Origin of the sequence: Bacillus siamensis KCTC 13613 (genome assembly GCF_000262045.1) — a bacterium.
Lineage (GTDB): Bacteria > Bacillota > Bacilli > Bacillales > Bacillaceae > Bacillus > Bacillus siamensis.
In genome coordinates, this window is record NZ_AJVF01000037.1 from 169,687 (window position 1) to 226,113 (window position 56,427).

At 48.8% G+C, this 56,427-nt stretch carries 53 protein-coding genes and 1 pseudogene (1 of these 54 only partly in view); 20 read left to right on the forward strand and 34 right to left on the reverse strand.

The annotated features are described in order from the left end of the window. Both Y79_RS0108255 and Y79_RS0108260 read right to left on the reverse strand, forming a co-directional pair. Positions 1–771 carry the 5' portion of a PTS mannitol transporter subunit IIBC gene (locus Y79_RS0108255; RefSeq protein ID WP_016937240.1) on the reverse strand. Its footprint begins 660 nt before the window's first position, so the window shows 771 of its 1,431 coding nt (coding positions 1–771); it begins with the start codon at positions 769–771; its stop codon lies off the left edge, out of view. Positions 772–953: 182 nt separating this feature from the next. After that, positions 954–1,295 carry a hypothetical protein gene (locus Y79_RS0108260; protein ID WP_016937241.1) on the reverse strand — a complete coding sequence of 114 codons (342 nt, stop codon included), beginning with the start codon at positions 1,293–1,295 and terminating at the stop codon, positions 954–956. A gap of 176 nt (positions 1,296–1,471) precedes the next feature. On the opposite strand from Y79_RS0108260, the gene Y79_RS0108265 reads away from it, so the two are divergent. Genes Y79_RS0108265 through Y79_RS0108275 form a run of 3 tightly spaced genes read left to right on the forward strand, consistent with a single transcriptional unit; the run spans position 1,472 to position 4,326 of the window. Next, positions 1,472–2,044: a DeoR family transcriptional regulator gene (locus Y79_RS0108265; protein WP_016937242.1), complete on the forward strand. Its 573-nt coding sequence runs from the start codon at positions 1,472–1,474 to the stop codon at positions 2,042–2,044. Between the two features lie 32 nt (positions 2,045–2,076). Next, complete coding sequence (locus tag Y79_RS0108270; RefSeq protein WP_029575272.1) at positions 2,077–3,702, forward strand: copper resistance CopC/CopD family protein; 1,626 nt, start codon at positions 2,077–2,079, stop codon at positions 3,700–3,702. A gap of 12 nt (positions 3,703–3,714) precedes the next feature. Further along, positions 3,715–4,326 (forward strand): YcnI family copper-binding membrane protein, encoded by a 612-nt coding sequence (locus Y79_RS0108275; protein ID WP_016937244.1) that lies wholly within the window; start codon positions 3,715–3,717, stop codon positions 4,324–4,326. Between the two features lie 45 nt (positions 4,327–4,371). Here Y79_RS0108275 and gdh read toward each other — a convergent pair whose 3' ends face one another. The 4 genes from gdh to gabT form a co-directional block, all read right to left on the reverse strand. Then, entirely contained in the window at positions 4,372–5,157 is a 786-nt protein-coding gene (gdh, locus tag Y79_RS0108280) for a glucose 1-dehydrogenase (RefSeq protein ID WP_016937245.1), read from the reverse strand. A 21-nt stretch (positions 5,158–5,178) separates the two neighbouring features. Then, positions 5,179–6,042: a RhaT/GlcU family sugar-proton symporter gene (locus Y79_RS0108285; RefSeq protein WP_016937246.1), complete on the reverse strand. Its 864-nt coding sequence runs from the start codon at positions 6,040–6,042 to the stop codon at positions 5,179–5,181. A gap of 155 nt (positions 6,043–6,197) precedes the next feature. Next, positions 6,198–7,586: a succinate-semialdehyde dehydrogenase gene (gene gabD, locus Y79_RS0108295; protein WP_016937248.1), complete on the reverse strand. Its 1,389-nt coding sequence runs from the start codon at positions 7,584–7,586 to the stop codon at positions 6,198–6,200. Between the two features lie 105 nt (positions 7,587–7,691). Then, the gene (gene gabT / locus Y79_RS0108300) at positions 7,692–8,999 is read right to left on the reverse strand and encodes a 4-aminobutyrate--2-oxoglutarate transaminase (protein ID WP_016937249.1); all 1,308 of its coding nucleotides are present in this window, start codon (positions 8,997–8,999) and stop codon (positions 7,692–7,694) included. A gap of 109 nt (positions 9,000–9,108) precedes the next feature. Between gabT and gabR the strand changes: the two genes are divergently transcribed. Next, complete coding sequence (gene gabR, locus Y79_RS0108305; protein WP_016937250.1) at positions 9,109–10,518, forward strand: MocR-like transcriptional regulator GabR; 1,410 nt, start codon at positions 9,109–9,111, stop codon at positions 10,516–10,518. A 25-nt stretch (positions 10,519–10,543) separates the two neighbouring features. Here the strand turns inward: gabR and Y79_RS0108310 are convergent, their stop codons facing one another. Beyond that, positions 10,544–10,858, reverse strand: a complete 315-nt coding sequence (locus Y79_RS0108310) for an ArsR/SmtB family transcription factor (protein WP_003156322.1) — start codon at positions 10,856–10,858, stop codon at positions 10,544–10,546. A 141-nt stretch (positions 10,859–10,999) separates the two neighbouring features. Here Y79_RS0108310 and Y79_RS0108315 point away from each other — a divergent pair, with 141 nt between their 5' ends. From Y79_RS0108315 to Y79_RS0108330, 4 genes are all read left to right on the forward strand, one after another. After that, positions 11,000–11,287: a putative quinol monooxygenase gene (locus Y79_RS0108315; protein WP_016937251.1), complete on the forward strand. Its 288-nt coding sequence runs from the start codon at positions 11,000–11,002 to the stop codon at positions 11,285–11,287. 16 nt (positions 11,288–11,303) lie between these two features. Then, positions 11,304–12,050, forward strand: coding sequence for an oxygen-insensitive NADPH nitroreductase (nfsA, locus tag Y79_RS0108320; RefSeq protein WP_016937252.1), 747 nt, complete (start codon positions 11,304–11,306; stop codon positions 12,048–12,050). Between the two features lie 160 nt (positions 12,051–12,210). Then, positions 12,211–13,086 (forward strand): TetR/AcrR family transcriptional regulator, encoded by an 876-nt coding sequence (locus Y79_RS0108325; protein WP_016937253.1) that lies wholly within the window; start codon positions 12,211–12,213, stop codon positions 13,084–13,086. 17 nt (positions 13,087–13,103) lie between these two features. Next, complete coding sequence (locus Y79_RS0108330) at positions 13,104–14,528, forward strand: MDR family MFS transporter (protein ID WP_016937254.1); 1,425 nt, start codon at positions 13,104–13,106, stop codon at positions 14,526–14,528. 41 nt (positions 14,529–14,569) lie between these two features. On the opposite strand, the gene Y79_RS0108335 is transcribed toward Y79_RS0108330, so the two are convergent. From Y79_RS0108335 to Y79_RS0108350, 4 genes are read right to left on the reverse strand one after another with little or no spacing between them, the layout of a single operon-like run. Further along, on the reverse strand, positions 14,570–15,514 hold the full coding sequence (locus Y79_RS0108335; RefSeq protein WP_016937255.1) for a siderophore ABC transporter substrate-binding protein: 945 nt from the start codon (positions 15,512–15,514) through the stop codon (positions 14,570–14,572). Between the two features lie 21 nt (positions 15,515–15,535). Continuing rightward, the gene (locus tag Y79_RS0108340) at positions 15,536–16,294 is read right to left on the reverse strand and encodes an iron ABC transporter ATP-binding protein (RefSeq protein WP_016937256.1); all 759 of its coding nucleotides are present in this window, start codon (positions 16,292–16,294) and stop codon (positions 15,536–15,538) included. Continuing rightward, a complete protein-coding gene (locus Y79_RS0108345) occupies positions 16,288–17,235 on the reverse strand; it encodes an iron chelate uptake ABC transporter family permease subunit (protein ID WP_016937257.1) in 948 nt (315 codons plus the stop codon). The genes Y79_RS0108340 and Y79_RS0108345 overlap by 7 nt, the downstream gene beginning before the upstream one ends. Next, the gene (locus Y79_RS0108350) at positions 17,225–18,178 is read right to left on the reverse strand and encodes an ABC transporter permease (protein ID WP_016937258.1); all 954 of its coding nucleotides are present in this window, start codon (positions 18,176–18,178) and stop codon (positions 17,225–17,227) included. The genes Y79_RS0108345 and Y79_RS0108350 overlap by 11 nt, the downstream gene beginning before the upstream one ends. Positions 18,179–18,592: 414 nt before the next feature. On the opposite strand from Y79_RS0108350, the gene Y79_RS0108355 reads away from it, so the two are divergent. Beyond that, on the forward strand, positions 18,593–19,957 hold the full coding sequence (locus Y79_RS0108355) for an aspartate kinase (RefSeq protein WP_016937259.1): 1,365 nt from the start codon (positions 18,593–18,595) through the stop codon (positions 19,955–19,957). A gap of 96 nt (positions 19,958–20,053) precedes the next feature. After that, complete coding sequence (locus tag Y79_RS1000000120780; RefSeq protein WP_016937260.1) at positions 20,054–20,152, forward strand: YjcZ family sporulation protein; 99 nt, start codon at positions 20,054–20,056, stop codon at positions 20,150–20,152. Between the two features lie 141 nt (positions 20,153–20,293). Here Y79_RS1000000120780 and phrC read toward each other — a convergent pair whose 3' ends face one another. From phrC to Y79_RS0108375, 4 genes are all read right to left on the reverse strand, one after another. Beyond that, positions 20,294–20,413, reverse strand: coding sequence for a phosphatase RapC inhibitor PhrC (gene phrC, locus Y79_RS0108360; RefSeq protein ID WP_016937261.1), 120 nt, complete (start codon positions 20,411–20,413; stop codon positions 20,294–20,296). Next, positions 20,397–21,545: a response regulator aspartate phosphatase gene (locus tag Y79_RS0108365; protein ID WP_016937262.1), complete on the reverse strand. Its 1,149-nt coding sequence runs from the start codon at positions 21,543–21,545 to the stop codon at positions 20,397–20,399. Before Y79_RS0108365 ends, phrC begins: the two co-directional genes overlap by 17 nt. Positions 21,546–21,698: 153 nt before the next feature. Then, positions 21,699–23,132: a two-component system sensor histidine kinase YclK gene (locus Y79_RS0108370; RefSeq protein ID WP_162139820.1), complete on the reverse strand. Its 1,434-nt coding sequence runs from the start codon at positions 23,130–23,132 to the stop codon at positions 21,699–21,701. After that, positions 23,119–23,802 carry a two-component system response regulator YclJ gene (locus Y79_RS0108375; RefSeq protein WP_016937264.1) on the reverse strand — a complete coding sequence of 228 codons (684 nt, stop codon included), beginning with the start codon at positions 23,800–23,802 and terminating at the stop codon, positions 23,119–23,121. The genes Y79_RS0108370 and Y79_RS0108375 overlap by 14 nt, the downstream gene beginning before the upstream one ends. Positions 23,803–24,014: 212 nt before the next feature. Here Y79_RS0108375 and Y79_RS0108380 point away from each other — a divergent pair, with 212 nt between their 5' ends. Together Y79_RS0108380 and Y79_RS0108385 are read left to right on the forward strand one after the other, a co-directional pair. Next, positions 24,015–25,451 (forward strand): ABC transporter permease, encoded by a 1,437-nt coding sequence (locus Y79_RS0108380; RefSeq protein ID WP_016937265.1) that lies wholly within the window; start codon positions 24,015–24,017, stop codon positions 25,449–25,451. Between the two features lie 14 nt (positions 25,452–25,465). Then, positions 25,466–26,149, forward strand: a complete 684-nt coding sequence (locus Y79_RS0108385; RefSeq protein ID WP_016937266.1) for an ABC transporter ATP-binding protein — start codon at positions 25,466–25,468, stop codon at positions 26,147–26,149. Between the two features lie 102 nt (positions 26,150–26,251). Here the strand turns inward: Y79_RS0108385 and Y79_RS0108390 are convergent, their stop codons facing one another. The 10 genes from Y79_RS0108390 to gerKA form a co-directional block, all read right to left on the reverse strand. Next, on the reverse strand, positions 26,252–27,598 hold the full coding sequence (locus tag Y79_RS0108390; protein WP_016937267.1) for an MmgE/PrpD family protein: 1,347 nt from the start codon (positions 27,596–27,598) through the stop codon (positions 26,252–26,254). Then, entirely contained in the window at positions 27,595–28,746 is a 1,152-nt protein-coding gene (locus Y79_RS0108395; RefSeq protein WP_016937268.1) for a M20 peptidase aminoacylase family protein, read from the reverse strand. Before Y79_RS0108395 ends, Y79_RS0108390 begins: the two co-directional genes overlap by 4 nt. A 17-nt stretch (positions 28,747–28,763) precedes the next feature. Next, entirely contained in the window at positions 28,764–29,513 is a 750-nt protein-coding gene (locus Y79_RS0108400) for an amino acid ABC transporter ATP-binding protein (protein WP_016937269.1), read from the reverse strand. Between the two features lie 13 nt (positions 29,514–29,526). Further along, positions 29,527–30,201: an amino acid ABC transporter permease gene (locus tag Y79_RS0108405; RefSeq protein WP_016937270.1), complete on the reverse strand. Its 675-nt coding sequence runs from the start codon at positions 30,199–30,201 to the stop codon at positions 29,527–29,529. A gap of 22 nt (positions 30,202–30,223) precedes the next feature. Then, the gene (locus Y79_RS0108410; protein WP_016937271.1) at positions 30,224–31,015 is read right to left on the reverse strand and encodes an amino acid ABC transporter substrate-binding protein; all 792 of its coding nucleotides are present in this window, start codon (positions 31,013–31,015) and stop codon (positions 30,224–30,226) included. A 28-nt stretch (positions 31,016–31,043) separates the two neighbouring features. Next, positions 31,044–31,535 carry a GNAT family N-acetyltransferase gene (locus Y79_RS0108415; protein ID WP_016937272.1) on the reverse strand — a complete coding sequence of 164 codons (492 nt, stop codon included), beginning with the start codon at positions 31,533–31,535 and terminating at the stop codon, positions 31,044–31,046. Between the two features lie 13 nt (positions 31,536–31,548). After that, on the reverse strand, positions 31,549–32,871 hold the full coding sequence (locus Y79_RS0108420) for an LLM class flavin-dependent oxidoreductase (RefSeq protein WP_016937273.1): 1,323 nt from the start codon (positions 32,869–32,871) through the stop codon (positions 31,549–31,551). 170 nt (positions 32,872–33,041) lie between these two features. Beyond that, complete coding sequence (locus tag Y79_RS0108425; RefSeq protein WP_016937274.1) at positions 33,042–34,160, reverse strand: GerAB/ArcD/ProY family transporter; 1,119 nt, start codon at positions 34,158–34,160, stop codon at positions 33,042–33,044. Between the two features lie 24 nt (positions 34,161–34,184). Beyond that, positions 34,185–35,411 (reverse strand): Ger(x)C family spore germination protein, encoded by a 1,227-nt coding sequence (locus Y79_RS0108430; protein ID WP_016937275.1) that lies wholly within the window; start codon positions 35,409–35,411, stop codon positions 34,185–34,187. Next, a complete protein-coding gene (gene gerKA, locus Y79_RS0108435; RefSeq protein ID WP_016937276.1) occupies positions 35,398–37,038 on the reverse strand; it encodes a spore germination protein GerKA in 1,641 nt (546 codons plus the stop codon). The genes Y79_RS0108430 and gerKA overlap by 14 nt, the downstream gene beginning before the upstream one ends. Before the next feature lie 121 nt (positions 37,039–37,159). On the opposite strand from gerKA, the gene Y79_RS0108440 reads away from it, so the two are divergent. Continuing rightward, positions 37,160–37,381, forward strand: coding sequence for a YczF family membrane protein (locus Y79_RS0108440; RefSeq protein WP_016937277.1), 222 nt, complete (start codon positions 37,160–37,162; stop codon positions 37,379–37,381). 88 nt (positions 37,382–37,469) lie between these two features. Here the strand turns inward: Y79_RS0108440 and Y79_RS0108445 are convergent, their stop codons facing one another. Beyond that, positions 37,470–39,215 (reverse strand): right-handed parallel beta-helix repeat-containing protein, encoded by a 1,746-nt coding sequence (locus Y79_RS0108445; protein WP_016937278.1) that lies wholly within the window; start codon positions 39,213–39,215, stop codon positions 37,470–37,472. 277 nt (positions 39,216–39,492) lie between these two features. Between Y79_RS0108445 and Y79_RS0108450 the strand changes: the two genes are divergently transcribed. After that, positions 39,493–40,971, forward strand: a complete 1,479-nt coding sequence (locus tag Y79_RS0108450; protein WP_016937279.1) for a peptide MFS transporter — start codon at positions 39,493–39,495, stop codon at positions 40,969–40,971. Positions 40,972–41,015: 44 nt separating this feature from the next. On the opposite strand, the gene Y79_RS0108455 is transcribed toward Y79_RS0108450, so the two are convergent. From Y79_RS0108455 to Y79_RS0108470, 4 genes and pseudogenes are all read right to left on the reverse strand, one after another. After that, on the reverse strand, positions 41,016–41,477 hold the full coding sequence (locus Y79_RS0108455) for a hypothetical protein (protein WP_016937280.1): 462 nt from the start codon (positions 41,475–41,477) through the stop codon (positions 41,016–41,018). Next, complete coding sequence (locus tag Y79_RS0108460) at positions 41,477–41,704, reverse strand: non-oxidative hydroxyarylic acid decarboxylases subunit D (RefSeq protein ID WP_016937281.1); 228 nt, start codon at positions 41,702–41,704, stop codon at positions 41,477–41,479. The genes Y79_RS0108455 and Y79_RS0108460 overlap by 1 nt, the downstream gene beginning before the upstream one ends. 17 nt (positions 41,705–41,721) lie before the next feature. After that, positions 41,722–43,143, reverse strand: a complete 1,422-nt coding sequence (gene bsdC / locus Y79_RS0108465; RefSeq protein ID WP_016937282.1) for a phenolic acid decarboxylase BsdC — start codon at positions 43,141–43,143, stop codon at positions 41,722–41,724. Between the two features lie 2 nt (positions 43,144–43,145). Further along, positions 43,146–43,765: pseudogene (locus Y79_RS0108470) on the reverse strand (non-oxidative hydroxyarylic acid decarboxylases subunit B). 84 nt (positions 43,766–43,849) lie between these two features. On the opposite strand from Y79_RS0108470, the gene Y79_RS0108475 reads away from it, so the two are divergent. The 6 genes from Y79_RS0108475 (at position 43,850) to Y79_RS0108500 (ending at position 48,598) form a co-directional block, all read left to right on the forward strand. Continuing rightward, positions 43,850–44,728: a LysR family transcriptional regulator gene (locus Y79_RS0108475; protein ID WP_016937283.1), complete on the forward strand. Its 879-nt coding sequence runs from the start codon at positions 43,850–43,852 to the stop codon at positions 44,726–44,728. Positions 44,729–44,851: 123 nt separating this feature from the next. Then, positions 44,852–45,649, forward strand: a complete 798-nt coding sequence (tcyA, locus tag Y79_RS0108480) for a cystine ABC transporter substrate-binding lipoprotein TcyA (protein ID WP_016937284.1) — start codon at positions 44,852–44,854, stop codon at positions 45,647–45,649. After that, positions 45,636–46,340 (forward strand): amino acid ABC transporter permease, encoded by a 705-nt coding sequence (locus Y79_RS0108485; RefSeq protein ID WP_016937285.1) that lies wholly within the window; start codon positions 45,636–45,638, stop codon positions 46,338–46,340. The genes tcyA and Y79_RS0108485 overlap by 14 nt, the downstream gene beginning before the upstream one ends. Positions 46,341–46,352: 12 nt before the next feature. After that, on the forward strand, positions 46,353–47,096 hold the full coding sequence (tcyC, locus tag Y79_RS0108490) for a cystine ABC transporter ATP-binding protein TcyC (RefSeq protein WP_016937286.1): 744 nt from the start codon (positions 46,353–46,355) through the stop codon (positions 47,094–47,096). 99 nt (positions 47,097–47,195) lie between these two features. Beyond that, the gene (locus Y79_RS0108495; protein WP_016937287.1) at positions 47,196–47,825 is read left to right on the forward strand and encodes a YczE/YyaS/YitT family protein; all 630 of its coding nucleotides are present in this window, start codon (positions 47,196–47,198) and stop codon (positions 47,823–47,825) included. A gap of 98 nt (positions 47,826–47,923) precedes the next feature. Then, positions 47,924–48,598: a 4'-phosphopantetheinyl transferase family protein gene (locus tag Y79_RS0108500; protein WP_016937288.1), complete on the forward strand. Its 675-nt coding sequence runs from the start codon at positions 47,924–47,926 to the stop codon at positions 48,596–48,598. Positions 48,599–48,633: 35 nt separating this feature from the next. On the opposite strand, the gene Y79_RS0108505 is transcribed toward Y79_RS0108500, so the two are convergent. The 4 genes from Y79_RS0108505 to Y79_RS0108525 all read right to left on the reverse strand — a co-directional run. After that, a complete protein-coding gene (locus Y79_RS0108505) occupies positions 48,634–49,944 on the reverse strand; it encodes an aminotransferase class I/II-fold pyridoxal phosphate-dependent enzyme (protein WP_016937289.1) in 1,311 nt (436 codons plus the stop codon). Positions 49,945–50,065: 121 nt separating this feature from the next. After that, positions 50,066–50,797, reverse strand: a complete 732-nt coding sequence (srfAD, locus tag Y79_RS0108515; RefSeq protein ID WP_016937291.1) for a surfactin biosynthesis thioesterase SrfAD — start codon at positions 50,795–50,797, stop codon at positions 50,066–50,068. 18 nt (positions 50,798–50,815) lie between these two features. Further along, entirely contained in the window at positions 50,816–54,652 is a 3,837-nt protein-coding gene (gene srfAC, locus Y79_RS0108520; protein ID WP_016937292.1) for a surfactin non-ribosomal peptide synthetase SrfAC, read from the reverse strand. Positions 54,653–54,686: 34 nt separating this feature from the next. Beyond that, positions 54,687–56,427, reverse strand: a 1,741-nt coding sequence (locus tag Y79_RS0108525) for a condensation domain-containing protein (protein ID WP_016937293.1), incomplete at its 5' end; no start/stop codon positions are given.

Sequence of the window (56,427 nt, forward strand, 5' to 3'; positions counted from 1 at the left end):
CCCGAAGAAATGAATGATCGCCGCTCCCGGAGCCGTCGATCTTGAAGAACCTTTCCCAAAGAACATGTATGCCAGTAAAATACCGAGTCCCGGCCCGGGGTTCGCTTCCACTAAGAACAAAATGGATTTACCCGCTTTTGCGGCCTGCTCGATTCCGATCGGACTTAAAATGCCGTGGTTGATCGCGTTATTCAGGAACAGGACTTTCGCCGGTTCTACGAAAACGCTTGCAATCGGCAGCAAATTCGCGTGGACAATGACTTCCACACCCGCCGCCAGCAATTTGTTAAGAGACAGGACGACCGGGCCGATCGCATAAAACGCGATAATCGTCAGCACCGCGCCGATAATTCCCGCCGTGAAGTTGTTGATCAGCATTTCAAAACCCTGTCTGACTTTATCTTTAAACACACGGTCTAATTGTTTAATGAGATAACCGCCCAAAGGCCCCATAATCATTGCCCCTAAGAACATCGGTATGTCCGCCCCGACAATGACCCCGATGGCCGCTGTCGCTCCGACGACTCCCCCGCGGTGATCATAGATCATTTTTCCGCCCGTATATGCGATTAAAAGCGGCAGAAGATACGTAATCATCGGGCTTACCAATGTATTCAGCTGCGGATTCGGAAACCATCCCGCAGGAATAAACAGCGCGGTGATAATTCCCCATGCGATAAATGCGCCGATATTCGGCATGATCATACCGCTTAAATAACTGCCGAACCGCTGTATCTTTACTTTCATGCCAGCTTGCTGTTCTTGCTGCATACCATTTCCCTCCCTGTTTGCCTGCCTTAAGATGAAAATAAATAAGACACGGGGTTTTCTTTCGCCCCTGTGCCTTCATCATAAAACGCTTACAATCCTCATTCAATGAAAAGTAAAGAGGAGTTTGGCACAGAGACTGTGACAAATCCTTAACTAAAAAAAGACACCTCATCAAAGGTGTCTTACCGCTTCCTGTATATAATGTGTCCTTTTGTAACGACGAGTTTGGCAATGATCCGCTCACTGACAATAAACACCGGATACGCACATACGAGCGCAAAAATGGCGGCCGGCACATACCGCGCAGCCGGAAACATCGGCATGACGGCGGTTCTGGCCATCTGCACAAGATAAATCAAAAGCACGGTTATCGCAATGGCTACAGCCATAATCGGAGCTGATACTTTATATTCACGCAATTTCACATGGCAATGTCCGCACTGAAACTGGCACGGGATCATGGATGATCTGACCATGTCGCCTGTAATCGGCTTGCCGCAGTTCGGGCAGGTCGTTTCTTTCATATTTATTCCTCCATTCAACTCTTCTATTATAACAGAGTCTGTCTCCGCGTTTTACATTTGTGATTGTTCAACATATTTTCACACATTTTATCATCAGGCTCTTGTGCACATTTGTGAAAACATCTACTCTTAAAAGGAGGTTCATCACTCATTCGCATAAAAAGGAGGATGCAGAATTGCTTCCGATTAACAGACAGCAAACCTTGCTTGAATGGCTGAAAGAGGAGGGCGCGCTGAAAATCTCTGACATAAGCGAGAGATTCGGCGTCTCCGAGATGACCGTGTACAGAGACGTCAATCAGCTGGCGGATGCAAACCGGATTATCCGGACACCCGGCGGCATTACGCTCCCGCCCGCTTCAGAAAAAGGCGCCAATCAATGCGGCTATTGCCTGCGGCCGATTCAGCATTCATATTCTGTCCAGCTCATTACTGTTTCACAAGCCGTTGAGCAGATGTGCTGCATTCATTGCGCGATTTTGCGGTATGAGGATAAAAAGGAAGAAGTGTCTCATGTCATTTGTAAGGATTTTCTTCTCCAGACGACGCTGACGGCCGCTTCTGCTTACTTTTTAGTCCATGCCGATATTGACCTTCACTGCTGCCGGCCTCAGGCGATTCCCTTCTCAACGCGTGATTACGCAGAACGGTTTCAAAAAGGATTCGGCGGGGTCATTTGCACCTTTGACGAGGCGGCGGACATCATCTTACACGACAGGCAGAAGGGATGCACCTGCAGCAAGACATAACAACAACCAACCGGAAGGCGGTGTCACAAGCCATGAGACAGAACAAACGCTGGCTCATCTTTTTGCTGTTCCTTGTTTTGATTCCGAAAACAAGCTTCGCCCACGCCTACATCACAAACTCAAATCCGGGTGAGAACAGCGAATTAAAACAAGCGCCGAAGCAGATTGAAATTACGTTTAATGAACAGGTTGAAGAAGGCTTCCACTCCATTAAGGTCTATAATTCATCCGGTGAACGGGTCGATGCCGGCAAAACGGTGATTCAAAAAAGTGATGCCCGCATCATGACCGCAGCCTTGAAAAAAAATCTGCCGCATGATATTTACAGAGCGGAATGGAACGCGGTGTCGGCCGACGGTCACCCGGTATCCGGCGTCATTCCTTTCAGTATCGGGAAAGCCGGCGGTGAACTTCAGGAGCAAACATCATCGCAAGCGGCGCTTCATCCCGAAGCGGCCATCGACCGCGGTATTTTGTATACCGCTCTCTCCCTGTTTATCGGCACGGCGTTTTTTCATCTGTTTTGGTACAGAAAAAACGATTCATCAAAAGCAAAACGAACTGTAAAGCTGCTCGTGATTTCCTTATGTTTAACGGGGCTTGCGCTTGTCTGCCAGCTCCCGATCCAGACGAAAGAAAACGCGGGCGGCGCTTGGAGTGCTGCGTTTCAGCCGGACTATGTAAAAGAAACGCTTCTGAAAACGGCAGGCGGGAGCGTCTGGATAATCCAGATCAGCCTATTTATCCTGCTTGCCCTGTCCATGATCCCGCTTTTGAAGAAGAAAGCTTTCCGGTCATTTGCATACTGGACGGCGCCGCTGCTGTTCTTTTTCGCTTCGCTTTTGGCAAAAGCATTCGCCGGACATGCGGCGGTTATTGACGAAAAAGCGGTCGGCATCACGATGGATTTTCTCCATTTATCAGCCGCGTCTGTATGGATCGGCGGTATAGCCGCGCTTGTGCTCTTTCTTTCATCAGAGTGGAGAACAACAGATAAAACCGCCGCCTGGGAAACGGTCAGACGCTTTTCTCCTTGGGCGTTCGCCTCTGTCGGCGTGCTTTTATTTTCAGGTGTGCTGAACGGATTTTTCATTATCCGTTCGTTTGATCCACTCTTTCACACCGCTTACGGCAAGACGCTCCTTTTGAAAATCGGGCTGTTTGTCATCATGCTTGCGCTCGGCGCCATTCACGTATGGATGACGAAGTTCCGCAGAAAAAGGAGCATCAGCGCAACGATAAAGGCCGAATGGGCAATCGGCATTGCGGTGTTATTTACAACCGCTGTCTTCACAAGCCTGCCCAGCCCGCCGCCGCCCGCGCCATTGCCTTTTAACGGCTCAGAAATGATCGGAAACGGGGAAACCCTGTCCCTGCATATTACGCCGAACCAGCCGGGTAAAAATGAATTTCAAGTCATTGTCACTGATCATAACGGCGGCTTGGTAAAAGACATTCAGCAATTTACGGTGACTGTTTATCAGACGGGCTTCAGCGGCAAACAGCATGAAAGCACCTTTGATTTGAAAAAGACGAAGGAAGGCACATTCGAAGCCGCAAACCTGTCCATCACCGAAAAGGGAAACTGGAAGATCAAAGTCCACGGACTGACAAGCGATTTCAATGAAATCAACCAAGTATTCTCAACGACAAACTAAGGAGTGTATCTCATGTTGAAAAAAAAGGCTTTCGTATTCATATTTGCCGTGACCCTGTCACTCATCGGTTTTACGGCTGCAGCAAGCGCCCATGTCTCCGTCAAACCCGCGGAATCCGCGGCGGGTTCTTGGGAAACGTACACAATGAAAGTGCCTGTGGAAAAAAATGAGCCGACAACGAAAGTCGTGCTGAAAATGCCCGCTGGCGTTGAATTCCAGCAGTATCAGCCGATTCCGGGCTGGAAAACGTCTGTAGCAAAGCATGATGACAAGGCGGTCTCCGTCACTTGGGAAGCAAAGGACGGCGGCATTCAGCCCGGCCAATTCCAGCAGTTCACATTCGTTGCGAAAAACCCTGAAAAGACCGCGGATGCGGCTTGGGACGCCTACCAATACTACAAAGACGGCAGCATTGTAGAATGGACGGGTGATGAGAACGCCGACACGCCTCACTCGATTACGAAAATCACAAAAGCGGCGAACGTGACGGATGCGCACGGAGCTGAACAGTCAAATGAAGAAAGCAAATCCGGTGTATCTGCGCTTGATATTGCGGCCATCGTTCTGTCAGCTGCGGCGATTATCCTTTCTATCGCAGCGCTTGTAAAGAAAAAACGCGCGTAAGCAAAAAGCGATCCGGCTCTAAAGAGCCTGAGATCGCTTTTTTTCTTATCCGCGGCCTGCCTGGAATGATGGATATTTGGTCATTCCGCCGTCAGCAAACAGCGTAATGCCGGTCACGTAGCTTGATTCCTTTGAAGCGAGCCAGACGGCGACGGCCGCGATTTCTTCCGGCTCACCGATATATCCCATCGGAATCATGCTTTCCACATCTTTTTTCTGGACGGGATCCGCGAATTTTTCCGCATTGATCGGCGTATTGATCGCGCCCGGTCCGATATTGTTAACACGGATGCGCTTCGGCGCGTACTCAAGCGCCAGCGTTTCCGTCATCAATTTAATGCCGCCTTTACTTGCCGCGTAGTGGACAAACAGCGGCCACGGAATCATTTCGTGCACGCTCGACATGTTAATGACGTTTCCTTGAATATCATTTTCTACGTAATATTTAATGGCTTCGCGGCTTCCCAGAAAAGCGCCGGTCAGATTGGTATTGATGACTTTGTTCCAGTCTTTTAACGGCATTTCATGCGACTGAACCGGGTTTTCCATGCCGGCGTTATTGATCATGATATCCAATGTGCCGAATTCTTTCACCGCGGTCTGGACGATGTTTTTCACATCTTCTTCTTTTGTGACGTCACCTTGAATGATGACTGCTTCACCGCCCGCTTTTTGAACCTCTTCTTTTACGGTTTGGGCCTCTTTTTCATTACTGTAGTAGTTAATGACGACTTTCGCCTGCTCCTGTCCGAAGCGGAGCGCCATTGCTTTTCCTAATCCTGATGATGCTCCCGTAATGGCTACGACTTTTCCTTTTAAATCCGTGTACATGTTCAAACCTCCTGCATGTTGTTATGAATTTGATTTTGCAATGCCTAAGAATATTGCGGCCACGATGATCAGGATAATCCCGATGGCAATGGCGACCAGCTGGCGCTTCGTTTTGCTCTCACGGAGGATGAAGATTCCGCCGAGCGTGCTGATGACGATTCCCATTTGAGACAGGGAAAAACTTGTCGCAACACCGACGCGCGGCTGTGAGATGAACAGAAACATATTCCCGAGCGCCCAGATGATTCCCGGCAGAATGTTCTTGAGGGCGTACTTATTAAACGGTTTATGCTTGTACGTCAGGAGCAGCCCGCCGATAACCATCCCGATCGCTTGCGGCAGAAGCGCTGACCAGCCGGATACGCCGAACAGCCGGGCCACGACGACATAGACCAAATAACCGAGCGTAGAGATCAGCAGGATGACAATGCCTTTTTTTAAGTTTCCCGGTTCTCCGTCCGCCCGCCCTTTTTTATCTTCTAAAGATGTGAGCACTATACCGACGATGATTAAAATAAGGGCGAGAATGCCCAGCGTAATCGCGATGGGGGTTGACCATTCTTTGAATACGATCACCCCGAATAAAGAAGTCGAGACGAGCTGCATTCCCGTTGATATCGGCATCGTTTTTGAAACGCCCATCAGCTGGATGCTTTTTAGCTGATTGCTTTGGCCGAGCGACCAAAACAGCCCCGATATGATGCCGACAATAAAAATGCGCCCGGACAGCACCGGGTGGACAAACAGATACAGCACAAACGAAACGATGAGCGCCCCGATTGTCGTACCCAGCGTCTGGCTGTAAGGCCCGCCGCCTAATTTGACGTTAAATAACACGATGCTCCCCCAAAACAAAGCCGGGAGAAGAGCCAGTAATATATCCATGATGGCGACCTTCTTTCAATCGTATTTGCTGTTATTTTGTCTGGAATTGAACCGATTATTCTCAAATCAGAACAAAAAAGCCTGCCGGCGATTTTACCGGCAGACTGCCCATTAAAAAAAGCCCCGCTCAGAAGCAGGGGATCTTTTTTTGACTATTAAAGTCCGATTGACATGTATTTGGTTTCCAGATACGGCTCAATGCCTTCCGTACCGCCTTCACGGCCGATGCCGCTTTCTTTCATTCCGCCGAACGGCGCTTGAACCGCTGACGGGCCGCCGTCATTCCAGCCGATGATGCCGTATTCAAGCTGTTCAGAAATATAGATGCCGCGGCGGTAGTTTTCTGTAAAGAAATAAGCCGCAAGCCCGAACGGCGTATCGTTCGCAAGCTTGATCGCTTCATCGATATCTGAGAACGTAACGATCGGCGCAACCGGGCCGAAAGTTTCTTCATGCATGATGTTCATGGATGTATCTACGTTTGACAGCACGGTCGGCGTCACGAAATAGCATCCTTTTTCATCGTTTTGGTCATATGTTCCGCCTGTCAGCACTTCTGCGCCTTTTTCCACGGCGTCATTAATTTGAGCGACGATTTTATCGAAGCCTTTTTTGTTGATGACTGGGCCGACGTTTACGCCTTTTTCAAGACCGTTTCCGACTTTGAGTTTCGCAGCTTCTTCACTCAGTTTTTTCGCAAACTCGTCTTTCACGGATTCGTGTACGATCAGACGGTTCGCACAGACGCAGGTTTGGCCGGCATTTCTGAATTTAGAGGCCATTGTTTGGGCTACCGCCAGATCAAGATCAGCGTCTTCATCTACGATCAGCGGCGCATGTCCGCCAAGCTCCATCGACATATGTTTTACGGTGTCGGCGCTGTTTTTCATCAGGATTTTGCCGACAGGCGTTGAGCCGGTAAAGGTAATTTTGCGGATTTTCGGGCTGCTGGTAAAGACGTTTCCGATTTCGGCTCCGTCACCGATCACCACTTGCAGCACGTCCTTCGGAATTCCCGCTTCATATGCGAGACGCGCAAGGGCGTAAGCGGAAAGCGGCGTATCCTCCGCGGGTTTGATGATGAACGTACAGCCTGCGGCCAAAGCGGGCGCGGCTTTTCTTGTAATCATCGCATTCGGGAAATTCCACGGCGTGATCGCGGCTACCGGGCCGACCGCCTGGCGGGTGACGATGATCCGTTTGCCCGTTGTCGGCGCAGGTACGGTTCTGCCGTAAATCCGTTTTGCTTCCTCGGCAAACCATTCAATATAGCCGGCGCCGTATAAAACTTCTCCGACCGCTTCTTCGTACGGTTTACCGTTTTCCTTCGTAATTAATTCCGCCAGTTCTTCTTTATTTTCAACAATCAGCTCATACCATTTTCTCAAAAGTGAGGCACGTTCTCCCGCTGATGTTTTGGACCATGATTGAAACGCTTGATGTGAACGTTCAATCGCTTTTTCAACTTCTTCGGCCGTCTGCTGGGGGATGCTTTCGATCGCCTCTCCCGTTGCCGGGTTGTACACTGTTAATTGTTCTGGCATATTGAACATTCCTTTCTCTGCTATAGTAAAGCCATTGAATGCTTGTTGATATATCTCACACTTTCATGATAGCAGACCCATCCGCCGGCATACCAATAATTGAACTCACAGAGCTGCTTCGATAATGGAAAGGCCTTCTTTGAGCTGTTCATCCGTCACGACAAGCGGCGTCAGAAATCTGATAATATTGCCGTTAATCCCCGCCGTCAGCAGCAGCAGTCCGTTCTCATTCGCCGTTTTAGCGATCGCCGCGGCTTTTGCTTTGTCCGGTTCCCGCGTGTCCGGATCTTTGACAATTTCGATGGCCGCCATCGCGCCGAGTCTGCGCGCTTCTCCGATGCAGGCATGCTCTTTTTTCCACTCGAGCGCTTGATGCTCAATGATGCGGCCGATCTCTTCAGAACGCTGATTAAGTCCTTCTTCTTCAATAATATCCAGGACGGCAAGCGCAGCCGCACAGCCGAGCGGGCTTCCCGCATATGTGCCACCGAGTTCCCCCGGCGCGGCGGCATCAAGCATTTCCGCCCGGCCGATGACGCCGCTCAGCGGCAATCCGGCTGCAAGTGATTTGGACACGGTGATCAAATCAGGGACGGCCCCGAAATGCTCGATTGCAAAATACGTTCCCGTTCTCGCAAAACCGGTCTGAATCTCATCCGCTACAAAAACGATGCCATGTTTTTTACAAAAAGCGGCGACGTGCTGCACGAAACGTTTTGAAGGAATGATGAAACCGCCTTCTCCCTGAACCGGTTCCATTACGACACAAGCGACCGTTTCCGGCGCAACTGCAGCGATAAAGAAATCATCAAAAGCGCTGATGATAAAGTCGTCATACTGCTCGTCAGTCATGCCGGCCGGCTTTTGATAATAGTAAGGAAACGGCGCCTGATACACTTCCGGGGCAAACGGGCCGAATCCGTATTTATAAGGTTTCACCTTGCTTGTCATGCTCATCGTCATGTTCGTACGGCCGTGAAACCCTCTTGTAAATGACACGACAGCCTGGCGCTTCGTATATTTTCTGGCGATTTTCACGGCGTTTTCGACCGCTTCCGCTCCGGAGTTGAGAAAAATCGCTTTTTTCGCATGATCTCCCGGCGCAAGGGCGCAAAGTTTTTCGGCAAGCTCAATATAAGACGGATACATCATGACGTTAAATCCCGGGTGAATCAGATCCTCCGCCTGTTTCTTCACCGCCTCCACCACTTTTGGATGGGAATGGCCGACATTCAGCGTTCCGATCGCTCCGGCAAAATCAATGAATCGTCTGCCGTCCAAATCGTATAAAAGCGCCCCTTCCCCTTTTACCGCCATGCTGCGGTTTCCGTTGCCGACCCCTTTGGAAACGAATTGATCCCGTTTTTGCTGCCACTGGGCAGTTGTCACTTCCGTTGATGCTGTTTGACTCATAGATTTCATCCCCCTGCATTGTTTTCTTATCATTCTGACTTCTTTTTGGTATGATGAAAAGTACCAAAATCAATTTATCTATGGTACCAGAAAGGGGGTCATGGTCTTTATGCTGACAATTTCCATTGATCATTCGGAAACGGCGGATTATATATACCAGCAGATCTATCAGCACATAAAAGCGGCCGTTTTGAAGCGCAGCCTGATGCCTCACACAAAGGTGCCGTCTAAACGGGAGCTTGCCGAGACACTGAAGGTCAGCGTGAATTCAGTGAATACGGCTTATCAGCAGCTGCTTTCGGAAGGTTATTTATATGCAGTCGAAAGAAAAGGTTTTTTCGTGGAGGAAATTGATACGGTATATCATGAAGAAACGCCTTCACTCTCATTGCCTGAAGATTTAAAAGAGCGGGAGACGGATAAAAGCGGCTGGATTTCATTTTCACATATGAGCGTGGATACGGCGCATTTCCCCCTGAAAAGCTGGTTCCGCTGTGAGCATAAAGCAGCCGCCCGTTCATTTCATACACTCGGAGAACTCGTCCACCCGCAAGGCTTATATGAAGTCCGCGAAACGATTTCGAGGCTTATTTCTCTGACAAGGGGCGTTACATGCCGTCCGGAACAAATCGTGCTCGGGGCGGGCACGCAAATGCTGATGCAGCTGCTGACGGAACTGCTGCCAAAAGACGCGCTGTACGCGATGGAGAACCCGGGATATATGAGGATGTACCGGCTGCTGCAAAACCTCGGGAAAAAGACGGCCACGATCAGCCTCGATGAAAAAGGCATGTCCATGGCCGAAATCGAAAGGCGCCGGCCCAGTGTATTGATCACCACGCCGTCCCATCAATTTCCCTCAGGCGTAATCATGCCCGCTTCCCGGCGGATTCAGCTTTTAAACTGGGCCGCCGAACAGAACGGCCGCTTCATTATTGAGGATGACTATGACAGTGAATTTAAATATGACGCCGACACGATCCCTGCGCTTCAAAGCCTTGACCGGTTTCAAAATGTCATCTACATGGGGACCTTTTCAAAGTCCCTTTTCCCCGGCCTGCGCATCAGCTACATGGTTCTGCCGCCCGGGCTTTTGCGGACGTTTAAAGAGAGAACGTATGACCTTAATACGTGCAGCACGCTTGCTCAGCTGGCGCTTAAAGAATTTATCGATTCAGGTGAATATCAGAAACATATAAAAAAGATGAAGCAGCATTATAAGAACATGCGGGAGCGCCTTATTTCGGCTTTGGAAGAAACCTTCGGGGAAAGAATCCATGTAAAGGGCGCCAATGCCGGGCTTCATTTTGTCACGGAGTTTGACTGCGCCCGTTCAGAAAAAGAAATGTTGGCGCGGGCGGATGCAGAACAGCTTGATCTGTTTGCGATGAGCCGGTTCCGCCTGAAAACGGGAGGCGATTCAAATAAGCCGCAGCTCATTCTCGGCTTCGCCCGCCTGAAGGAGAGCGATATTCAGGAAGGCGTCGCAAGGCTTTACCGGACGGTTTTCGGCGCATAAAAAAACCCCGAAATTCGGGGACTATTTACCAGCGGTCCGGCTCTGTCTGCAAAATCGCCTCCAGCAGGCCGGGAAACGCCGCTTGTAAATCATCTTTGCGCAGGGAATAATAACGGTGCTTCCCGTCTATGCGCACTTGGGCGATCCCCGCTTCCCGGAGCACTTTAAAGTGATGGGACAGCGTTGATTTGGCGACCCGGACATCCGCACATGTGCCGCACGTTTTTTCAGTTGTTTCCGCCAATTGTTTGACCAGCTCTAAGCGGAGCGGATCACTCAGAGCATGAAGAACCTTTGTCAGCTGTAAGCGGTCGGTTTCAGGATGATTTGGAATGTTCATGAGTCAAATGTAACACATAAAAGCGGCGGGTGACAATTTAGGCGGTGAGGGTTTTTTCTTTACCATTCACTGCGAAACATGTTACAGTTAGTTCGATAATATTCGAACTATAACAAATAAACCCAATCAGGAGGAATAACAATGATCGTCTTACAGGCTTACATGAAAGTAAAAGCGGATAAACGCGAGGAATTTTTAGGAGAAGCACAATCACTTGTTCAGCATTCACGTGCGGAAGAAGGAAATGTGCAATACGACCTTTTCGAAAAAATCGGTGAAGAAAATACGTTCGTCATGCTTGAACAATGGAAAGATGAAGAAGCGATGAAATCCCACAACGCCACTGACCATTTCCAAGGATTCGTGGCAAAAGCAAAAGAAGTGCTGAGTGCGCCGCTTGATGTCGTCCGCACAGAGCTGTCAGAGTAACGAAAGGATGAATAACATGAACGAAGTCCTTCAAATATTAACAGACCACCGTTCCATCCGCAGCTACACAGATGAACCCGTATCGGATGAGCAGCTGGATCTTATCATCCAAGCAACTCAGGCAGCGCCGACTTCCATTAACGGCCAGCAATTTACTGTTATTGCGGTGAAAGATAAGGAGCGGAAGAAAAAAATATCCGAATTGGCCGGCGGCCAGCCGTGGATTGACCAAGCGCCTGTTTTCCTTTTATTCTGCGCTGATTTTAACCGCGCCAAAATTGCGCTTGAAGAATATAATGATACACCGCTTGAGATCACGAACGGTTTAGAGTCCGTTCTAGTCGGAGCCGTAGATGTCGGGATTGCGCTCGGTACGGCAACGGCTGCGGCTGAATCAATGGGACTCGGCACTGTGCCGATCGGCGCCGTGCGCGGCAAGCCTGACGAACTCATTGAATTGCTGAAACTTCCGAAATACGTTTTCCCGGTTTCCGGTCTCGTCATCGGCCATCCGGCAGACCGCTCCGCGAAAAAACCGCGTCTGCCGCAAGCAGCCGTTCTGCATCATGAAACGTATCAAGAAGAAGATTTAAGAACCCATATCGAGGCCTATGACAAGCAGATGTCCGAATACATGAAAAAACGCACCGACGGACAGGAAACAAGAAACTGGTCACAAGGCATCACTTCCTACTATAAGCAGGTTTATTATCCTCACATTCGTGAAATGCTTGAAAAACAAGGATTTAAGACGGATAAATAAACGTATCAGCCTGCCGGAACACTCCGGCAGGTTTTTTCTATTTCTCAAACAAAAGCGTTGACACTGCGCAAAAATTTTTGTTAATATTTTCATCATATACTCATTGGTTTTCTGTGAACCGATGGGTTTTCTATTGTGACGAAAGAAGGAATCTGGGCTTATGAATGATAAGAAAACGGATATTCTGCTGGCGGCAAGAAAGCTTTTTTCGGGGAAAAGCTTTTCGTCGGTATCGATGCAGGCGATTGCTGAGGAGTGCAAAGTCTCCAAAGCATCTTTATATAAGCTGTTTGAATCGAAGGAAGACCTGCTTCTGGAGCTGCTCGATTTTAACCAGAAACAGATGGTAGCGGCCGCTTCACTATTGAATGAAGAAACAAGCCTGTCTCCTGAGGAACGGTTTGCCAAAAAACTGATGGCTGAGCTTGAAGGCTTCAGGCGCAATCAGCAGTTTTTTAATATGCTGATGTACGGAAGCCCTTCCTCTATTAATGACCGGGTAAAACGGCATATTCACAGGGCCCGTTCCACTTTTATCTGCTGGCATCGCGATTCACTGATTCAGACGTACGGCGAAGACATCATTCCTTATGTATGGGAGCTGGTGATTGTCCTGCAGGGGCTCCTGAGAGAATGCATCACGCTGATTAAGCTGGAAAAAGAACCGCTCGACCTGGAACCTCTCACGGAGTTTATCATCCGCCATCTCAATCTCATCGTCGAAAACAGGAAAACCGAAACCGCTTTGCCGCAGGAGATGATTGACCTTTATATCGCCTCCGCTTCCTCATTTGAGCCGAAAGACAAAACCGTATTGCTGGCTGAAAGCCTGAAGGAGCTGAAAGAAGCCGTCTCAGCCCTTCCTGAGGAGAAATATGATGCCGCGGGTTTCGCTTCCGCGGCGGCCATGCTGGAGAAAGAATCAGCGGACAAACAGCCGCGGGATTTTCTCATAAAAGCGCTCATCGGTTATTTGGAACAGGCCGGACCGCTGCACCAGCCGCTTGCAGCCGTTAAAACATTGCTCAAACTATAAAGAAAGAAGGAATCAGCTTGAATAAGAGTATTATAACTGCACCATACAACCGCTCTGTCATTGTCGGGATTCTTTTGGCGGGAGCGTTCGTCGCCATTTTGAACCAGACGCTGCTTATTACGGCGCTGCCGCACATTATGAATGACTTCAATATAGACGCCAACAAAGCGCAATGGCTGACAACATCGTTTATGCTGACGAACGGGATTTTAATCCCGATTACCGCGTTTTTAATAGAGAAATTTACGAGCCGTACCCTCTTGATTTCCGCCATGAGTATTTTCACGGCCGGAACCATTGTCGGTGCATTCGCTCCGAACTTTCCGGTATTGTTAACGGCCCGGATTATCCAGGCGGCCGGCGCCGGAATCATGCTGCCGCTCATGCAGACGGTATTTCTCACGATTTTCCCGATTGAAAAGCGCGGCCGCGCAATGGGTATGGTCGGCTTGGTGATCTCGTTCGCGCCGGCAATCGGCCCGACGCTTTCCGGATGGGCGGTCGAAGCATTCTCTTGGCGCTCTTTGTTTTATATCATCTTTCCGATCGCGGTCATCGATTTGCTTTTAGCGATTATTCTGATGAAAAACGTCACGACATTACGAGAAACACAGATTGATATTTTATCCGTGATCTTATCGACCCTCGGATTCGGCGGCCTGCTTTACGGCTTCTCAAGCGCCGGTTCATCAGGGTGGACCAGTACTGAAGTGCTGACCTCGCTGCTTGTCGGAGCGGTCGCGCTGATTTTCTTTATCTCAAGACAGATGAAGCTCAAAAAACCGATGCTGGAATTCCGCGTGTTTTCCTTCGGGATTTTCAGCCTGACCACCCTGCTCGGCACGCTTGTTTTCGCGCTGCTGATCGGAACGGAAACCATTCTCCCGCTCTACACGCAGAAGGTCCGGGGCGTATCCGCGTTTGATACCGGATTAATGCTTTTGCCGGGCGCGGTTGTGATGGGGATGATGTCTCCGTTTATCGGCCGGATTTTTGACAAAATCGGCGGAAAGGGCCTTGCGATGACCGGATTCTTTATCATCCTGCTCACGTCCCTGCCGTTTATGAATCTGACGGACTCGACTTCTCTCATTTGGATTGTCGTCGTTTATACCGCGCGGCTTTTGGGAACAGCCATGATTATGATGCCGGTGACGACAGCGGGAATCAACGCCCTGCCGCGCCACTTAATTCCGCACGGCACAGCCATGAACAATACCGTCCGCCAAATCGGCGGTTCCATCGGTACGGCGCTGCTTGTTTCCATTATGAGCAGCCAGGCTGCGCACGCAAATACGTCAGCTCCGGCAAACGCCGCCCTGCACGGCATGAATGCGGCATTTGTCGTAGCCGCCTGCATCGCGCTGGCCGGCTTCCTGCTATCTTTCACTTTGAAGAAAAAACCGCGTCAGCCTGAGCGGCAGCAGGCCGTCACGCGTTAAACCAAAAAGAACCCGATCACGTATGTGACCGGGTTCTTTTTTTACTTCTCGATTCCGTCTTTTACTTCTTTCACCATTTGCGCCATGGATTCCAGGCCGCCTCCTGATAAATACCATGTAGCTGAGTCAAGGTAGACAACATGGTTGTTTTTCACGGCTTTCACCGATTTCACATAATCATTTTCAACCACTTGTTTTGTTGAAGATTTTGTGCCGATCGCTGTTCCGCGGTCAACGACAAACATGTAATCAGGGTTTGTTTTGGCGATATATTCATAGGAAATGCTTTGTCCGTGCAGTGAGGCTTCGATGTTTTTGTCAGCCGGTTTAACGCCGAACACATCATGAATGAAGCCGTATCTTGATTTAGATCCGAACGCGCTGATTTTGCCGTCGTTCGCCATCACCACTAAACCGTTTTTATCCGTGCTGCTTGTCTTTTTCTTCAGATCGGCAATGGACTTGTCAATTTTCGCAAGCTTATCTTTCACTTCATTTTCTTTGTTAAAGATTTTGCCGATCACTTCGGTGTTGTGTTTGAATCTGTCAACGTAGTTTGTATAGTCATCATCAAGATAAATCGTCGGCGCGATTTTTGAGAACTCTTTATAAGAATCAGATTGTCTGTGGGCGATAATGATTAAATCCGGATCAATATCTGCGACTTTTTCAAAATCCGGTTCTTTTAAACCGCCTGTATTGGCGTATTTATCACTATTGTATGAAGATAAGTATTTTGGAAGGTTTTGTTTCGGAAGTCCCGCCACATGGTCCTGTAAACCGAGTTCATCCATCGTGTCCAGCATTCCGAAGTTGAATACGACGACTTTTTTCGGGTTCTTCGGCACTTTGACTCCTTCTTTGTTCATGTCGTCCTTAATCGTGATCATTTCTTTTGATTTGCCGGATGTTTTGTCCCCGTTTCCGCATGCAGAAACAACAAAAATCGTAACTAGCGCAATGAATAGCAATGCGAATTTTTTCATGTCTCTCACCTCATCTGGTTTTTAAGAAAAATACACACCGATCCGCTGACTGTCAATCTCTTGAATCGGAATGGTCATATCATAAATGTCTTCAAGCACGGAAGTGTCAATAATCTCCTCCGCCGGCCCTTCTTTGACGATCCGGCCGTTTTTCAGAGCAACGATATGGTCTGAGTATACGGAAGCGAAGTTGATATCGTGAATCACTACGACGACCGTTTTTCCGAAGTCTTCCACAAGCCGCTTCAACAGCTTCATCATTTCAACGGAATGCTTCATATCTAAATTGTTCAGCGGCTCATCGAGAAAAATATAATCCGTATCCTGAGCGATAATCATCGCGATAAACGCCCTCTGGCACTGTCCTCCGCTGAGCTGATCGAGATATTTATCCTTTAAGTCGTCAAGCTTCATATAACTGAGAGCCTGGTTGATGTGCACCCAATCCTCATCCGTCAGTTTCCCCTGGGAATACGGAAATCGGCCGAAGCTGACCAAGTCTTTAATCGTCAGCCTGATATTGATTTGGTTCGTCTGTTTCAGGATGCTGATTTTTTTCGCCAGCTCATTGCTTTTGCAGGAACCGATCTCTTGCCCGTCAACCGTGATTTCTCCGGAATCCGTCTTAATCAGCCGGCTCATGATAGACAGCAGCGTGCTTTTTCCCGCGCCGTTCGGACCGATAAACGAGGTCAGCCTGCCCTTTTGAATGGAAAGAGACGTTTTCTCAAGGACGACTTTCCCGCCGTATTGTTTGCTTACATTTTTGACCTCTACCATGATTTATTCTCCTTTAACAGCAGATAGATAAAATAAATCCCGCCGGCAAAATTAATGATGACGCTCAGCGTCGTGGAAAACGTGAACACTTTTTCCACGACGAACTGGCCTCCGACAAGCGCAATGATGCTGATCAGAACAGACCCCGCGATTAAATACGTGTGCCTGAAGGTTTTTAAAAACTCTCTCGCCAGATTGACGACAAGCAGCCCTAAAAACATAATCGGCCCGACAAGAGCCGTAGAGACAGACACAAGAACAGCGACAACAATGAGCATCTGCTTCACAAGCTTATCGTAATCAATCCCAAGGTTGACGGCGTGTTCCCTGCCAAGCGACAGCACGTCAAAAAACCGTGTGAACCGCCAGACATAAAAGCCTGTCAGAAGAAAGACGGCACCGGCAAATCCTAAAAGATCGGTGTTGATATTGTTAAAGCTGGCAAACATTTTGTCCTGAACAACCTGAAACTCATTCGGATCAATCAGCATCTGCATAAATGATGACAGACTGTTGAACAGCGTGCCGAACACGACGCCGACAAGCAGAAGGAAAAACACGTTCCGCCCCTCGCCTTTAAACATGAGCTGATACAATACGAGTGACAAGAGCACCATCAGCCCGACGGAAATGACGAAATTAAGGTTTTTGTTCATCATGACGATATTCATTGAACCGAACAGGAACACGATAACGGTCTGAATGAGCATATACAGGGAATCGAGGCCTAGAATGCCCGGTGTCAGTATGCGGTTATTTGTAATCGTCTGGAAGATGACCGTTGAAAATGCGATCGCTCCCCCGGTGAGCATCATGGCGAGCACTTTGAAGCACCGTCTCGGCAGGGAGTATTCCCAGTTGCCCAGCCCGTAGAACAAAAAGAATCCGATACATATCATGGCGAGTGCCGCCAGCAGCGTAATTTTTTTATTATGACTCATATGCTTTTCTCCTTAGCAGCATATACAGGAAGATGCCGCTGCCGATAACACCGACCATCAGGCCGATGGAAATTTCGTAAGGGAAGATGATCACCCTTCCCAAAATGTCGCAAAACAGCACAAAAACAGCGCCCAGGAGAGCTGTGTGGGGCAGACTGCTCCTCAGGTTGTCCCCTTTGTAGATCGACACGATATTGGGAATGATCAGACCGAGAAACGGCAGCATCCCGACGGTCAGAATCACAAGTGACGCGATGAGCGACACGATAATCAGACCGATATTGACGACGCGTTTGTATTTCAGGCCGAGATTGACGGAAAAGCTCTCTCCCATTCCCGCCACCGTAAATTTATCCGCATAGACATAAGCGATGATCACCAGCGGGATACTCAGATATAAAAGCTCGTACCGGCCTTTGACGACCAATGAGAAATCCCCCTGCAGCCAGGACGACAGGTTTTGGATCAGATCGTATTTATACGCGATAAACGTGGCGACTGAACTGACGATATTCCCAAGCATTAAACCGACGAGAGGAATAAAAATCGCATCATTGAACTTGATTCTCTCGAGGATTTTCATGAACAGGAAATTTCCCGCCAATGCGAAAATAAAAGCGATAGACATTTTCACAAGCGGACTCGCTGACGTAAAAAGCATTAATGAAATCAAAATCCCGAGCCTTGCCCAGTCCATCGTTCCCGCAGTCGTCGGCGATACAAATTTATTTCGGCTGATCTGCTGCATGATTAATCCGCAGATGCTCAGGCTCATGCCGGCAATGATAATGCTCACCAAACGCGGCAGCCGGCTGTCAAATAATGTACTTGCCTGTTCTTTATTTAAATGAAAAATATCCAGCGGCGACAAGTCTTCTACACCGATAAAAATAGAAGTACACGCCAATACCGCCAGTAGCAAAAGTAAGTAACGTAGCTTCATGCTGCCTCCCCGCACCCATCACAAACGGTATGACTCATTGCCAAACAACTCCCATATATCCCCACTCGTAATGATTATCATTATCAACGACAATTATAATCTTATCATCTTTCCAAGCGCAGTCAATACGGTTTTGCTTTTCAAAGCGGTCATCCGCGGGCCGTACACTAAATTCTTTTACAATCAGTCTATCAAGAATTTTCAGGATTTACTATAACCTTCATTTGGCTGCTTATCATTTTTTGCACAGGATGACACACTTTAAGGAAGCAAATCTGACAAACAGCGACGAAATTCCTCCCGGAGAATACAAATGTTCTTACCAAGTAGAAAAAACCCTTGATTTACCTCTTTGAAAGAGAGATAATAAAATTTAAATTTGTGAGAAAATTTAAATATTAGGGGATGTAAATCATGAAAGTTGTAAAATTCGGAGGCAGCTCCCTTGCGTCAGGAGCCCAGCTTGAGAAAGTGTTTCAAATCGTGACGGCCGATCCCGCGCGGAAAGCCGTCGTTGTATCGGCGCCGGGAAAACGCTTCTCGGACGATACAAAGGTGACGGATCTGTTAATCCGGTGTGCGGAGCATTATTTGCAAAAAGGAGCGGCGCCTGAGCTTGCCGAAGCGGTCATTGAGCGGTACGCCGCCATCGCGCGCGAGCTGGATCTCGATCCCTCTATTATAGAAAGAATCCGCCGTGACTTATTCGCTCTCTTAAACAGCAGCAAAGCCAATCCCGATCAGTATATGGATGCGGTGAAAGCGAGCGGCGAGGACAATAACGCGAAGCTGATTGCGGCCTACTTCCGCAGGCGGGGCGTGAAAGCCGAATACGTAAGCCCGAAAGAAGCGGGGCTGTTTGTGACGAATGAACCCGGCAGCGCACAGGTGCTCCCTGAGTCTTATGATCATTTGTACCGTCTGAGAAACCGTGAAGGCTTGATCATTTTTCCTGGTTTTTTCGGCTATACGAAGGAGCATGAGATTGTGACGTTTTCCCGGAGCGGTTCAGATATTACCGGCTCCATTCTCGCCAACGGCTTAAAGGCCGACCTGTACGAAAACTTTACCGATGTGGACGCCGTCTATTCCGTCAACCCGTCGATCGTGCAGCACCCGAAAGAAATTAACGAACTGACGTATCGGGAAATGCGTGAACTCTCCTATGCCGGGTTTTCCGTTTTTCATGATGAAGCGCTGATTCCCGCTTTTCGGGCCGGCATCCCCGTTCAGATTAAAAACACGAATAATCCTGATGCGAAAGGAACGCGCGTCGTCAGCAGCCGTGACAATACGAACGGGCCTGTCATCGGCATCGCAAGCGACACGGGCTTTTGCAGCATCTACATAAGCAAATATTTAATGAACCGGGAAATCGGTTTCGGCCGCAAAGCCCTTCACATTTTGGAGGAAGAAGGATTGACGTATGAGCACGTTCCATCTGGGATTGACGATATCACAATCATCCTTCGGCACAATCAGATGGACTTAGAGCTGGAACAGAAGCTCGTCACCCGTCTGAAGCAGGAACTTCAAGCAGATGAAGTCACCGTCAGGCACAATCTGGCGCTGATTATGGTAGTGGGCGAAGCGATGCGCCAAAATGTCGGCACAACCGCCAGGGCATCCAAAGCACTGTCGGGAGCCGGCGTCAACATCGAGATGATCAATCAGGGATCATCGGAAGTCAGCATGATGTTCGGGGTGAAAGAAGAACAGGAAAAACACGCGGTGCGGGCACTGTATGACGAATTTTTCGCCGGGGTCTTACTCTCATAGGGCACAGCCTCTTTTTTTCTCTTGTCCACTACTATCCCTTACAAAACAGTTTCTGAAACATATTGTATGGTATAGACAATATGGAGGTGAAGCATAATGGGATACTCAGGAGAAGGAATTAGCTCTTTCGCTTTGATCGTTGTTTTATTTATCCTGTTAGTAATTGTAGGTACTGCCTTTGTTGGCGGTTTCTAAGCATCACTCCGTCTATATGAGGACGCTGCGGGTTTTGACCTGCGGCGTTTTCTTTTTTTCTTTGAGCCGCTTCCGTACGCAAAAAAAGACTGCCGAGAACATTCTCTGGCAGTCTTTTCTTTTGTTCAGGTTATTTTCTTCTCACGTCATTCCTCTTTCAGTTACATGGAAGTCAGCCTGATCTGTCTGGCCTGCACCTGCAACTGTAAAAATCGCGGCGGCTGCTAAACAAATAACAAACCATTTAGATTTCAATTTCATACAAACCCTCACTCCTTTGTATTTGTTTTCTTGCCTCTTCGACTTTCAGAAAATAGTCAGAAGAAATTTTAAAGCAATTTTGTTCATAGTAATATTTAGCTGCTTCTAGTGCTAAATCCTCTATATCGGCGTACAAATTTTTATTCTCCAGGTAACGGAAACATGCGCTGATTTTTTCCTCATCCGGTTTCGCCTGATACAGAGCCTGCAGCCATTCGAATTTTACCGTGTAAACGGGATCGTCTGTTTCTTTAGCATATTCATATCCCCGCTTGTGATATTCCGACGCTTTATCTTTTTTTCCGAGTTTAAAGTAAATGAGTGTGATTAGAAAATATGCTTGAGGAAGAGAATTGACGATTCTTTGTGATTCAAATGTATCAACCGCCCGTTCAAAGTACGGAATCGCTTCGTCGGTGCGGTCCTGATTGTAGTAGCACAGTCCGAGGTTATACAGCGCCCTCCCGACAAGCTGCGCTTTTTGTTCTTTTTCAGCCATTTGCAGAGCGTGCTGAAAATGTTTGGCCGCCTGTTCAAAACGTCTTTCATCCATTAAATTGACGCCGAACACAAAATGGCATTGAATGATCCGGACGTTGTATGTGTCCTGCTCTACGTAAATTTCATAAGCATTCTTTATATGTATCAAAGAAAAATACGTTTGTTTCATATGATAATAAGCTTCGGCCACCTTAAAATAAAACTCTGCCCGCTCCACGTGGTCCGATACGAAGGCCAGTTTTTTCTCAGCCTGTTTATAATACGTAATCGCTGATATAAATTCTCTTTTATCAAATTCAAACATGCCTTTGAAAAAGTTGACGTAATAATCGAGAAGCCCTTTGAGGCCGGCCTGGCTGTTATCAATGTTATCAAGAATTTCCGACAGGGTCGGCTGGTCTTCTATCTTCAGTTTTTCCAGCGGCTCCAAGTAGTCCAGCATCAGCTGATGGCGAAATTCCATGAGGGAATAATAAAGCACCAAGTTCGAATCAGGCTCCATATGGTCAAGCTCTTGTTTGATCTCGGCCTTCAAGATCTCCGCATCCGGCACGCTGAATGTTCTTATGTATCGATACCACTCGTTAATCTTCTGCCCGACTGCTGAAGAAGGAATTAACCCGCTCTTCATTCCTTCACCCTCCCCATCCAAGACCTGTTTACCAGTTATTTTATCACGTTTCCGTGTCTTTCCATCCCGAAAAACACGCAAACTTTGTTTCGGCAGAGCGCAATTTTGCGCAGTGAAGATGAAACAGCCGGCAGCCAAACAGGACTGCCGGTTTTAACATGATTCATGTTTCGTATTCAGCGGAAGGCGGATTGTAAAGGTTGTGCCTTTTTCCTTTTCGCTTTCAATGTCTATCGTGCCTTTGTGCATTTCGACGAGCTGCCTGACGATGGACAGGCCGAGTCCGTATTCGCCGTATGCCGTATTCGTTCGGGACACATCCGCCTTATAAAAACGCTCCCATATGTGCTCGATTTCTTCTTTCGAAATACCGATTCCGGTGTCTTCAATTTCAATAACCGTTTCCTTATAGCCTTCATACCCGCGCAGCGTAATGTCTCCGTTTTGCGTAAATTGAATGCTGTTTTTCGTAATGTTGACGAGAATCTGGATCAGCCTGTCATAATCGGCGAACACTTTGACGCCGTCCCCTGCTTCAATCCGGAGCCGGTTTTGTTTTTCCTCGGCCTGCTGATTGAGATGCTCTTTAATAATCTCAAACACCTCGATGAGCGGCAGACTCAGCTTGTCCAGCTTGATCTGCTGGGATCTGATTTTTTCATAATCCAGGTTTTCTTTCACGAGCCTGAGCATCCGCTTCGTTTCTTCGCTGATCAGCGAGAAGCATTTCTCTTTATCTTTTTCCGGGATGGTGTTGCTGTTAAGGCCCTCCACCAGCCCGTTAATGGTCGTCAGAGGCGTTCTCAGCTCATGGGAAACATCGGCGATAAATTGGCGCCTCCGCTTTTCAAGGCGGTCAATCTGCTCTCTCGATTGCTTCAGATTTTTAGCCATCGTATTGAAATCTAACGCCAGCATGCCGATTTCATCGCCGCCGCTGTTCTTGAGCGAAATATCGTAATCACCGGAAGCCACTTTTCCCGTCGCATCCCGCAATGTCTGAATCCGCTTGACGTGAAACTTAGATAAAAGCCAGCTTAACAAAATCGTGATGATAAGGGTGCTGATAATCGCGTAAATCATATAGCGGTTGACCTGGCTGATCATCTGCTCGACCCCTTTGACGGGAGACACGAGCAGCACCGCGCCTTTAAATTGACCGTTGATAAAAAGCGGTTTTGCGACGAGCGATACTTCTAAGCCTTCCGTATTAAAACGATTCACCTCCGCTCTGATCTGAACGGTTTTCCCTTGCTTCAGCATGTGCCACTCTTTACTTTTCAGCTTCTCGCGCGGCGGCATATCGTCAGGAAAAAAGTAAGGCCGCTGATGTTCATCAAAAATAATAAACCTTGTCTCGCGCGTTTTTAACATGTCCTGATACGGATACAGGCGGCGCAGATCAAGATCGCGTCCGTTCAGCTCACTTGTGATCTGCTGGGCGTAAGAAGACAGCTCATCCACTTTATTTTGATACGCAAAATCTTTTACAAAATGCGAAAACAGGGAAATGATGATGAAAAAGGCCAAAATCAAAATGCTGACATGGCTCAGCAGCAGCTGATATAAGTATTTAATCCTCATCAAATTTATATCCTACCCCCCACACCGTGTATAAAAACGTTTTTTCGTCACTGGACAGTTTTTTGCGCAGCCGTTTAATATGAACATCAACCGTACGTTCATCGCCGTAAAATTGATAGCCCCACACCTGCTCAAGCAGCTGCTCTCTTGAAAAAACCTGGCGCGGGTTCTGCGCGAGATAAAAGAGCAGATCAAATTCCTTCGGCGTCAGATTCTCGACAGGTTTTCCGTGCAGAAACACTTCCCGCGTCTTCTTATTGATTGAAAAACACGCTGTTTCGATCAAGTCATCGCTTTTTACGGCCTGCCCCGTCGCCCGGTATCTTCTGATCACCGCTTTAATTCGCGCTACAAGCGTCAGCGGGCTGAACGGCTTGGTGACATAGTCGTCAGCCCCCATCTCAAACCCGATCACCTGATCAGACTCCGTGTCCTTTGCGGTCAGCATAATAATCGGCACACTGCTCGTCTCTCTTATTTTTCGGCAGATCGTCACTCCATCCATAGACGGAAGCATAATGTCCAAGATGACCAAATCCCACTCCTCTTCTGTGAACCGCTGATAGCCCTCCACTCCGTCATGGACAAATTCGGCTTCAAATCCTTCTTTAAAAAAGAACATTTCCGTCATGGTGCATACGCTTATATTGTCTTCTATCATTAATATCTTCATTGGTTCCTCCGCTTATCTTGACGCTTTTACTTATAATAGCACCATTTTACCCGGATATTTTCGCGTTTCACAATTGTTAGTTTTTATTTCATCACCCGGAAATAGTTTGTTCATATTTTTTTCATACATTTCTCCTACTATATACATATCGGATAACCGGTTCTAAAGAAGGGTGTTTTCACAATATATGACACCCACATGGAGGAACAGACATGAACTTTATTAAAAGAGCCTTTTGGAGCATGAAGGCAAAAAAGGGAAAAACGTTTATGCAGCTGGTTGTGTTTTCAGTGATTTGCATTTTTGTCCTGTCCGGTCTTACGATCCAGTCAGCGGCAAAGAAATCAAGCGAACTGGCAAGGCAGCAGCTCGGCGGGAGTGTCACACTCCAGGCTGACCGCCAAAAGCAAATGACGCAGCAGCAAAAAGACGGTGAAAAGAGGACGTTTGAATCAACGCCGATTTCCGTCTCGGATGCCAAGAAGCTTACATCCTTACAGCATGTTAAAAATTACAACTTTCTCACGACAGCGTCAGCAAACGCAGAAAGCTTTGACGCGATAAAAAGCTCAGGCGACTCAGCCGATAACAGTTCCGGCGGAAGACGTTTTCAAGGCGGCGGAAGACAGATGATTTCAGCGGACATTTCGGTCGAAGGCGTGCTCTCTACGGTGTTGCTTGATGATTTCACAGGCGGGAGCTCAAAAATCACTGACGGCCGCGCCATCACAAAAGCAGATGCGGACGCAAAAGTCGCCGTGATTAATGAAACGCTGGCGGATCAAAACAAGCTGAAGGTCGGCGGCTCCATTACGGTTTCCTCAGCAACGGATGATTCTGTAAAAACGAAGCTTAAAATTGTGGGAATCTATAAAACAACATCATCAGGAGACGATCAGGCAGAGCATTTTTCATTCTTAAATCCTGACAATAAAATCTATACGCCTTACACCGCCGCGGCGGCGTTAAAAGGGTCTGATAACAAAAGCAAAATCAGCTCAGCCGTTTATTATATGGATGATGCAAAATATATTGATTCATTCGTTGCGGCTGCGAAAAAAACATCTATAGGTGATAAAACCTACACGCTGACGACAAATGATCAGGTGTATCAGCAAATGGTCGGCCCGATTGAAAATGTCGCGTCATTTTCTAAAAACGTGGTGTACCTTGTATCCATCGCGGGCGCGGTCATTCTCGGGTTGATCGTGATGATGTCGATCAGGGAACGCAAGTATGAAATGGGTGTCTTGATGGCGATCGGCGAAAAGCGCCGGAAGCTCATCGGACAATTCTTAACGGAAATTCTGATTGTCGCGGTTATCGCCATCGGGATCGCATCCGTCACGGGCAGCCTTGTGGCGAATCAGCTGGGAAATCAGCTTCTTTCCCAGCAGGTCAGCTCAGCCGATAATTCACAGCAGCAAACAAGCGGCTGGGGCAGCGGAGAAATGCCGCGGGGAGGCGGCATGTTCGGTCAGCATTCATCCGGTGCAGATGTCATCAGTACAATGCAGGTAAACGTTTCGCTGAATGACCTTCTGATTCTCGGCGGGATCGGCGTCGCAATTGCCGTCATCGCCACATTACTGCCGTCTGTATCAGTCATGCGGCTTCACCCTAAAACGATCCTGACCAAGCAGGAATAAGAGGAGGCAGCATAATGAGCCTATTAACCTTTCAACAGACTGGCTACTGGTACCAAGATAAATCACAGCCGCTGTTTCAGGATATAACGATCAGCTTTGAAAAAGGGAAGTTTTATACAATTGCCGGCGCCTCCGGAACGGGAAAAACCACGTTTCTGTCTCTGGCGGGCGGCCTTGACACACCTAAAGAGGGAAGCATCCTTTATAACGGCGAAGACATCTCCAAAATCGGATTAACCAAATTCAGAAATCAATATGTCTCTATCGTCTTTCAATCTTATAATCTGATTCCGTATATGACGGCGCTCCAGAACGTCACAACGGCGATGGAGATTACCGGATCTAAGGAGAAGAACAAAGATGCGTTCGCGCTCAGCATGCTGAATAAAGTCGGCATCACCGAACAGCAGGCCCGTCAGCGGGTGCTGACATTAAGCGGCGGACAGCAGCAGCGCGTTTCAATTGCGCGGGCTTTCTGCTGTGACACGGATTTGATTTGCGCGGACGAGCCGACGGGAAACCTCGACGAAGATACGTCAAAGGAAATCGTCCGGCTCTTTCAGGATCTGGCGCATAAAGGCGGCAAATGCGTCATCATGGTTACGCACGACGAACAAATTGCCAAAGTGTCTGATATCAACATCCGCTTATCAAGAGGAAGTTTCACAGTAAAAGAAAACGGCACGGCCTTGTCCTGATACCGCGCCCCTGCCAGCGCAGACAGGGGCGCACCCTATATCCCCCTATTCAATAGAAGTGAACGTAAAAAAAGCGAGGGCTGCATCCCCTCGCTTTTTTATTTATATCAGCTGTAAATAGCGTTCAATATTTGATTGACCGGCTGCTTTGATCAATTCTTCCGCCTTTTCCTCTTCCCCCGGCAAAGCGAGCCGGAGTTTGTCTTCAATGTCTTTTTCAGAAAGACCGTTTCCCGGCGCTCCCTTCGGACAGTCGATACGTGTTTCATAGACATGATTGCCGGAAGCCGTGACCCGTACAATTGTAAAACGGCCCTTCGGAACGGCGTTGTCAGCCGGCTGAATTTGATCATCATAGCTTCGGTGAATCCTCGCAAACCCCTTTTGAAGGGATTCCGGAATCGGCTCGGAGGTGAAGTGTTTTGCTGAAAAATCTTTACCGTGCAGAGCCAGGGCAATCACATATTCCACGCTGAAGCGCCCCGCTTCGCCTGTTTTCGGGCGCCGTTCTGTCAATGCGGCATCCCCGCCCGGCGGATAAATAACGTCGGTCCGTTCCATTTGGCCGAAAGTGAGGCCGTGCTCAGCCTTCAGCTTGAGAATGGCGTCCGCCGCGTGATGGGCCGCCGAGCAAAACGGATAAACCTTAAACCAAAGCCCAGGGCTCACAATCCGCCAAGGTTTTCCCCACCCGTTTAAAAGCACGGTTTCTGCCCGTTCAAGATCGCCGTACAGCCCGAAGAAGCCTTTCTCCCCGTCAAGCGCATGATCCGACCCGCCAAAACCGGCCTTCGCAAGCTTTACGGCGAACAACCCGGCTTGAGCGGCCAGTCCGGCATGAAGCGGCTTCATTTCTGTCCCGAACTGCACCCGCATGCCTCCGGAACGGGCGGCCGCAAATCCGATCGCTTTTTGCAATTCATTTTGATTGAGGTTCTCCGCGAAACCGACGGCGCAGGCCGCCGCAATCGCGCCTAACGTTCCCGTATTGTGCCAGCCTTTCTCGTAATGGTGTCTCCCCGCTGACTGACCGAGCCGCGCCATCACTTCGATGCCTGTCACGTAAGCACCGAGAAAACGGGTTTTGTCTATATGGCCGGATGATGCCGCTGCGATCAGAGCCGGAAGGATGACCGCGCTCGGATGTCCTCTTACATCAGAATGAACATCGTCAAAATCAAGCGCATGGGCGATGAATCCGTTAATCAGCGCGGATTGGGACGGCGTTGTTTTTTGATTTCTGCCGATAAGCGGAGCTGTCGGCGTCCCGCCTTCTTCTTCGGCCAGTTTTATCAGCTTCTCAATGCCTTTATCCCGTCTCCCGGCAAAGGCTGCCGCTGTAAAATCAAGCAGGCCTTTGCGCGCTTCTTTCATCGCTTCGGCGGACGTTTCCGGTACAGACGACATGACGGCCTGAGCAAGCCCGGCCGTCAGATGTTCCGTATTCATTCCGTCTGCTCCAATACATTGACGGCCAGCCGGGCGAAAAACTCAGCCGCTTGCGGGAGTGCTTTTTCGTCGAGTGTGAAGGCGGGATGGTGCCATTCTTCCGTTCCGTTTGTTCCCATCCAGACGAAGAAGCCGGGGATTTTTTCTTGATATAACGCGAAGTCTTCCCCGCCGGGAGACTGTTCTGCCCGAACCGTTTGAAGCCCGAGATCTTCAGCCGTCTGTTCCGCCGCCTGGATGAAACGGGCGTCGTTTACCACTGACGGAAGATAAGGATACCAGCGGAATTCGGCTTCTGCCCCGAATCCGGCCGCGATTCCTTCGGCAACCCGCTTCATATGTTTCGGAACAGCGTCACGCGCTTCTTTTTGAAACGTCCGGACGGTGCCTTCCATTTCAACATGGTCCGGGATGACATTCCAAGAGCTGCCGCCTTGAACTCTTGTGATGCTGACGACGGCATTGTGAAGCGAGCTGATATTTCTGCTGACAACTGATTGCAGGCCGCCGATGATCTGCCCTGCCGCCTGAATCGGATCAATGCTGTTATCAGGGATTCCGGCGTGGCCGCCTTTTCCTTTAACAGTGATTTCAAAGCGGTCCACACTCGCCATCAGCGGGCCTTCTTTCAGGCCGACCGTGCCGACGGGGAGGTCGGGTTTGTTATGCATGCCGAATATTGCCGATACACCGTCAAGCGCGCCGGCTTCAATGACCTGTCTCGCTCCGGCGGCGATTTCTTCCGCGGGCTGAAAAATAAACCGCACCGTTCCTTTCAGCTCGTGCTTTCTCTCATTTAATAAGAAAGCCGTGCCGAGAATAGATGCCGTATGGAAGTCGTGGCCGCAGGCATGCATGACGCCGCTGTTTCGCGAAGCAAACGGAAGGTTTGTTTTCTCTTCGATCGGCAATGCGTCAATGTCCGCTCTGACGGCGATGACGGGGCCGGTTTTGTCTCCTTTGATTTCGGCGATCACTCCGGTTTGAAGTTTCGGAACATCAACAACCGTGATACCCTCTTCCTCCAGCCAGCGGCGGATTTTATTCGTCGTTTCGTATTCCTCGCCTGACAGCTCAGGGTGTTCATGAAGGTCGCGGCGGATATTGATTAAACGTTTGTTTAATGATTCATACGTTTCTCTTGCCATTTCTTCTTCGTCCCTTCCTATACAAGCTCAGCAGGCTCTCCCACTTGCTTTATAAATTTTTTCGTCCGTTCGTTCTGCGGATTGTCAAACAGCTCTTCCGGTGTTCCCTGCTCGATGATGCGTCCGTCCGCCATAAAAATGACCTGGTCGGCCACTTCACGCGCAAAAGCCATCTCATGTGTGACGATGACCATGGTTGTCTGTTTTTCGGCAATTGATTTGATGACTTGAAGCACACCGGTTACAAGCTCAGGGTCAAGGGCCGAAGTCGGTTCATCCAGTAAAATCGCGTGAGGGTCAACTGCCAAGGCGCGAGCAATGCCGATCCGCTGCTGCTGCCCGCCTGACATCGTAATCGGGTAGCTGTCCGCTTTTTGCTCTAAACCGACTTGCCGCAATAGATCCATACCGATCTGTTCCGCTTCTTTTTTCGGTTTCTTTTGCGCGGTGATCAGTGCTTCTGTCACGTTTTGCAGCGCGGTTTTGTTTTTGAACAGGTTGTAATTCTGAAACACCATCGCCGTCTGCTGGCGAAGCTTGTGTACATCTTTGCGCGAATAGGACGCTGCATTCAGCTTGGCATCACCGATTTCAATGATGCCGTCATCCGGGCGCTCCAGCAGATTCAGACAGCGGAGGAGCGTTGATTTTCCTGAGCCGGACGGGCCGATAATGGCCGTGACTTCGCCGCTTTTGATCTCAAGATCGATTCCGTCAAGTACGGTAAGGTCTTTAAATGCTTTTCGAATATGTCTGACTTGTATCATCCTGAGCCTCCTCCTATGTGCGATAAGGCTTGCTGATCGCCCGTTCGAGCAGATCCTGCAGCACGCTGTAAATAATCGTAAGAATCCAGTACATGATCGCAACGGCTAAATACGTCTCAAAATATTTGAGATTGCCTGATGCGTACATTTTTCCTTGGGCGAACATCTCCATCACTCCTAATGTAAAGGCGAGCGATGTTTCTTTTAACAGCCCGATAAACGTATTTCCCGTCGCGGGAAGCGCGTTTCTGACGGCCTGCGGGAAAATGATCCGTCTGTATGCCTGTGATTTTGTCATTCCGACGGACAGGCAGGCTTCAAGCTGCCCCTCATCGACTGAGTTGAGCGCGGCGCGGAAAATTTCAGCGAGGTAGGCGGCATTTTTCAGGCTTAGCCCGATAATCGCCGCCGTTAACGCCGTCATCTTGCTCATTCCGGGGAACAGCTGAGGCAGGCCGTAATAAATTAAGAAAAGCTGGACGAGCGTCGGCACGCCCCGGAAAAATGAAATATACACCTTTGACAGCTGGTGAAGCACAGGAATACGATTTTTTGTGATAAGCGCTAATATAAGGCCGCCGATCACGGCAAATACCATGGCCGCGACGGCCATTAGTAATGTGATCGGCAGGGCTTCGATTAACGCGGGAAAAGCTGAAAACATAAATCCCCAATCAATGCTGTTCATTCTCGATTTTCACCGCCGTTTCTTAATGCTTTGCTTCCGTTGTGATATCTTCTTTAAAGTACTTTTCAGACAGCTTTTTCAGCGTGCCGTCTTTCCGCAGTTCTTCAATGGCTTTGTCTACTTTTTTGCGGATTTTATCGTGAGCCGCATCCTTCGCAAACGGGAAAGCGACTTTTTCATAGACAATCGGCTCTCCTGCTAGTTTCAGAGGCAGACCGGTTTTTTTGATTTGGGCGATCAGAACGCTGCGGCTGTTTACGTAAGCGTCAACGCGCCCGTAAGCCACGTCTTTCAGCGTACCTTCTTGTGTTTCATACGTTTTAATGTTGATTTTTTTATCCGGGTCCTTGCTTTCAAGGTTTTTCGCATGGTTTGAGCCGAGAACGGCCGCCACTGTTTTTCCTTTTAGATCATTGACTGATTTGATGTCTTTGTTATCGTCTTTGACGACGATTTGAGTGCCCGCATACGAATACGGTTCTGTGAAGTTATACGTTTTCTTGCGTTCGTCCGTGACAGCGACCTGGTTTGAGATGGTGTCGAGTTTGCCGGTCTGGAGCTCTCCCATCAGTCCGCTGAATTCAAGCAGCTTCCAGTCCAGTTTCATGTTGATTTTTTTTGCTACGGCTTCCATGACATCCACGTCAAAGCCCGTCAGCTTGCCGTTTTCTTTATATGCGAACGGATAGCTTTGTCCCGTGGCGCCGACATGCAGTACGTTATCGCCGCCTTCGCTTTCTTTTCCGTTTCCGCATGCTGTTAAGACCGCCAAAAGCGCGGCAGACAGCAGCAAAGCCCATGTTTTCTTCTTCATTGAAATCCCGCCTTTTCCTATTTCTATGTTAATCGTGCAATTGTTTTTTTAAATAGATGGTGATGTGCCCTTTTCCTAAATCCTTTTCGCCTGCGCGGACGTAGCCTTTCCGCTCGTACATGCCGATCAGCCACGGATGCTTGTCCGCTGTGCCCAATGATACGAAGGGCGCTTTTAATGTATCGCGGAGCACTGTATTCTCCAGCCACTCCAGCATGTCTGAGCCCGTCCCTTTTTTTCCGGTTTCAGGGTCGACGGCGAACCACCAAATATGAGGGACACCGTACGGACCGGGATTCGGCCCCCACGGCATCCGCAAAGAAATCGTCGCCACGATGCGTCCGTCTTCCTCCAGAACGTAACAGGCGTTTTTTTGTATGTTATTCAAAACGAGCTCTTTATCCGCCGTTGCCGCGGCAAAGTTGATGCCGAGCTTGCGGATCGGTTCATATGCCCTCAGTGTCAGTGAAAGCAGTTCATCAGCGTCCGCTTCAGTTGCGAGCCGGTATCGTTTTGACATAATGAGCCCTCCTTTAATCAGCATATCGGTTTGCCGGTTTTTCCAGTCCGAAATGTTCTCTCAGCGTCGTTCCTTCATACTCTTTTCTGAACACGCCCCGCTCTTGTAAAATCGGAATCACTTTGTCTACAAAAAGAGTGAGACCTTCAGGCAGCAGCGGCGGCATGATGTTGAAGCCGTCACAAGCTTGTTTTTCGACCCATTCCTCCATCTTATCGGCAAGCTGTTCAGGCGTTCCGACAAAGATGTGATGGCCTCTTGAACCCGCCACATATTTGTACAATTCGCGGATGGTCATGTTATCGCGTTTGGCCATCTCCTGAACGAGCTTGAACCGGCTTTTAACGGCATTTGACGCTTCCGCATCCAATTCAGGCAGCGGGCCGTCAAGCGGGTAGGCGGAAAGATCGACGCCGCCCAGATAGTTTTGCAGAATGTTCAGGCCGACAGACGGGATGATGAGGTCTTGAAGCTCTTCATATTTGGCCCGCGCTTCTTCTTCGGTATCGGCGATAACGGGAAAAATCCCCGGCATGATCGCGATTTTTTCAGGATCCCGGCCGTAAGAAGCCGCTTGTTCTTTAATAGATTGATAGAATTCCTGCGCGGATTCCAGATGATTTTGCGCGGTAAAAATGACCTCCGCGGTTTTGGCTGCCAGCGCCTTTCCGTCTCCTGATGAGCCAGCCTGAATAATGACCGGGCGTCCTTGAGGTGTGCGGGCGACATTCAACGGCCCTCTCACTGAAAAATAGGTTCCTTTATGATTCAATTCATGCATTTTGTCTTTTTCGAAAAATGTCCCTGACTCTTTGTCGCGGATAAAGGCGTCTTCCTCCCACGAATCCCATAATCCTTTGACGACTTCCACGAATTCTTCCGCGCGCTGATATCTGAGATGATGCTCAAGATGCGTTTCGCCGCTGAAATTAAGCGCGGTCGCTTCAATTGATGATGTGACGACATTCCAGCCCGCGCGGCCGTTGGAAAGATGATCCAGCGATGCAAATTGTCTCGCGATATGGAACGGTTCGCTGTATGTGGTAGACGCGGTCGCCGTCAGACCGATGCGGGATGTGACCTGAGCCAGCGCCGACAGCAGGGTAAACGGCTCAAAGCGCGTCAGCACATTCGGATGCGATTTGCTGTCTATTGATAAACTGTCCGCCAAAAACAGCATGTCCAATTTCCCCCGCTCCGCTGTTTTCGCCAGTTCTTTGAAATAATCCAAATTCATGCTCGCGTCCGCCGGCGCCTCAGGATGTCTCCAAGAGGCGACATGATGGCCGGTGCCTGCGAGAAACACACCGAGTTTGATTTCTTTTTTCTTTGTCATGACGATCTCCTTCTATAATGAAATGCGGTGCGGAACATATTAACACCACTAAACCTATATTTCCTATTAAATTTATAAGAATAAATCAAAATGTACAATTGTCAGGCAAGTTTGTCAATGCATTAAGAAAAAAATCATGATTTTAAAAATAACCCGGCGCACCGGCCGGGTTATTTCTTCGAAACTGTATAGACGCTCCCTTTGACTTTTTTCTTGATGACGGCAATGATAAGCAGCAAGACGGGGAACAGCACTTGAAACGGAAGATGAATATAGATCGGGACAATTTTTAACCCTTCGTTCATGTGTTCCGACAAATTGCTTGCGATGCTGATGGAGAGAATCAGCACCCCCAATCCGACCGGAAAGGCCAGCTGGGACGGATTTTTTTCTTTAAACAGCGTGGACACGCCCACGACAACCGCATATGTAAAAAGGCTGACTTTGAAAAAACCGCCGATGACGAGCACGAGCATGAAAAAGACATCCAGCCGGTCTAAAAACTCTTCCACTTTAATCGTCTGTATGGTGCTCAGCAGCGGGAATTGAGAGCGGAGCATTAAGTTGACGTCAAGCACACAAATATTAATCGCCACTGACATCGCCAAAAACAGACCGCTGATGATAATCGCCAGAACCCCTGTTTTCTTCACCTTTTTCCGATCTTTTAAGTAGGGGAATATCATGACAAACACGATCAATTCACCGAAAGGGATGAACATGGTCTGTTTAAATACGGAATAAATGACCGTCCCCATCCCGTCCGCTAAAACAGGCTGGAGAAATCTCAGGTTTATCGTACCGGAGCTGATAATGAGGATCAGCCCGATGGCCGTCAGGAAATACATAATGCTAAACAGCAGCTCGCCGGCTCTCGCTATGACTTCAATTCCCTTTCTGACCGCAAATATCGCGGCGAGCATCAGCATGCCATTCACAATTAGAAGGGGCGTGTCCTGATATGCGAAGGTGACAAGCATTTCGCCAAAATCCCTCAATATGCGGGCGGCGATATAAGCAAAATAGAGAATATAAAGAAGAGAGACCGCCCAGCTCAGATGCCTGCCGATCAGTTCGGTCATGTAATCTCTCGGAGAGGACTCAGGAAAATATTGATACAGCGCCTGATATACGTAGAAAAGTCCGAGACCGGTAACGCACCCGAGAAGCACGGACAGCCATGCATCCCGCCCGGCCATCGTGCCCGGCGGGATCAATAACGAACTGCCCAATTCAAACAAAATGATCATCACAAACAGCTGGCGTGTGCCGATTTTCGCATTTTCCATACGCTTCGCTCCTTTCTCCTCAAATCAATCGTGATCAAGCTTGTCTGAGAGAGGATTATTCCGCAAGCCCGTTCTTCTGATAATGACTTCCGTTTTTACGTCCACGGGGAGGTTGGGGAAAATTTCTTCATCCCATTTCCCTTCGAGCTTTTTCCATTTGTCCGGATGTTTCCGATAGATCAGGTCTCCGAACCCGACGAAATCATTCTTATGGGCTTTAATATCTTCAAGTGATTTGGTGATATCTCTATCAAGCTGCGTGCTGAGCGCCTTTTGCATGACCATGATCACTTTCGGATCAGACAGATGGAAAGGGTATCTGACAGCGTCCACCAGCCCTTCAACCTGAGCACGAACGTGAATATGCGGTTTTCCGTCCTGAAAAGTAGCCGTCACCTTTGTATTCTGACGGGTGACCTGCAGACTGATTGCATGCTTCACGTTCTTCCAATCCGCATTGATAAACGTATGCTTGATTTTGTTCAGCAGCCATACAGCGCCGACACTGTCGTCATCCTCAATCCAGTAATCCAGTCTCCCATCCTTTTTGAACACTGCCAGCCCGTCCGCTGACAGCACCGCTTTCGGTTCAGTCGTCTGCGTATTTTCCATCGTAGGGCCGGCTTTATCGTCTCCGTGCATTTCATAACCCGGAATAAACGGCGACCCGGTCGGAGAAGCAAGATCAATCAGAACGTCCTGAAGGCTTGTTTTCACGACTCTGCCGTATTGTTCCTGTGTGAAGCTGAGCGTCTTGTTCACTTTATTGGAAGGGATTTTATCAATCGGCGTCAGCACTTTAATAATGTCTTCAGCATTGCAATTATGCGCAATAACCGCGGTTGCGGTTGTTCTGAATTCGGTATCACGGTCAAGATTGTCCAGAATAAAATTGAGTCCTTCCTCTTTCGCGAGCTTTTCACTGAACACCACAAGATTCGTATGCGCAAAATAGAGCCTTCTGGACACCTTCATCGAGGCTTTTCTCAAAGCTTCCGTCATATTGTCTCCGGACACGGAATAGACGGAAACCGGCGGCCGGTCTCCCGCTCCGCCGCCCTGCAGGCCGCCGGCTACGTTTCCCGGGTTGATAATCTGAAAGTGAAGGACATATTTTCCCGATTCGGTACGGTCAATACCGATGGCGGAGATTACGGCCAAATCGGTCAGCTCTCTTTTATCCCAGCATCCTGATACAAACATAAGGGAAACCATCGTACAAAGGAGGAGTATCCATTTACGTCTTTTCATTGCCGCCGCCCTCTTCTACATCTTTATTAACCATTCCTCTGGAGGTCTCCGGTTTCGGTCTTTGATGTTCCCCTTGGCGCCTGTTGTTTTTCTGCACGAGCAGCTCCGGCCTTTTTTCATCCGCCCATAACGGAGCGCGGAAAATGGAATCCTTCAGCCCGCCCGGGGTCAAAGGAGCGAGCGGGGACATATACGGAAAACCGAACGAACGCAGTCCGCACAGATGGACAAACATTATGATAATGCCCAGAATCAGCCCGTAAAATCCCATGACGGCCGCGATCAGAATAAAGACAAAACGGATCAGGCGCGCAGATATCGCCATGTCAAAAGCCGGAGTCGCAAAGCTGGCAATCGCCGTCAGCGCGACAACGATCACCATGGCCGGGGAGACGATGCCGGCCTGTACAGCAGCCTGGCCGATGACAAGCGCTCCGACTATGGAAACGGCGGAGCCGACCACTCTCGGAAGACGGACGCCCGCTTCCCTGAGAATCTCGAAGGCCACTTCCATCGTCAGCGCTTCAATTACGGCCGGAAACGGCACGGTCTCCCGCTGGGCCGCGATGACGATCAGCAGCTGCGTCGGAATCATTTCTTGATGAAAGGTCGTCGCCGCCACGTAAATCCCCGGCGCCACCAGCGAAATGAAGAAAATCAAAACCCGAAGCAGCCGGATGCTCGTAGCGATATCAAATCGGGAATAATAATCCTCAACCGATTGAAAAAATTGAATGAATAAGGCTGGCGCGATGAGAACAAACGGCGTTCCGTCCACAATAATCGCAAATCTTCCCTCCAGCAGATTCCCCGCCACAACGTCCGGCCGTTCCGTATGATACACAGTGGGAAATACGGAAAACGGCGCGTCTTCAATAAGCTGTTCAATGTAGCCGGATTCCAGAATGCTGTCGATGTCAATGTGCTTCAGCCGACTGCGGACTTCCTTAACCAGCTTTTTTTCACAGATTCCGTTAATATACATCAGCGCGACGTCCGTATTCGTTTCGTGCCCGATCTCCATTTTTTCCACCCATACATCAGGATTTTTTACATACCTGCGGATCATGGAAATATTGGTTTGCAGGGATTCAGTGAATCCCTGCCGCGGTCCGCGGAAGGACACCTGGGTGCTCGGTTCTTCAATGGACCGTTGCTCTCCTCCTTCCGTGCTGGCGATCAGCGCCTTGTCAGCCCCGTCGACAAAAATGAGCGTGCTGCCCGCCACCAGCCCGGCATAAAGGCTTTTCCATTTCTCTTCCTCTTTTACTCCGCCGATCGCAAGCGTTTTTTCATATATCAGGCAGACCGCCTGTTCCGGCTGAACGGACGGGATGTCAATTAAATCCTCCAGCAGGGATTGGCTGACAAGCTGCTCGTCTACCAAACCGGCGATATACACGATCGCTGCCGGAAGCTCTTCTTTTCCGATTTTCAGCCGGCGGATGACGACATCGGCACTGTTGCCGAATCTCTCAGACAGCTTCTTCATATTTTCCTTTAAGCTGATGGAGATCGGCTCTTCCCGCTCTTTATCTGATTTGGTTTCCGCTTCTTTTCTGTCTTCATTGTCACCGTTCTTTTGATCGTCTTTTTTTCGTTTCTTCTGCTTAAAAAATGGCGGCATATCGCAAAAAACCTTTCCTTGTTTTTTTCATATTCTTCCTGTACGGCAAAAGATTATGCACGGCGGATAGTCTGTATAAGTTTTGCGTAATCGAAAAGGATAAAAAGGGAGAGTGATGTGCATGAAAATATTGGGGGTTTCAATTTTTTTGCTGGCTTTCTGTCTGATGATTTCGATAGGAATGGATATGCTGCAAGGATTCAGTCTCTATGGAGCGGTTCGAAACAACCTGTCCGCTTTTAAATTGATGACCTTCTCGGAATGGCTGATGCTGTTTTTCTTCGCCCTCTTTTTAATGAAAGAAATGCTGGCTTTATATAAATCAGGTAAAAAAGATGCCTGACAGACGTCTGTATGGTGTCAAAAAAGAACACATCCCTCCCTTTGTCGGAGTTCATGTGTTCTTTTTATTTTTCCGGCGGGGATTGTTTTCAGATGACGATATTTCCGATTTCCGTATCTGTCGTGTGTTTCACAATGATGCCTTTGATAATGCGATTGCCGATGATTTTGGTGCTTGCCGAGGAACTGGTTTGGATGGCGGAAGCAGAAGCGGCGGAAAGGTTGTTGATGGTATTGCCCGAAATGAGGGAATTGGAGGCACCGTTCAAATAGATGCCGATCGGGCTGCCCGCCGTTCGGTTGATCGTGATCGTATTGTCTATGACTTCATGCGTGCCTGAGTTCAGATACACGGTAACGATAAGCGGTGATGATTCAAAGCGGTTGCCGATGACAGAGGTCCCTGAGGATGTTGAACTGAAAATGGGGTAGTTTTTGTAGCTTTTGAAGAGATTTCCCTTGATGACAGCCCTGGCGTCATTTGTAACAGATACGGCATAGGACTCCGCGGCGCCCTGAAACGCATTCGGGATGAGCGTATTTCCTTCAATGACGGCATTTCCGCCTGTGACCCATATGCCCCGGCTGAATGATTTCAGCACATTCTGTTTTACGGTGATATTGCCGGCTGACATGCTGATTCCGTCTGTTACCTGATTCAGTGTGTTATTCATAAAGACGGCGTTGTCCGAGAGCGTCGCCCGCATCCCCGTGCTTCGTCTCGTTTCGGAACGTCCGTTTTCAATGACATTGCCGTCAACGGTCACATCTTCCGCCTGATAGACGGAAATACCCGCATTTTCAAATTGATTGATTTTGTTGTGAGTGACCAGGACGCTTTTTCCTCTTACATCTATTCCCGTGGAAAAACCGGTAATCAGATTGTTGGAAATGACGGCATTGCTGCTGTCCTGCCCTTGGGAGACACCTTGTCCGGCGATTCCGGTCCTTGAGCCGCCGTTTGACCAAAAGAGAACATTCCCGGAAATGACGGTATGTGCGCTGTATCCGTAGCTGATTGTGTTGTCGGAATGATTTCCTTCAATTAACACATTATATCCGTTAAAGTTGGTGACTGAGCTTGCGGCGTTTCCGTAAAAGAAGTTGTTTCGGATGGTGATGTGAAGAGCCTCTTCATAATCAACATCGCCTTCTCCGTACGATTCAATGTCGATTCCGAATTTCGGAGCCGTTCCGTTCCCTTGCCCGGCGTCTTCGATCACGCATTCTTCCACCATAATGGTATTGCAGCCGGTGATTGAAATGTTGTTCCGTCTTGACTCCCTGATCTCACAGCGGCGGATGGTCACATGTTCTGATGTTTCGTAATCACTGTTTGTTTTTAAACCGAGCGGGCTGACAATAATGCCGTCTCCCGTAAAATTCGATATTTTCACATTTTCGATCAGCACATTGCTGCTGCCTTCAATACAGATGCCAAACCCCCATTCATGAGTTGACCGTAAAGGAACATTGGTATACGTGTGTTCATCCCGTTCCCCGATGATGCGGCCGCCGGTGATGGTGACATTTTCCCGCCTGCCTATATAGAAAGCCGAATAACCCCAGGAGCTGTTCGGCGACACTTTAATCGTGCATTCCGGATCCATGATGATGGAGAGATGGCTCGGCACATTAATTCCCGCGTTCCTAAACGGCTGGCTTTTGTCACCGCCAAGCGTGCCGTTGATTTTATATGTTCCGGGCGGAAAAAACACCGTATGACTGCCCTCGCTGACAGCCTTGGCCAAGCATTGATTGATGGCGGCCGTCACATCGGCAGTCCCGTCTGCTGCCACACCGCAATCCGTTATATCTAAAATACGATTCGGCAAGTAATAATCTCCTCCTTCCTCTCTTATTTCATCTTATTCCGTCATAATCCGCTCCGCCTGTACATACTTTAAATTTTATTAAAAAAGTTTATATAGATAGTTTAGTCAGATTATATGACAAAATAAGCCATTGGAATTAGGAAAATCCATCTATATTCAACGTTTTAATATCTTTTCATTCTGGAATTTTTTGAATTCAGTATAAATTATATTGACACAAGTATTATATAAGAATATGATTTTTGTAATACACTTTTTTAAGAAAGGGTTGGCTCAGGTGGCATCTATTGAAAAGGAATCTATAACAGAAACTGTGCCGCAACGAGGCTTTTTCGGTCATCCCCGCGGCCTGTTCACACTGTTTTTTACTGAGTTTTGGGAGCGTTTCTCCTACTATGGTATGAGAGCTATACTGCTTTACTATTTATACACGGAAGTCGCTCATGGCGGGCTCGGATTTGATAAAACCACCGCAGTTGCCATCATGTCCATATACGGGTCTCTCGTATACATGTCGAGCGTCATCGGCGGATGGCTGGCCGACCGGGTATTCGGCACGGCAAACACCGTTTTTTACGGCGGAATTTTAATTATGTTCGGGCACATCGCTCTTGCCTTCCCTGGCAGTACGGCGGCGTTTTTTACAAGCATGACTCTGATCATTATCGGAACCGGCCTGCTTAAACCAAACGTATCCAGCGTTGTCGGAGCTTTATATACGAAGGAAGACGAGCGCCGCGACTCAGGTTTCAGTATCTTTTACATGGGGATCAACCTCGGCGGATTGCTTGCGCCGCTAATTGTCGGAACACTCGGACAGAAGTACAACTACCACTTAGGCTTCGGATGCGCCGCGGCCGGTATGTTCCTCGGACTGATTGTTTTCGCTCTTACGAGAAAGAAATACCTCGGCAAAGCAGGCTCCAATGTACCGAATCCGATTTCTAAATCATCAGTGATCGGAACGGGAATCGGAATAATCATTGCAGCAGCGGTTATCATCGTTCTGATTCAAACCGGCTGGCTGACGATCCAGCGTGTGATTGACATCGTCAGTATCCTCGGCATTGCCATTCCGGTTATTTACTTTATTGTGATGTTCATGAGCAAAAAAGCGACAAAAACGGAAAAATCACGGCTTGCAGCTTATATTCCGCTGTTTATTGCGGCGGTTATGTTCTGGGCGATTCAGGAACAGGGCGCGACGATTCTTGCTTTATATGCCGATCAGCGCACGAGACTTTCTTTTGCGGGCATACATCTTGAGTCATCATGGTTCCAGTCTCTGAACCCATTATTCATCGTCATTTTCGCACCGGTGTTCGCTTGGATCTGGCTGAAGCTCGGCAAACGCCAGCCTTCAACACCGATTAAATTCGCGATCGGCATTATTCTTGCCGGACTGTCATTTTTAGTCATGGTGCTTCCGGTTATGGGCGGAAGCGGCGAGCTTGTGAGCCCGCTTTGGCTTGTGCTCAGCTTCCTTTTGGTTGTGCTTGGCGAGCTTTGCCTTTCACCGGTCGGTTTATCCGTCACAACGAAGCTCGCGCCTGCCGCCTTCTCAGCGCAGACCATGAGCATGTGGTTCTTAACAAACGCCTGCGGTCAAGCCCTGAACGCAAAAGTAGTCGGTTTGTTTGATAAGGTTTCTGAAGCGGCCTACTTCGGCTCAATCGGTCTTATTTCGATCATTCTCGGTATTATTTTAGTACTTCTTTCTCCTGTTATTAAACGGGCGATGAAAGGCGTACAATAACTAAAAAAGCCTGCGGACGGTTCCGCAGGCTTTTTTTTGTGCGTCTATCGTTTTAATTCCTCAAGCGTTTCGCTCCACCTCTTCAGGACACCTTCCGGCTCGTGAAGACGGATGACCGGTCCGGATGTCAGATCCGCGTATTTCGCCCGATCTTCCTTGACGGTGATCACGCGGCAGCTGAACCGCTCCCTTTCGTATTTCGCCTCTTTCAGCGGCGGAAGCGCCGCACATTCCAATGTCACGTAATATGCGGCTCCTCCGTGCCAAGCGATGAAAAGAGCTTGTCCCGAATGCAGCAGGCTGTTTACGGTCGTCGTGTTTTTCCATAAGGCGAGCCGGAGATTTGTGCGGCTTACAGCCACTATTTCACCGGCGCTGATCATGGCCGCGTGCGGACGGCCTTCTTTTGTCACGGATTGCAGCACAAATGCGTCGTGCTGTTTTTTTTCAAGCTCCGTTCCGTCTAAAAGCGTGTAAAGCGCCGCCGGCAAGTGCTCCGTCAGCATTACGCTTTTCTTTCCGGGACAGCGGGAACATGTGTGGCCGTCTCCGTTTCTTTCGGATCAATTTTAAATGCTGGGTTGAATGCCGCCGGATTGGTGATGCTTTCCGGTTCACAGGATCTCCATGTGAAAAAGCAGGTTTGGCATTGGTATATTTCCCAAGCGCCTTTGACCGGCGATTGGCTGACGGTTTCTCCTTTTTTCGATTCACAGCGCGGGCATGTTTTCATAGCAAACTCATCCTTTCTTATTGATTCATTAAGTCCATCAGTTTTTGTTCCCACTCTTTCGTTGTCAGCGGAGAATCAAGCGGCTGCGAATAATGGCCTCTTGTTTCCGGCGCGACAGGCGTCGTGGCGTCAAGAATCATTTTGTGTGTCATCCCAGCCGGATCGGATCCCGGGTCAAGCGGAAGGACGGACAGGTCAGGAATGATGACTGCGTCGTGTTTCGGATGCATTTTCGTTGAGAGCGCCCACATGACTTGCGGGAGGTTAAACGGATCGACATCCTCATCCACGACAATGACCATTTTGCAGTAGCCGAGTCCGTGCGGCGTGGTCAGGGCGCGCATGCCGACCGCCTTGGCAAAGCCGCCGTAACGCGTTTTCGTTGAGATGATGGCGATCAGGCCGTGCGTATACATCGCGTTGACGGCGACAATTTCGTTCGGATAGGCTTCCTTCAGCTGCTGGTAAAGCGGCACGCACGTATTAATGCCGATCATATAATCGCACTCCGTCCACGGCATGCCTAAGTATAAATGTTCAAAGATCGGATTATTTCTATGATATACCCGTTTGATTTTGATGACCGGCATGCTGCGGCCGCCTGAATAATGGCCCGTGAACTCACCGAAAGGGCCTTCGTATTCCCGTTCTCCCGCAAGGATCTCTCCTTCCAGAACGACTTCGGCGCCCCAAGGGATGTCTAAATCAGACAGCTTAGATTTGACGATTCTGTAGGGCTCCCCTTGAATCGCGCCGGCCATTTCATACTCGGATTGATCGTATAGCAGCGGAGTTGACGCGGCCGTCGTAATCACCGGTTCACAGCCGAGCGCGATCGTAACGGGAAGATTGACGCCGCGTTCTTCAGCCTGGCGAAGATGAATCGCAATATCATGCTGAGGCACGGGCTGAATGCCGAGGCGGTCTTTTCCCTTCACCTGCATTCTGTAAATGCCGACATTCTGCTTGCCGAAATTGTCCGGATCTTCAAGATCGCGGGAAATGACGCACGCTTTATCCAAGTAATACCCGCCGTCCCCCTGGTTGATTCTGAATAGCGGAAGGATGTCAAAAAGGTTGATGTCCTCAGTAATTTCATTTTCATGAAACGGCGCGGTTTCTTCACGTTTGACCGCTACCGGGAATGAATCGTACCGTTTGGCGAACTCAAAGAATTGTTCTTTTACAGGCGTATCTTTCGGCATGCCCAGCATCATCGCGTGATTCGGCCATGAGCCGATGACATTCAGGGCGACCTGCGCATGGTGATGTCCGTAAATATTGTTAAACAAAAGCGCGGGGGTTTTATCCCCGAGGTTGCTGGCTGCACGCGCGGCGGCGCCCAGATCCGGCTCCGGTTTTACCTCTTCGTTGACTGTCAACAGCTGCCCTTCTTTTTCAAGAGCGGCGAGAAATTCCCTAAAATCCTGATAGGCCATTATCAGATTCCTCCTTTTTGTTTTTCAATTCCGTACCACCGTTTCGCTTCCGGCAGACGGATCCCGAACTGGTCGAGCGTCCGGAACACGATGTGGTCGATCAATTCGTCCATGTCAGCCGGCTTGTTGTAAAAGGCCGGCATCGGCGGAAGAATGACGGAACCCATTTTTGTAAGCGCTAGCATATTTTCTAAATGAATTTGGCTGAGCGGCGTTTCTCTTGTCAGCAGCACAAGTTTTTTCCGCTCTTTCAGGATGACGTCTGCCGCTCTTGTCAGCAGATTATCAGCCATTCCGGTGCGGATGCTTGCAAGTGATTTCATGCTGCACGGAGCGATGATCATCCCGTCCGTTTCAAACGAGCCGCTTGAAATCGCCGCCGCCTGGTCTTTGTGAGAATACGTATAGGACGCCAGTTTCTCGACATCTTTTAACGTATAATCGGTTTCATGTGTGATGGTGACATTTGCCCAAGGTGACACGACAAGATGGGTTTCGATCTCCGCGGCTTTTAAATATTCTAAAAGCCTGATCCCGAATATGGCCCCCGTAGCCCCGGTCATTCCGATGACGAGCTTCATATTGACCCTCCTTTACGCTTGAAATATGGTGTCAAAACCATCATACTCCTGATATATCCATATGAAAAATATTAGTTAAATCTATGTATTATACCTTAAAGGTATAAAAGAAAGGAGCGCTGCTCATGGATATCAGGCAATTGCGTTATTTCGTCACCATCGCCCAAGAGCAGAAAATCACGACGGCCGCTAAAAAGCTTCATATGGCGCAGCCGCCGTTAAGCAGACAGCTGAAACAGCTGGAAGATGAATTGGGCGTCATCCTGTTTGACCGCAATAAAAAGAAACAAATGACCCTTACATATGAAGGAAATGTCTTTTTGAAAAGAGCGAAAGAGATTCTTCATAAGTTTGAGGATGCCATTATCGAGGTACAAGAGCTGAAGGAGGAAGTGGCCGGCACGCTTGCCGTAGGGTCAACCATTTACTGCGCCGCGCTCATGCTTGAAAAAGTGTCACAGATGAAAGAACAGTATCCGCATCTTACCTTTAACATTTGGGAAGATGAACCCGTCTCACTGCTGGAGCTATTGGAATCCAGGCAGATTGACGCCGCCGTCACCACCACCTTAATTAAAAACGATGGCATTGAATCGAAGGAACTTGAAGACATTCCGTGCGTCTTGGTGCTGTCCGAGCATACGAAACGTCTGTGCGGTGAAACGATTAAACTGAATGACATCGCCTCTTTGCCTCTGATCCTTTTGCGCACCGTCAATGGAAGGGGTGTGTATGATCAAGTCCTCCATGTTTGTGAACAGTACGATCTCGACCTACGGGTTGTCTGTGAATGCCATGATTCCGCGACGCTCTTGAGCCTCGTATCATCAGGATTCGGCGCCACCATTCTGCCTTTGACGATGATTCCCGTCCATATGCGTTCGCATGTCAAAACGGTTATCATTGAAGACAACCCGTTTGTCATGACGCCGGCTGTCATCTGGAGAAAAGACAGCTATCTCCCGAAGCCGGTCAGACAGTTTTTGGAATTATTTTGTTCGTGAAACACGAAGATTTCACATTCATGAAAACCAATTACTTGACTCATACTAAAAAAAAGTTATCCTTTACAATTGGGAGCTATTTTTTCTCAATAAAACTACTCAGAAAAGTGGGGAATAAAGAAGATGAAAAAAGCATTGTTCGCTTTATTCATGATGGTCAGCATCGCGGTGCTTGCAGCCTGCGGAAACTCACAGGGCAGCGGATCTAAGTCAAAAGACAGCGATCTTTGGGCTTCTGTCAAGAAAAAAGGCGTACTGACCGTCGGTACAGAAGGAACGTACGAACCGTTTACCTTCCATGATAAAAAGACTGATAAACTGACCGGATATGATGTGGAAGTGATTCAAGAAGTCGCGAAACGTCTCGGTCTGAAAGCTGACTTCAAAGAAACGCAATGGGACAGCATGTTTGCCGGTTTAAACTCGAAGCGGTTTGACGTCGTCGCCAACCAAGTCGGCAAAACAGGCCGTGAGAACCAATATGATTTTTCTGATAAATACACAACGTCAAATGCTGTCGTCGTGACGAAAAAAGACAGCACGATTGCGAAAGAAGCTGATGTCAAAGGAAAAACAGCGGCTCAATCATTAACAAGCAATTACAATAAATTAGCGAAAGATGCCGGCGCGAAAGTTGAAGGCGTTGAAGGCATGGCGCAATCCCTTCAGCTCATTCAGCAGGGCCGCGCTGATCTGACTTACAACGATAAACTTGCCGTACTGAACTACTTAAAAACGTCCGGCAATAAAAACGTGAAAATCGCGTTTGAAGCAGGCCAGCCGCAGCAGACATATTTCGCATTCCGAAAAGGAAGCGGCGAACTTGTGACTCACGTCAACAAAGCGTTAAAAGACATGAAAGAGGACGGGACTCTTTCTAAAATAGCTAAAAAATGGTTCGGCGAAGATGTTTCTAAGTAACATGCCCGAGCCGGTGATTGCGGCAGCCATTCCTTGGGACCTGGTGCAGCAGTCATTCTGGCCGATTCTTTCCGGGGGAATCTATTACTCGATTCCCCTTACTATTCTTTCCTTTATTTTCGGAATGATCATCGCGCTGATTACGGCGCTCGCCAGAATGTCAAATATGAAACCATTGAGATGGGTGTTCAGCGTATACGTATCAGCAGTGCGCGGCACTCCTCTTCTCGTTCAATTGTTCATCATTTTTTATCTGTTCCCGACCTTTAATATTACGCTGGACCCTTTCCCAAGCGCAGTCATCGCGTTTTCATTAAACGTGGGCGCCTATGCTTCTGAAATCATCCGGGCATCTATTTCATCCGTGCCGAAAGGGCAATGGGAAGCCGGTTATACGATCGGCATGACCTATCGCAAGACATTGTTCCGCGTGATCCTGCCGCAGGCGTTTCGCGTGTCCATTCCGCCATTATCAAATACATTTATCAGCCTGATCAAGGATACATCTCTCGCGTCACAGATTCTTGTCGCGGAGCTGTTCAGAAAAGCGCAGGAGATCGGTGCGCAAAACCTTGATCAAATCTTGGTCATCTATATTGAAGCCGCCTTTATTTATTGGATCATCTGCTTCTTGCTGTCTATCGTACAGCATGTGATCGAACGGCGTCTCGACCGTTATGTGGCCAAATAAGGAGGTTTCGATATGCTTTTCGTCAAAGGATTGAATAAATCATTCGGCCAGAATGAAATTTTAAAAACGATAGATATGGAGATAGAAAAAGGGAAAGTCATCGCCATTCTGGGACCGTCCGGTTCAGGAAAAACGACGCTTCTGCGCTGTCTGAACGCGCTTGAGATCCCCAACCGCGGCGAGCTGGCATTCTCCGATTTTTCTATAGATTTCTCTAAAAAAGTGAAGCAGGCTGATATCCTCCGCCTCCGCCGCAAATCAGGCATGGTCTTTCAGGCGTATCATCTGTTTCCTCACCGCACGGCGCTTGAAAACGTCATGGAAGGACCCATTCAAGTGCAAAAGCGCGACAAGGAGCAAGTCAGAAAAGAAGCGATGGAGCTTCTTGAAAAAGTCGGGCTGAAAGACAAAATGAACTTATACCCGTTCCAGCTTTCCGGCGGTCAGCAGCAGCGTGTCGGTATCGCCCGCGCGCTTGCGATTCAGCCCGAGCTGATGCTGTTTGACGAACCGACGTCAGCGCTTGATCCGGAGCTGGTCGGCGAGGTGCTTAAAGTCATTAAGGATTTGGCGAACGAAGGGTGGACGATGGTTGTCGTCACGCATGAAATCAAATTCGCGCAGGAAGTGGCCGATGAGGTCATCTTCATTGACGGCGGCGTCATTGTGGAACAAGGACCGCCGGCCCAAATTTTTTCGGCGCCGAAAGAAGAGCGTACGCAGCGGTTCTTAAATCGTATACTGAATCCTTTGTAGGAGCCGGAGAAGAAGCGAAACACTGATTTCGCTTCTTCTTTTTTTCGGCGTTTATGCTACAATGACAATTAATGAGATTTTATGAAAGAAGGGACCTCTTTGAAGCGGGAATTCGTGATGCGCTGGACGTTTTATTTTGCCGGTCTGTTGATTTTGTCTTTCGGGGTATCTTTAACCATTAAAGGAAAAGCTCTCGGCATCAGCCCTTGGGATGCCTTTCATTATGGGCTTTTTCAGCATTTCGGGCTTTCCGTTGGCCAATGGTCCATCTTGGTCGGCGCGGTGATCGTCGTTTTAACCTGCCTGTTCACGAGGACGCTCCCGAAAATCGGCGCCATCTTGAATATGGTGCTGATGGGAATGTTTATTGATTTCTTTTCGTTTCTGCTTCCTGAGGCGCATGCTTTTTCCTTAGCAGCCGTGTTTTTCTCTTTCGGATTGCTGCTGATCGGCTGCGGCGTCGGGGTTTACGTATCAGCCGGGCTCGGTGCGGGCCCCCGGGACTCTCTGATGATGCTGATATCTGAAAAAACGGGCTGGAACGTGCAATGGGTGCGGAACGGCATTGAGCTGACGGTTCTGGCCGCAGCCTGGACGATGGGCGGACCGATCGGAGCCGGCACGATTATTACGGCGGTTTTGACGGGGCTGATTCTGCGCTTTTCTTTGCCGCAGTCCTCTAAACTGTTAACATATGCGATCTCAGGGCGGGCAACGTCCGTTCATTAAAAACAAAGCCGAAATGGTTTTGTTTTTTTATTTTCGGACAGCTTGCGTCTGATATGATAGGATGGTTTTGACAATATTTGCAGACGGAGGATCTGGACATGAAGATTTACGGAGTATATATGGACCGGCCGCTTTCTCCGGAAGAAGAAGATCGGATGATGGCGGCCGTGTCCGCCAATAAGCGGGAAAAATGCCGGCGCTTTTACCATAAGGAGGATGCTCACCGCACCTTGATCGGCGATATGCTGATCCGCACCGCCGCGGGGAAGGCTTACGGACTTGATCCGGCCGCGATTTCATTCAGCGTCCAGGAATACGGAAAACCGTATATCCCCGCGCTTCCGGACATGCACTTTAACATTTCCCACTCCGGGCGCTGGGTCGTGTGTGCCGTTGATTCAAAACCGATCGGCATTGATATTGAAAAAATGAAACCCGGCACGATTGATATCGCCAAACGGTTTTTTTCGCCGACGGAATACAGTGATCTGCAAGCAAAACACCCCGACCGGCAGACCGATTATTTTTATCACCTGTGGTCGATGAAAGAAAGCTTTATCAAACAGGCCGGAAAAGGGCTTTCCCTGCCGCTTGATTCATTCAGCGTCCGCCTCAAAGACGACGGCCATGTGTCCATTGAGCTCCCGGACGGACATGAACCTTGTTTCATCCGCACATATGATGCGGACGAGGAATATAAGCTGGCCGTTTGTGCGGCTCATCCCAATTTTTGTGACGGAATTGAGATGAAAACGTATGAAGAGCTGCGGTAAAAATAGAAAAAGGAGGGTGTCCCCCTCCTTTTTTGTCAGCCTGATATTTCCGCCTGTTTCTGCAGCTGCTTTGCTTCTTGATAAATTTCTTCGAACAGATCCGCGATGTGTTCTTCTTCGACGCATGAAAATGCGATTCGCAAATCCGTCTCATTGATGGATATCGTCCCGATTCCTCTTTTTTCAAGCAATGAGACTCTCAATTCACCGGCGTTTATATCTTTCAGCCGGACACACATGAAATAGCCCGAGTTAAACGGATAAGGCGTCCATACGTCTTCATAGTGCTTGTTTTCTGCAAGAACGGCTTTTACTTTGTCAGCCCGTTTTTTCATAATGTTATATTTCAGCGATTTTTCTTTCTCGTACTCCGGTGACTGCATCGCCCGCAGCATAAACGTTTGGGAAGGGTGCGGGGCGCTTGAAATCGTCCCTCTGATAATCCCTTTTGTTTTTTCCTCGAGCACGCGCAGCGCTTTTTCGCTTTTGGTGCTGTACGTAATAAAACCGACGCGGAAGCCCCACGCGTAATTTTCCTTCGTCGCGCCGTCTATTTTCACGCAAAGCACCCGGTCGTGCACTTGGGCGAGTTTGCTGAAGATGGATTCCTGAATGGCCGTTTCATCGTAAAACAGATTGTAATACGCATCGTCTACGAGCACGACAATCTCTTTGCCGGCCTCCGCCGCCTCCAAGATCACGCTGACGATTTCTGACGCTTCCTCTTCTCCCGGCGTATAGCCTGTCGGATTATTCGGGAAATTCAGCACGACAATCGCCTTCTCTTCCTGCTTTTTCAGCAGCTCGGACAGCCCTGCCGCATTAAAACGCCCATCGTGCTGAAAGAGCGGGTACGTCTCAATAGATGCCTTGCGCCGGACACCGAAAATGAAGTTGTAATTTCCCCAATATTTATCAGGCAGAAGGAGCGTATCCCCTTCATTGACGAACAAGTCGGCGGCAATGCTCAGCCCGTGTGTCAAAGCGTTTGTCACGATCGGCGTGCTGATGTCTTTGCCGGCTAATGAAGGATTTTCGAGACGCATTTTTTTCAGCCATTCCTGTCTGAGCGGCTCTTTTCCCTGCGGCGGAGCATAATCGTAGATATCATCGGGGTTATAGGCGGACAACGTCTCTTGAATATGGGAAAAGTGCATGGACTCCCCTTGTGAGGTGGCGATTCCGATCGTGGCATTATACTTTCCGGCCTTGGCTTTCGCTTCCGCTGATTGCGTCAGCACCCCTTTCGGATAAAACAAATCTTTGCCCAAATCAGAAAGCATATGAAGCACGTGCGGGTTTTCTTCAGATAATGTTCTGTTCAGCTCTTTTGCTGCATCATTCATGTACGACAATCCCTTCAAAATTATATTCCATCAAATCATAACATAAAATTTTTGATAAATGAGAAAACGATCGGGCAGATTTTGTTACAAAAAACAGACAGCGAATGCTGTCTGTCATAACCTATAACAATTGGCCTGCAGTGCTCCTGTTAATAATCTCATAGATTCGTTCCGCCACTTTTGCAGTTTCACTTAATATGAACATGTGGCCGTCCGAAAACTCGTGAAATACGGGATTTGCGGCCCATTTTTTCCATCCGTCCGCATCTTTGATACATTTTTTATCCTTCCGCCCATTAAAAATATGGACGGGTGATTGAATGGTGTGAAGATCAGACGGCCGGAAGCTTTCAAGCGCACGGTAGTCGGATCTGAAAGAAGGCAGGAAAAATGACATGACCTCCTTATTTTCCACTAACTCCTGCGGCATTCCGCCAAGCTCGATAATATGGGCGAGAAATTTTTCATCATCAAGATGAGAAACCTTTTTTCTTTCCGCATGCGGCGGCTGAATGGCTGAGATGATCACGGCCTCAGGGTAAATGCCTTCCCGCTCCAGCTTTTGCGCCAGCCTGAAAGCGACCATGCCTCCCATACTGTGCCCGAACAGCACAAACGGACGGTCAGGACGGAGATTCAGCTCCTGCTTGTACAAGCTGACGAGCTGTTCAAAATCCTCAACGGCGGACATTTGATTTGTCCCGTGTCCAGGCGGTTCCGCGGCAAGCATCTCACATTCACCTTGGAGATAGGTGTGGAGCGGGCGGAATGATGCTGAATAGCCTCCTGCGAACGGAAAACAGATGAGCTGCGTTTTTTCTGTGGTATCGAACGATTTAAAGAGCTGGACCATTAGCGGCTTCCTCCTTTTCTATCGTGAAGTTGTCAGCTTCAGATGTTCATTTCTTAGGAATTCGAGCAAAAATGCCGCATTCCTTTCGAGACATTCACCCTGAAGCATTTCTGCGTGAGTGCCGCAGCCTTTTTTCACACGGTATTCACCTGCCGTAGCTTCCTCCCACGAAGCGAGCCACGGCGGCATCGCAAAGTCCGGTTCTGATGTTAATAGATCTATGTCCGCATTGACGGTGCCGGTGCTGACGGCATGCACGAAATAAGAATAAAATGCATTTGTTTTTTTGGCGAGTCCTTCTTTGACGGCTTCGTTATTCAGTGCTTCATTGTCCCTGTTTACCTTCATCAGCGCCTCGACATCACTTTCTACTGTGCGGCCTTCCAAGTCGCTGACGCCTTGTTTTTTATAGGAATCAACCATGATCAGCCGCTCCACTTTACGTCCTTCGGCTTCAAGCCGTTTGGCGGTTTCAAAGGCAAGCGTGCATCCTGCCGAGTATCCGAACAGCTTGACCGGGCCTTCCGGCTGCAGCTGATTGATCAGCTCTGTGTAGCGTTCGATACGGCTGTCTTCCTCGATAAAATCGAACGCGCAGATTCTATAGCCGGACAGATGTTTTGCCAGCGGCTGGTACATCAGCCCGTAACCGAGAACAGGCGGGAACGCAAACAGTGTGTCAGACTGATTTTTATTCATGATGGTGAGGTCTTTCATCCCTTTTTCTTCACCGTGAATCAGATAATCGGCAATGCCTGCGATTGTCGGCGCTTCGAACAACAGCTTCACCGGGATATCCGTACCGAGCTCTTTTTTAATACGGGACGCAGCCGTCATCGCTTTTAAAGAGTGCCCGCCGAGTGCAAAGAAATCATCATGAATGCCTATCTGCTGTCTGCCAAGAATTTCGGACCAGATGTGTGCAATCGTTTCTTCCGTCGCATTTCGGGGCCCAATCCATTCTTTCGCCAGCTGAGCGGGATCAGGTTTTGGCAGCATCCGTTTATTGACCTTCCCATTTGTCGTTAAAGGAAGCTCCTCTAAGAAAGTAAAAGTTTGCGGCACCATGTAAGCAGGAAGCTGTTTTTTCAGGTGCCCTTTTACGTCTTCAGCTGACAGCTGCGCCCGGTTCACGAGGTAGGCGTTGATTGATGCATCTCCAGACTCATTGCGGGCAACAACAACAACCGCATCTTTCACACCCGGGTATTCCTGCAGCTGCTTTTCAATTTCTTCAAGCTCGATCCGGTGTCCGCGAATTTTGACCTGATCGTCAATTCGACCGGCGTATTCAATCGTCCCATCCGGCAGCCAGCGTGCCAAATCCCCTGTGCGGTAAAGCGTTTCTCCCGGCTTGAACGGGTTTGGGATAAACATTTGCTCCGTCAGATCATGACGGTTCAGATACCCTTTTGATACACCCATTCCGCTGATGCACAGTTCACCGACAGCTCCAAATGGCTGAAGCTGATTTTGCTCGTTAAGAATATAAACACTGGCATTGCTGATCGGCTTTCCGATCGGCAATGAAGAGATGGAATCCGGTAAATCATGCACGACGTGAGCTGTCGCAAACACTGTTCCCTCAGTCGGCCCGTAGCAATTAATCAGCTTGCCCGGCCCCATGATCTTAAGCGCTTTTCTGACGTGAGGCACAGACGCGCGCTCACCTCCGAATAACACGCAGCGAAGCCCCCTCAGCCAATCCTCTCCCGCATCGGTGAGAAGGTTGAAAAGTGCAGTCGTCGCAAACATGACATTGACATTCTCCTGCCGGATCAAGTCAGTCAGCCGTTCTGTATCAAGCAGTGTCTGTTCATCTGCGATAATGAGCCGTGCCGCATTCAGTATTGACGCGTAGAAATCAAAGGTAAATGCGTCAAAGGCGTAATTCGAAACAGATAAGAACGTATCTTGTTCAGAAAATGCCATGTAATCTACATGCTTGACCAATCCTTGTATATTGGCATGAGTGGTGATATTGCCCTTCGGCTTTCCGGTTGTGCCGGACGTATACATAATATATGCCGGATCATCGGGTTCAATTGCGGCTGCAGGGTCGCTTGCCTGCTCTTCGAACCGTGCAGGATCATCAATGAAGAGTGTTGTTCCTGTATACGGCAGCTGATCCGCTTTTTCTTTCATCTCCTGATGTGTCAGCAGACAGGCTGCCGCACTGTCAGTCAGCATATACGAGATTCGGTCCTCCGGCAGCTTCGGATCAACCGGGAGATAAGCCGCTCCTGCTTTTAATACGCCGAGAATGCCGATCACCAGTTCAAGCGAGCGCTTCGTGTACAACGCGACAACGGAGCCTTTACCCGCACCTTGCTTTTGCAAACGGCGTGCAAGGCGGTTCGCTTCCTCATCTAATTCGCGATAGGAAAGAGTCTGGCCGGAATACGTAAGCGCCGGCGCATCAGGATGAACATTCACCGCCTCTTTGAACCAATCCGTCAGAGGCTTCGCCTCATGGTTTTGAGCAGGCGGGTTTAAGCCTGTAAGCAGAAACTCTCTTTCCTTTTCATCAACAAGACTGATCGTATGAACAGGCTGATCCGGCTTCTGGATGAGCTGCTGAATCGCTGTGAGAAGCTGTGATTTTAAGCGCTGGATAAATGCCTCATCAAACACATTCTCATTATAGGCAAGCTTAATCAGCATCTCGTCTCCCGGGGAAGCCATCAGGTTGAGATCATAATTCGACTTCTCAAAAACATGGACATCCTCCATTTCAAAGCCGTTTTCATTGTTTTCTTCATTTTTTGCATCCTGAAGCGGATAATTTTCAAACACAATGATGTGGTCAATCAGCTTTGGCTGATCGGCCTGGCTTTGGATGTCATAGAGCGGCACGTATTGATGCGGCTCAGACTGCAGCGATTGTTCCTGCAGCTGCTTGAGCAATCCGTTAAATGTGGTATCCTCAGACAGTTTCACCCGCCTCGGGACAACATTGATAAACAGCCCGACCATATGTTCAACGCCTTTGATTTCTGCGGGACGCCCGGAAACGACTGTGCCGAAGATCAAATCGCCGGACTGCTGGTAGCGGCTGATTAATACACTCCACACTGCCTGCAGCGCCGTACTCAAAGTGGTATGCTGTGATTTTGCAAGCTCGTTAAACGCCTTTGTGTCCGCCTCCGGCAGTGAGAAGAGCAGCTCTTTCGGCTCATAGCCGTCCTTTTGCTTCTTTCTTTGCTCCGCAAATGTCGTTTGTCCTTCAAATTCCTCTAAGTACTCGCGCCAGTAATGCAGTGATGCTTGTTTATCCTGCTTTTCAAGCCACTTGATATAGTCCTTATATGGTTTGACCGGCGGCAGGCTGTATGGCTTTTGTTCGCGCAGGGCATTGTATACCTTAAACAGATCCTGCACGACGATGCCAAAGCACCAGCCGTCCAAAATCATGTGATGATAGCTCCACACCCATTCAAAGCTTTCTTCAGCTTTTTTAAAAATAGCCGCACGCATTGGGATATCCCGCGTCAAATCAAACCCCTTGATCTTATCCTGTTCTTTGTATTCATTGATTTTGGCTGCTTGCTCGCTGCCCGGTAAGTGTGCCAGATCGATTTCTTCTATCTGAAACTGCCGTTTTTTCAATACGACTTGGACCGGCCTTTTTACTTTTTCGTGAATGAACACGGTACGAAATACATCGTACCGGTCCATGATCACATTCATGCTTTCTTCAAGGCATTTGATATTCAAGCTGCCTTTTACTTTCATTGTCATTTGTTCGATATAAAAGCTTTGGCCGGGATTCAGGAGAGTATGAAACAGCATTCCCTCCTGCATTGGCGACAAATAATACATGTCCTGAACTTGATCTTTTTTGAACTGGCTCATCTGCTCCGCTCCCCCCTTCTGTTAACTGTTTTTGTCACGTTAAATTCTCCTCAAGCATGTCAAAGATGTCTCCCATTTCATCCATCTCCAGATCCTGCGCGCTGAAGTCGCTCGGCGTAAATTCTTTCTCCTCTTTGGCCGTGCAATGGCGGATGATCATTAAGAGGTTTTCTTTAAATCGCTGCATCTGTGCTTCGACTGTGCTTCTTTCATATTCTTCCTGATTGTATGAGCAGGAAATGACGAAGCGGCCGCCTGTAACCATCCCGCTGAAGCTCAGTGCGTATAACGCCTCTGACTCTTCGCTGACTTGACGTCCCATATCATATGGAGACGGTTCAAACCATTCAGTTTTCACTTCATTGTCAAACTGCCCTAGGTAGTTAAAACTGATTTCAGGCGTGACGCCTTTTTCTGTTTCATCGGATGACAGATACCGGAGAATCCCGTATCCTACGCCTTTATCAGGAACGCGCCGCACCGTCTCTTTTACCGTTTTAATGACGGAAGAGACGCCGTCTTCCTTGCTGATCTGCAGAATCAACGGATATTGGGCCGTAAACCAGCCGACCGTCCGTGAAATATTGACATTCGGTATGATTTCTTCCCGGCCGTGTCCTTCTAAGTTGATGCCGACTTTACCGTTTTCCGTCCATTCACCGATTGTTAAGCCGAGCGCGCTAAGCAGAATGTCGTTGATTTCCGTTCCGTACGGATGATGAACATCTGTAAGCAGCTGCGCCGTTTCTTCCTCGGTTAGTTCACATTTCACGGCCGCCGTATGTTTGACGAGCCGTTTTGTCGGCTCATGGTCTTTCGGCAGCGGCTGGAGTTCTTCTGCATCTGCCTGCGCCCAATAATCCGCCTGCTTCTTCAGCTCTTCTGATTGCGCAAACGTGCTCAGCGCCTCTGCCCAATCCTTAAAGGAGTGGGTTTTCTGCGGAAGGACGATGCTGTTTTGCTGCTGCGCCTGTTTATAACCTGAAGCGAAATCCTCAAGCAAAATTCTCCATGAAACCCCGTCCACGACGAGATGGTGAACCGCAATTAACAGATGATCGCCTTGTTCTGTCCGATATTGCTCTGCTTTTAACAGCGGGCCGTTCTTCAGATCAAGACTGCCCTGAAGCTGATCGGCAAGCCGCTGAATCTGGCTTTTCAGCATGTCTTCGTCTGTTCCGTACAGATCAACGATTTCAAAGCTTGCCTTGCATTCACTGACAGGGAGGTATGTCTGAATGATGCCTTCCCTTTCTTCACGATAAACCATCCGCAGTGCATCATGGTGTTCCATCAATGCTTGCAGGGTTCTTTCCACCAGAACCGGATCAAAGCCGTCTTTTGCGTGAAGCATGACGGATTGGTTCCAATGGTGTTTGTCCGTAAAGTTTTTCTCAAAGAACCAGCGCTGGATCGGCGTTAATTCCGCTTCGCCTTCGACAGGTCCCTGGTCGGCCTGCTTGCCTTCCGTCCGCTCCACGTAAGAGACGAGCTCTTCAATGGTCGGATGCTGGAAGAGATCTTTCATCTCCAGCTTGTAGCCGTGCTGATTCAGGCGGCTCGCCATTTGAATGCCTTTGATCGAGTCGCCGCCGAGCGTGAAGAAATTATCGCTTACGCCGATCTGATCCAGTCCGAGCACTTCCTGCCAAATGTCAGAAAGCAGCGTCTCCATCTCCGTTTCCGGCGCTTTGTACGCGGCGCTTCCCGCCTCAATGTCCGGCGCCGGCAGGGCTTTTTTGTCAATCTTTCCGTTTGCGGTGACCGGAAGCTCG

Excerpts from the sequence above, each read along its gene's own strand:
- Y79_RS0108415 (WP_016937272.1), bottom strand. The coding sequence starts at position 31,535 with ATGTCAAAACGATACCGGCTCGCAACTGAAGCGGACGCTGATGAACTG.
- Y79_RS0108430 (WP_016937275.1), bottom strand. The coding sequence starts at position 35,411 with ATGAAAAGACGTAAATGGATACTCCTCCTTTGTACGATGGTTTCCCTT.
- Y79_RS0108455 (WP_016937280.1), bottom strand. The coding sequence starts at position 41,477 with ATGCTGACGGAGCACTTGCCGGCGGCGCTTTACACGCTTTTAGACGGA.
- Y79_RS0108420 (WP_016937273.1), bottom strand. The coding sequence starts at position 32,871 with ATGACAAAGAAAAAAGAAATCAAACTCGGTGTGTTTCTCGCAGGCACC.
- srfAC (WP_016937292.1), bottom strand. The coding sequence starts at position 54,652 with ATGAGCCAGTTCAAAAAAGATCAAGTTCAGGACATGTATTATTTGTCG.
- Y79_RS1000000120780 (WP_016937260.1), top strand. The coding sequence starts at position 20,054 with ATGGGATACTCAGGAGAAGGAATTAGCTCTTTCGCTTTGATCGTTGTT.
- Y79_RS0108310 (WP_003156322.1), bottom strand. The coding sequence starts at position 10,858 with ATGAACATTCCAAATCATCCTGAAACCGACCGCTTACAGCTGACAAAG.
- Y79_RS0108425 (WP_016937274.1), bottom strand. The coding sequence starts at position 34,160 with ATGGAAAATGCGAAAATCGGCACACGCCAGCTGTTTGTGATGATCATT.
- srfAD (WP_016937291.1), bottom strand. The coding sequence starts at position 50,797 with ATGGTCCAGCTCTTTAAATCGTTCGATACCACAGAAAAAACGCAGCTC.
- gabT (WP_016937249.1), bottom strand. The coding sequence starts at position 8,999 with ATGAGTCAAACAGCATCAACGGAAGTGACAACTGCCCAGTGGCAGCAA.
- Y79_RS0108395 (WP_016937268.1), bottom strand. The coding sequence starts at position 28,746 with ATGGCAAGAGAAACGTATGAATCATTAAACAAACGTTTAATCAATATC.
- Y79_RS0108355 (WP_016937259.1), top strand. The coding sequence starts at position 18,593 with ATGAAAGTTGTAAAATTCGGAGGCAGCTCCCTTGCGTCAGGAGCCCAG.
- nfsA (WP_016937252.1), top strand. The coding sequence starts at position 11,304 with ATGAACGAAGTCCTTCAAATATTAACAGACCACCGTTCCATCCGCAGC.
- Y79_RS0108390 (WP_016937267.1), bottom strand. The coding sequence starts at position 27,598 with ATGAATACGGAACATCTGACGGCCGGGCTTGCTCAGGCCGTCATGTCG.
- Y79_RS0108460 (WP_016937281.1), bottom strand. The coding sequence starts at position 41,704 with ATGAAAACATGCCCGCGCTGTGAATCGAAAAAAGGAGAAACCGTCAGC.
- Y79_RS0108485 (WP_016937285.1), top strand. The coding sequence starts at position 45,636 with ATGTTTCTAAGTAACATGCCCGAGCCGGTGATTGCGGCAGCCATTCCT.
- gabD (WP_016937248.1), bottom strand. The coding sequence starts at position 7,586 with ATGCCAGAACAATTAACAGTGTACAACCCGGCAACGGGAGAGGCGATC.
- Y79_RS0108350 (WP_016937258.1), bottom strand. The coding sequence starts at position 18,178 with ATGAAGCTACGTTACTTACTTTTGCTACTGGCGGTATTGGCGTGTACT.
- tcyC (WP_016937286.1), top strand. The coding sequence starts at position 46,353 with ATGCTTTTCGTCAAAGGATTGAATAAATCATTCGGCCAGAATGAAATT.
- Y79_RS0108385 (WP_016937266.1), top strand. The coding sequence starts at position 25,466 with ATGAGCCTATTAACCTTTCAACAGACTGGCTACTGGTACCAAGATAAA.
- Y79_RS0108505 (WP_016937289.1), bottom strand. The coding sequence starts at position 49,944 with ATGAATGATGCAGCAAAAGAGCTGAACAGAACATTATCTGAAGAAAAC.
- Y79_RS0108400 (WP_016937269.1), bottom strand. The coding sequence starts at position 29,513 with ATGATACAAGTCAGACATATTCGAAAAGCATTTAAAGACCTTACCGTA.
- Y79_RS0108380 (WP_016937265.1), top strand. The coding sequence starts at position 24,015 with ATGAACTTTATTAAAAGAGCCTTTTGGAGCATGAAGGCAAAAAAGGGA.
- phrC (WP_016937261.1), bottom strand. The coding sequence starts at position 20,413 with ATGAAATTGAAATCTAAATGGTTTGTTATTTGTTTAGCAGCCGCCGCG.
- gabR (WP_016937250.1), top strand. The coding sequence starts at position 9,109 with ATGCTGACAATTTCCATTGATCATTCGGAAACGGCGGATTATATATAC.
- Y79_RS0108335 (WP_016937255.1), bottom strand. The coding sequence starts at position 15,514 with ATGAAAAAATTCGCATTGCTATTCATTGCGCTAGTTACGATTTTTGTT.
- Y79_RS0108365 (WP_016937262.1), bottom strand. The coding sequence starts at position 21,545 with ATGAAGAGCGGGTTAATTCCTTCTTCAGCAGTCGGGCAGAAGATTAAC.
- Y79_RS0108410 (WP_016937271.1), bottom strand. The coding sequence starts at position 31,015 with ATGAAGAAGAAAACATGGGCTTTGCTGCTGTCTGCCGCGCTTTTGGCG.
- Y79_RS0108275 (WP_016937244.1), top strand. The coding sequence starts at position 3,715 with ATGTTGAAAAAAAAGGCTTTCGTATTCATATTTGCCGTGACCCTGTCA.
- Y79_RS0108315 (WP_016937251.1), top strand. The coding sequence starts at position 11,000 with ATGATCGTCTTACAGGCTTACATGAAAGTAAAAGCGGATAAACGCGAG.
- bsdC (WP_016937282.1), bottom strand. The coding sequence starts at position 43,143 with ATGGCCTATCAGGATTTTAGGGAATTTCTCGCCGCTCTTGAAAAAGAA.
- Y79_RS0108440 (WP_016937277.1), top strand. The coding sequence starts at position 37,160 with ATGAAAATATTGGGGGTTTCAATTTTTTTGCTGGCTTTCTGTCTGATG.
- Y79_RS0108475 (WP_016937283.1), top strand. The coding sequence starts at position 43,850 with ATGGATATCAGGCAATTGCGTTATTTCGTCACCATCGCCCAAGAGCAG.
- Y79_RS0108285 (WP_016937246.1), bottom strand. The coding sequence starts at position 6,042 with ATGGATATATTACTGGCTCTTCTCCCGGCTTTGTTTTGGGGGAGCATC.
- gdh (WP_016937245.1), bottom strand. The coding sequence starts at position 5,157 with ATGTACACGGATTTAAAAGGAAAAGTCGTAGCCATTACGGGAGCATCA.
- Y79_RS0108325 (WP_016937253.1), top strand. The coding sequence starts at position 12,211 with ATGAATGATAAGAAAACGGATATTCTGCTGGCGGCAAGAAAGCTTTTT.
- Y79_RS0108500 (WP_016937288.1), top strand. The coding sequence starts at position 47,924 with ATGAAGATTTACGGAGTATATATGGACCGGCCGCTTTCTCCGGAAGAA.
- Y79_RS0108270 (WP_029575272.1), top strand. The coding sequence starts at position 2,077 with ATGAGACAGAACAAACGCTGGCTCATCTTTTTGCTGTTCCTTGTTTTG.
- tcyA (WP_016937284.1), top strand. The coding sequence starts at position 44,852 with ATGAAAAAAGCATTGTTCGCTTTATTCATGATGGTCAGCATCGCGGTG.
- gerKA (WP_016937276.1), bottom strand. The coding sequence starts at position 37,038 with ATGCCGCCATTTTTTAAGCAGAAGAAACGAAAAAAAGACGATCAAAAG.
- Y79_RS0108375 (WP_016937264.1), bottom strand. The coding sequence starts at position 23,802 with ATGAAGATATTAATGATAGAAGACAATATAAGCGTATGCACCATGACG.
- Y79_RS0108405 (WP_016937270.1), bottom strand. The coding sequence starts at position 30,201 with ATGAACAGCATTGATTGGGGATTTATGTTTTCAGCTTTTCCCGCGTTA.
- Y79_RS0108260 (WP_016937241.1), bottom strand. The coding sequence starts at position 1,295 with ATGAAAGAAACGACCTGCCCGAACTGCGGCAAGCCGATTACAGGCGAC.
- Y79_RS0108345 (WP_016937257.1), bottom strand. The coding sequence starts at position 17,235 with ATGAGTCATAATAAAAAAATTACGCTGCTGGCGGCACTCGCCATGATA.
- Y79_RS0108340 (WP_016937256.1), bottom strand. The coding sequence starts at position 16,294 with ATGGTAGAGGTCAAAAATGTAAGCAAACAATACGGCGGGAAAGTCGTC.